This window comes from Rhizobium terrae, assembly GCF_003425685.1.
GTDB classification, from domain to species: domain Bacteria; phylum Pseudomonadota; class Alphaproteobacteria; order Rhizobiales; family Rhizobiaceae; genus Neorhizobium; species Neorhizobium terrae.
Window position 1 is genome coordinate 1 of record NZ_QJKM01000016.1, and the last position, 55,301, is coordinate 55,301.

Here is a 55,301-nt window from a genome sequence, read left to right on the forward strand (position 1 = left end):
CCATAGACCGCTGCGGGAAGCGGCGCATTGCGTTTAGGCATAGCAACCTCCTTTGATTTGACCGCCTCATGATGCGGCAGGAGGACGAGGCGGACCATCCCATTAATGACGCGGCCATCTCAGCGCCGAGAGCTGGCCGAGAAAGCAGTGGCGCAACGCGGTGTGAGTATCGCTGTCCACGCATAGTCGCCATCCGGACCTGAAAGCCCTCGCAGTACGCCAACGCGTTATCTTTGGCTTCCGGCATGTCCGTGACCTCCGTCGTTCCGGACAAACTAGATGAATCAACGGACGCTTTTCCTCGCGTCATCCGCGTTTTCTCGCCGTCTTGGGACAGATGGAAAATCATCCCGTTCCGGACGTTTTGGCAGACCGCAGGTAAGGTGTGGTTGCAATCGTCCCGAGCGGTTCTTTTTATGGATTTTCATTCACAAACTGAAGCGCACCCATGCCGGTCTTCAGCGGAAATCATCTAGGCGTTCTTTGACTAAAGTAAGCATACGTTCTGCTGCATCGCTTATCGGCGTCGCGGCGGGCACCACTGAGGGCAGCGCTATGGCATCAAGCCCTGCCTGGAGCTGAGAAACAAGTTCGTCAATGGCGTCATCGGCATCGGATGCTTTCATACCGGCGGTGTTCGCGAATGCCTTGAAGTCAGACCGGCGCACGCGGTCGTCCTTGCCGTTCATCTTGAGGGCCATGCGGTCTCTTTCAAGACGCGGGAATACGCGGGTCGTGACAGCATCGTATAGAGGCGCCATTCGGACCGCGCTGAAGCGCGTGCTGCCCGGTTCGGCGATTTTCAGCAGGGCCATGTTCTTCAGGTGCATGTCGCCGTCAGCAATCAGCCATGCGAACAGCGCGCGCTTTAAAAGAAGCAGGACATCTTCGTCGGGAGAGGTGGATAACGGCCGTATGGCCCGCGCTATGCGCTCCATCGTGCCGTCATATTTGGCGCTGGTGGGGACATCCAGGACCGAACAGAAATCCTCCATGGCCAGAAGCTCTGCATCTTTCTTGCCGGTGCGGATATCGAAGCGTTCAACCAGCAGAGCGGGCGGCATCCCGTCCGGCATCGAGAGGAGCGCCATTGCGGGCGTCTTGAAGCCGGCGGCCGCTCCCAGGGTGAGGGATTGCCATTCGATCACGGGCAAAGCTTCAAACCCGCTTGTACCGGCGGGCTTCAGGATGTGGGTGAACGGCGTGGTTATGCTGGGTGACAGCGTGCCATCACCATCGAGGAACATAGGGGCTTTGATCTGCACGCCGGAAAGACGCGGGGTTTCGGCGTTCGCGAATATCTGCGCGAGGTTTTGCTCGAAACTCTTTTCGATGTGGTCGCGGCCGGGACCCGCATAGCGGCCTGTGAAGACCCCGCGTTCGGAGTAGGAAGAAAGGCGCGTTTGCAGAATGTCGGACGGAAGAGCCGCCAGTTCGCTGCGCTTTTCAACGATGGTGATGTTGGACATATACCGCCTGCCGGAGCGCAGCATGGCGCGCTCGTCCCGGTCGTTCAGGACGGACTCCAGCCATCCTTCAGGAAGAAGGGACAAGATAAACGGAGGCAACTTGCCAGGAGTGGTTTGCCGGATGAGAGGGGGACCATTCTCTTCTGTCTGTTGCCAGCGCCATTCGAAGCCGTCATGGACAAGATTGCCGACCGGCTTGCCATGCCATGCCACGATCAGATCGAGCGCGGCTTCGTTGCGCGCCGGCGCGGCCGCCGGCCGCTGCAGGAAATATCTCTCGGCAGCTTCGCCCTCCCGGTACCACTGATTCTGGCGCGCGAGCGCCCAGACCGCATCGGCCGCGTCTTGAGCACTGCCGTGCTCTTCGATGAGTCTTGCCGCGATAGCTGCCCGCGCCGTCTCGTCGATCGAGGCCGCGTGCTCGCTACGCAGGCGAAAGGCTTCGAGGAAACGTTGCCGCATGGACGAAACATCGACGCGAAACTCTCCCATCCCGTCGTCGATGATGGCCTGGGCAACGGAGGGATGCGCGGGCGCTTCGTTCTGAATGATCTCCAGCGTGCGGAGCCTCGTGCGCTGTTTGCGGCGGCCACTCAGGAAAAGGCGGCCGTCACGCGTCGGGCCCAGCGCGACCGCGCTGGCAGCGGAGAGATAAGTCTGAGGGTAGAGGTAGCGAGCGATACGGACGGCGTGCTTGATGACCGTGGCGTCGATGTCGTCATCCGCGTCCACGTAAATGCCCCGCATCAACTGCACGAGTTTCCCCGTCTCAGCCATGTAGTGGCTGCGGGTCTTGTCGAGCGTTTCGCCTACCAAATGAAGGGGCATTGTTCTAACTTTCGCGTACCTCAGGTACGAGAAAGTTAGCATACGGCGCTCATAAAAGCCATCAGAATAATAACTTTCCCGTACCTGAGGTGCGGGAAAGTTAGGCTTCTTGCTCCTATGAATATCAGGGTTGGCAGATTTTATATAATAAAATCAAGATGATGTCGTAAGGCGGCGTCATACGACGTCACCCGTATTGACCAGCCGCCGAAATCGTCCCGTGCGGGACGTTTTCTGATCGGATGCCGTGTCAGCGTGGGAAACGGTCCCGATCGGGCTGTTTTGAGGCCATCATCAAGACGCGCGCTGCGTCGCAGAGGCTTCGAGTTTTCCTACGGCCAGGTGGGCTGCGATATAGGGAATTCGCGGCTTGTCCTTCTTAAGCGAAACAAGGGCCACCTTGTTACCATTTCGGCTAGCGACCAGCCGGACAATCCAGTTTTCGATAGTACGGTGGAACGCCATATCGCCCTGTTCTGCAGTTTCCCCTTGGCGCAGCTGTTGCAGGTTTGTGCTGGAGAGTGAGCAGGCGTCGGCCAATCGCTGAATATCTCTGAGCCAGTCCAGTTCGCTGGCTGCCAAACCACCGATGCTCTGCCCGGCTGTCTCGATTACCGTTTCGTCCGAACCGATCATCTGTGCGAGAGCAAGCACCATTGCGTTTTGTCTTAGGCGTTCTTCGCAAGCCTCGGGTGTTTCCCATTGGGGTTTTTGCAGGTTCATCGTCAAGCCGCAGTCCCAAGCTAGCCAGAGCAGCAGTCCCTTTAGCATCGCCAAATCGTCGCTGTCGTAGAAATCTTCGCCTAGGGGAGCTAAATGAAGCAATGAGGCATTTTCGGCGCCGCTGTCCCGCTCAAACAGGTTGAACATCACAGCCTCCAAGAGAGCAGCCCGCTGCTCTTTTGGAACGGTCGTTTTTCCCTTTTCAACCCAAGCCACCCGGCCATCACAATGGCGCAACTCTCTGAGAACGGCCAAAACGCCCAGCAGGCGGACGAGAATCTTGGATAGAGGTTGCTTGCCTTCCGCATACCATTTGAGTTGCGACACCATCCTATTAACGAGCGTCCGCACTTTTGCATTGCAAAGATGAATTAGTTCGGCTTGGCGCTCTGGCGACAGCTGCCCACCCTCGTTTTCAGGATCGTCGTCCGCCCCGATCTGTTCTTCTTCACTGCGCCCAAACCGATCCACGTCTTCGTGCGATTTGTCATGTTGTATCCGCAGGTGGTATATCAGCGCATCCAGCAGGTACGCAAAATCACTGGCGTGATCCAGGCGATGCTTTTTACGATTCTTTCTCATGTCGCTGACGTCGATAGCGAGCGTCTCGGAAACGTCTGCGGCGCCTTGTGCCGTACGGGCGGTACCGTGCGGTGTTGGGGACGAATTGGCGGTGGACGCACGTTCTTCATCAAATATCATCTTGTCGATGCACTGAATCAGCAGCCCGATATCCGGGGTGTCCGTCTCAAGACTGAAAAGGGCATCCCGGAATTTGCGTTGTGTCCCGCTTCGAGCCTGTTCTTCGATGATAGTCGCGTGGTGAAGCGTCAGGTTTAGGACTTGCCCACCAGAACCGGATGCCTGGAGAAAAGCTGCACGCTGGATATCGCGGCTCATGAAGACCAATAGAGCGCATTGGCCTTCAACAGCGACATCGGTGGTTTGATCTATGGTGGTTCCGTCAGCTGCTGTCAGGGTGAAAGTTAGCCCCGTGATACCGGCAACCAGGTCCCGATCGAACACAATACGAGTGTCCTCTGCGAGAGCGATGCCCGTTCTTATTCCAGCGGGAGCGGACGGCTCCTGGACCTGATTGGTCTCGATAAATTGCCAATCATCTCGTGTAAGTGCCGGCAGGCTGTGGATATCATCGCATCCTAAAGCCTGTGCCGTCGCCAAAGCGTCGTTGCCGTTTCTTGCGAGCATTATCTCGACATTACCGCTGACGCCGTCGGCGAGCCATGCTGACCTGCTTGGATTAGCGCTACCGGTCGTGAGCACAGAGGAGCCATCTGCCTGCTCGACCAGCAAAAACTTAGCATGCAGATATCGCTCTTCTCCTTTCTCATCGCATCCAAGCCTCTCCGCCCGGACAAATGACACGCCTTGCGGAGAGTGGGTACTGGTCGGCATCTGCACGGTTTCAGGCTCTACTGCCACCGTCGTTCTTTGGGGTTTCAAATCACTTTGCAGACGCTCCAAAAAGGTCAAATTCTGGTCGAAAAAGGCACCACCAACCGAGATACGAGCCGTTTCACCGCGAATTAGGCCGGTGAACTGTTCCCACAGCGTCGTACCTCCCGGGCGACCTGCGAGAAGCCTGAAATTCCCATCTGCTGCCGGCTGGCCGTTAAGCCAAGGAGCAAATTCCTGCACCTTGCGGACCATAGAAAGTACATGGCCGGGAACACCGGCTGTATAGCGGTCAAGCCAAGTGTTGACTTCGGCCCATAATGCCTGCGCGACTGCGATGCCGGGGCCGTCACCGTCACCTTGGACCCGGATAAGGTTCGTGATCTCGCGATTAAACCCGAAACCGGCAAGCGTCATGTTATGACTGCCCACGAGGATCGCAGCTTTACTTTTCCCTGTTAGGAAAATGATCTTTGGGTGGAAAGCGCCCGGCACCTTCACCGGAAGGAGACTATACTGCCGCCCCGCAAGCCGCGGTGGATGGATGGCCAATGACCCAGCGTACTGGCGCGCATCCATGAGCAGGACGTTATGCCGGACACCAGAGTTCACCAGGCGCCGCAGTACCACTTCCTCGTAGAAGGGAAGGTAGGCATTGTAGGTCGTGATGAGCGAGGCTTCGTATCCACCTTTTTTCAGCTCTTCCAACAGTGATATTTTAGGGAGCATCGGCAAGCTCCAACTGTGATCTTCCCAATGTGCTAGGTTGCCAGCCCGCGCCGTTTCTCTCTAGGGCGCCTATATCTTTGAGGACGCGAACCGCCTGGTAGAAGCGGGGGCGAGTGTGAACGGCCGGAGGTATGGCGATGACCTCCATGCCTCGATCAGAAGGCCGTATCCGGAATGTCGATTGCGACTGGCCGCGGAGCTTTCTTAGGGCTATCCGAAGATGCATCTCCAAACCCCAATTGATGAGGAGCCACCGGAGAACATCACGCAGCTTTAATGGTGCCCAACCGTGCGATGCATGCCGGGCAAACGACTCTAGATTGATGGGATAATAGCGGAAGTAGTCTTCTTCAAAAACGAGGTCGGCGTACTGACGTTCGGCGGGAGCGGTTCTGCTTGCCAACGCAACTAGCGTTCGCATGGCAGCATCTACGATGTTCCGGCGGCTGTCAGAAGATTTTCTGGCTCGCGACAGGCTCGCAATGCGTTCCGTAAGCTGAACTTCGTGCAACGGATTCTGCCACGTCGGAAGCGCGGGCAACCACGATTGACTGTCCTCTGTGCATTGCGAAAATGTCTTGTCTGAGCCCAAGGCGTTAAGGGCTTCGACGATTTCAGGCTGCTCAACAAACCAGTCGGCAATATCTGAGCTTGCGTCGAGACGTAGCTCAGATGCGTCGTAGGCATCGAGCAAGGCAAAGAACAGACCTTGCACGGCAAGCGAGAGAAGTTCGTTACGCGCATAAATCGCCCACCTATCGCGGGTCGTGGCGAGCGAAGCTGGAATTTCCCAGGCAGCGCCACCCGGCAAACTGCCGGCATAAGAACAAGCGCGAAAGTGGGCTTCGGATAGCTCTGCATCATTCTCATTCAGGCGGTCGGCTAGGTGCAAGATCAGTTGCAGCGACCGTCGGCGCGGCAGCGCTTCGCTTTGATCAAAGCCGTTTCTGACAAAGAACATGTCCGAGAGAATCTGCTGCTCGCCCGGGCTATTGCAAAGTTGGCAGGGACAGAAGCTTTTCAGCTCGTCCAGCTGGGAAGCCGTTACCCTGTCTGCGTCTACGGCACTTATGAAGAGTTGACGGTTTACGCTGAAATCCATGCGTTCCGCGATAACAGCCCCGACTTGACGTGTGTAATGAACGCCAGTGGACGAATCGCCATCGAGAATGGAAAGCTCTCTCAGTACCCCAAGATAGTACTGGCCAAGACCCCCTAGCTTGTTTGCGAAATAACGCTTTGTGGCGCCCTCGCGCAGAGAGTAATCGGATAAGCGGATTACGCCGTCGGCACCCAGGGAACGGGCCACAACCGTCAACGTTTCACTGCCTACCATCGCCGCAGCATGATCCTCCGGATCACCTCCGGACACGGCAGCGTGACGTTGTGCAATCAGGCAGAAAAGGCAGTCGGCGCGGCGAAATCGCTCAACAAAGTCGTCGTTGAATTCACGGTACCCGGCCTTGTCGAATGACCAAATTAGCCACGGATAAAATGAGTAGTAGCGTGCTCTGTCGGTAACATTGGTAATGCCAGGCAGCATGCGCCCATAAATGTTGATGCAAGGCGCCTGGACCGCGAGGTGGTCCAAACCGCCGACTTGGAGTGGTGGTTTCACCCACGCTGTTTCTGCTTGCATGGCCTAAACTCTGCTTTGCTACAAAAATCTCAAATGAAAACCGCATTTTTCCGCGAGCAAGCGGAACCGTAGTGGGTATATTTGCATACATCCTAGCCTTCACCCATTACGTTAAGGAGGGAAAGATTGGAAACGCTGGCACCGTGCAGAGCGTCTCAAAATTTATATAGCTATTACAATGGTATAGGAGTGCCCAATTTCATCTCGTCCGACGCGCCATCTTCCCCGTCCTCCCCAACCTTTGATATTCTGCCGTGACCGGTGCTGGTCATTCCGGTCCAGACATCTGTTTTCTGGTCCGGGCGATAAACTGTGCACCGGCACACGCATGGGTGCAAAACGCCTCGAAACCCGAGACCCGGTTGGTCGGAGGCAGATAGATTCCTCCGCTAAAGCGGTATAGCCGTCGTCTCCTTGGCAGTCCGGATGACGAACATCGTGTAGTACCGCGCGACATTGCTCCGGTCCCGGAACAGTCGCTCGCAAAGCGTATCGAATTCGTCCATATCCGCGAGGCGCAGCATGAGAACGACGTCGGTTTCGCCGCTTACCCCATAGGCCTGGATGACCGCCGGTTCCGCAACGACCAGTTCGAGGAACTGGCGCATGTATTGCTCGCCGTGGCGTTCCAGTTCGACTGTCACGATGGCTTTAAGGTTCTTGCCGGCCTTGGCGGGCGCAACAACTGCGACGACCCGGTCGATGATTCCCGCCTCGTTGAGGCGTCTGATGCGGCGCAGGCAGCTTGACGGGGAAAGCCCGACCAGATCCGCCAATTCGGCATTGGTTCGCGAGGCATCCTCCTGAAGGAGGTTGAGGAGCTTCCTGTCGATGCGGTCCATCTCTTGCCTTCGATGTTTTTGAGTGGTCTGCAATTTTATTGCACAAAATCGCAAATTTTGACCACAAATGCGACACGTCCCGCGCTAGTCAGCAGGTAGAATTGAAATCGATGGAGCCTTTTATGGCACTCTATGCCTCCTTCTACCGCAAGACCTTGCAGACGCTGGAAATCTATTGGGAACTGGTGCGTGTCATCGTGCCTGTCGCGATCGTTACCCAGCTTCTGCAGGATCTAGGGGTCATCCGGGCCGTTTCTCCGATCTTCGCACCGGTGATGACAATGGTGGGATTGCCTGACGAGCTCGCTTTCGCCTGGCTGACGGGACTGCTGGTCGGTATCTGGGGCGGCGTGGTCATCGTGTTTACGCTCGTTCCGGTATCGGCATTGACGACGGCCGACATGACGGTCCTCTCCGCGCTTTTCTTGTTCGCCCACGCCATTCCGATCGAGCAGCGGATCATCCGCAAGGCCGGCCCCGGCTTCGCGATAACGGCGGCGCTCAGGATCGGCGGCGGATTCCTCTTTGCCATCCTCCTGCACCATCTGTTCGCCGCGACCGGATGGCTGTCCGAGCCTTTGAAACCCTCCTGGACCCCGATGGGCGAGAGCACGGATTGGAGTGGCTTTATTCTGGGCACGATCGAAACTCTGGCGATGATGCTCGCCGTTCTGCTGGCACTCAGCTGGCTGATGGAATTGCTCAGGATGTCCGGAATCCTGGACCGGGTGAACAAGGGACTTGCACCCCTCTTCCGGCTGGCTGGCATTGGCGGAGAAGCGATACCCTTTTCGGCCGTCGGCCTGTTTCTCGGAATTTCCTATGGCGGGGGGCTGCTGATCCGTGAGGCACGCACGGCGCGGATAGCGCCGCGTCAGATATTCCTCGCCTGCGTGTTCATGGGCTTTGCCCATAGCCTCATCGAAGATACGCTGATCGTCGTAGCGCTCGGTGCCGACCTGACGAGCGTGCTTGTCGGCCGCGTGGTCTTCGCGGTGCTCGCCACGGCCTTGGTCGCGCGGGCAATCTACGCGACGTCGGACGCCTTTTTCTTCAAGGCTTTCTACCACGGGGGCGAGGCTTCGTCTTCGCACGTCGGACCGGGAGAAGCGGCTGGAGATCCGGCAGGATGAGTCCGCTACCTCGCGACGCCGCAGCATGCAGCGGACCGGCACCGGCCGAATGTTTGACGCGCATCAAAGACCAGTGTGGCGGAAGAGCGCATAGACAAACATGACTGTCCCGTGCCAGTAAACGGATGTCCACATGGACATCGACGGCTGGTCGAACCGATGAGGGATCCGTGAGAAACCGCAGATCATCTGCCTGGAGCGTTGTGTCCGCGTCCATCGCGGCCTTCGTGCTCGTCGTGCAGATGCTGCTGGGATCCGTTCTTCTCAGTTCGGCGGCAGCAACGCCTGTCCTCGACGATTTCGGAAACCCGCTCTGCATCACGCATGTCGAGGGTAAGGACCACCCCGACAAGAACGGCTCGAAACTTCCGGAATGCTGCACGCAAGCGTGCAGCATTCTGGCTCCGGTGCTTGCGCCGCAGTTTTCCGACAATTTTCTCAGCAACCGGCTCCAGACCAATTCCAGGCCGGTTCCGGCCGAAGCGGACGCAGGTCCCTTCGAACGCCCCGAGACCTCTCCCGGCAATCCCCGCGCGCCACCCCAGGCGGCCTGAGCCGGCAATTCGTCGATCTTCCGTTTTCCGAGTGAGTTGAGGCCGAAAGCAACAAGGCGGTGAAAGTCGCATGCCTTGTCAGTTTGGTGCATCGTTCCGGAACACGGAAAAGAGACTACCCCATCCAGTTCATCAATCCACATCCGGACCCGCGCATTTTCAGGCCGCTGGTCACCGGAAAGAGGCCGGCCCGAGTTCAGCCGATCATGGAGAATCCTATGCTGAAGAAAATCACGATCACCGCCGCCATCATCGCTTGCGGCACCACCGCCGCGCTCGCGCATGTCACTCTGGAAGGCAAGGAAGCCGCCGTGGGCACGACATACAAGGCCGTGCTCCGCGTGCCGCACGGTTGCGAGGGCAAACCCACGAACATCGTGCGTGTCCAGATCCCCGAGGGTTTCTACAGCGTCAAGCCGCAGCCGAAGGCGGGCTGGACCCTCGAAAAGATCAAGGGCGCCTATGCCAGGGCCTATGACAATCACGGCTCCCAGGTGACCGAAGGGGTCAAGGAAGTCGTCTGGAGCGGCGGCAATCTCGGCGACGACGAGTATGACGAATTCGTCGTCCGAGGCACGATCGCTGCCGACCTGAAAGTCGGCGCGACGCTCTATTTTCCGGTGATCCAGGAGTGCCCGGAAGGCCTCAAGGAACGCTGGATCGAACTGCCGGCGGAGGGTCAGAAAGCTTCGGATCTCGAGCTTCCTGCTCCCGGCGTCAAGCTTCTTCCAAAGCTGGGCAATTAGCCCCTTCATTCGGGAGTATGTCGATGGCGCCGTTTTGCGGAAGGGTAGCCTTCCTGGCCGACATTCTGCAGCGGGTCGCATCCGCGATCCTGCTGTGGCTGATCATGACAGCGGCGGCATGCGCCCATGCGTCCCTCAATGCGACCGAGCCCCGCGACGGCTCGGTCGTATCCACGCCGCCGCGCGTGATCGCTCTTACGTTCAGCGAACCCGTCTCCCCGACCAGTCTCAAACTCACGCGGCCGGACCGCAGCACCGTAATCCTCAAGGATTACGTCCTGAGGGACAGGACCGTGGAGATCGCTCCCCCCAGCCTCCTTTCGAATGGCACCTATCTCCTCTCGTGGAGGGTCGTCTCCGAAGACGGCCACCCGATCGGCGGTTCGCTTGTTTTTTCGATAGGGCAACCGAACGCGACGGCCCAGCGTGCTGCTGCCGATGTCGACTGGCCTGTCCGCGCCGGTCTGTGGATCGGGAAGATCGGCCTCTATGTCGGCATTTTCCTGGGGGTGGGTGGTGCGTTTGCGATTCATTGGTTCGCAAGCGGCGCCGGCACCGCACTGAGCCCCATTCTCGTCGCGCTCGGGTTCGGTTTTGCAGGGGCGGTGGTTTCCGCCGGTTTCCAGGGGCTTGACACGATAGGCGAACCGATTGGGGACTTCTTCATGCCGGCTGTCTGGAAGGCGGGAATGACGACAAGCTTCGGGCGGACTGTCGTCTTTGCCACCGTGGCGCTGGCGCTTTCGGGGCTCGCCCTGGCGAGCGGGCCGGGCAGAGAGGCCCGCTGGATGTCGTTGTCGGCCCTCATGACGGCAGCCTTTGCACTGAGCCTCAGCGGGCACGCAAGTGCGGCCGATCCGCAATGGGTGATGCGGCCGACCGTCTTCCTGCACGTCGCGGCGATCGCAATCTGGGCGGGAGCGTTGTTGCCGCTGATCGCGGAATTCAGGAAGGGCGGAGAAACGGCAATTGCGGCGTTGCACCGCTTCTCCGTCTTCATCCCTGTGGCAATCCTGGTTCTTGTCGTGGCCGGCGGGGTACTTGCCGTCGTTCAGCTCGGTACTCCCGGGGGTCTGGTGACGACAGCATACGGAGCCGTGCTCCTCGTGAAGCTGGGGTTGCTCGTGCTGCTCTTCGCACTGGCGGCCGTCAACCGATGGAAGCTCACCCGCCGTTCGGAAAGAGGAGAACAATCCGCAATCCACCTGCTTGTTCGCTCGATGGCGGCCGAAACCATGCTTCTCCTCCTGATCTTCGGGGTGGCTGCCACATGGCGGTTCACTCCGCCGCCACGCGTCCTGATGGCCGAGAGGATCGATACCGGATGGACAGCCGTTGCCCATCTGCAGAACAGCAAGGCCTTGGCTGAGGTCAAGTTCACGCCCGGCAGGGCTGGAGCCGTGACGATATCCGCGGCTATCGTCAGGAGCGATGGGGACGTACTGGACCCTCAGGAAGTCACGGTGGTGCTGTCGAAACCCGACGCGGGGATCGAGCCGATCAGACGCAGGGCCGGGAAAGGACCGGAAGGTTGGGCGGTACCGGACATCGTCCTTCCCCTGCCGGGCCGATGGGCAATCCGCCTTGACGTCATCGTCAGCGATTTCGAGATCACTAGGCTCGAAGGTGAGATCGAGATCGCACCATAGGTGCGGATCCGCGGAAAGCAGCCAAGGGATTCCGATCTCAGGTCCTATTTGCTAGGATCGACCCTGCCGTTGGTGCCATTGTCGGAAGCGGAACTGGTATCGTCATCCTTTATCCCTTTCTTGAACGCACGGATGCCCTGGGCGAAATCGCCCATGAGATGCGAAATCTTGCCGCCGCCGAAAAGCAGGAGGACGATCGCCAGAACGATCAGCCAATGCCATGCACTGAAAGAACCCATGTTTTGAACTCCATTACCGGCTGATGTTTTGCGCGTATGCGGCCGTCAGCCCACCTGGGAAAATAGTTTTCGCTCTGTAAAAACGATAGCGGGCGCTTGAAGGGGCGCCTCTATCCTTCTGCGACCCGCCGTCTTACGCGCATCAGCATCGGCCCGTATTCGGCGAGGAAAAGACCGAAAGCGGTGAGCCACACCATTGCGGACAGCGAGTAGATCACATCCGTGAATTCGGGGAGGATGCCGGCACTCGGCCTCAGCAGTGCGCAGGCGACGATCGCGGCATAGGATGCCACTGTCGCCGGCGATGCGGTCAACACCCGCCCGGTATGGCCTCGGCTCGCCCGCGTCATGACCGCGAGCATCATCGTCGTTACCGTTCCGACGCTAAGGACATGGATCGTCGAGGTCTCGCCGAAGAGACCGAGAGCGGTGAGGGCAATGGCAAGGAACCCGAGCGGCACGAACAGGTATGCGATGTGCAGGATCGTCACTAGCATTTCGGCGGTCGTCGTCCAGCCACGCCAGCGGGTGAGGCGAGCCCCGTGCATCGCCGCGGCGAGGCCTGCGGTCCCGGCGACCAATGCACCATCATCCAGGATAACCCATGCCGCCAGGGCCGCGACGCCTAAGAGGATGGCGGCCGTGTCGAACCGGTCATAGGAGGCGGGAAAGTCCGTCCGTCCGGTCTTGTTGATCCAGTTGCGGGTGAAGCTCGGGATGATTCGCCCACCCACCACGAGGATCATCACGGCGTAGGCTGACAGGGCGAGCTTGATTCCGAGGGAAGGGTGCTGCCCGCCCATCACCGCCAGATGATACAGGATATTGGCGACGGAAAGCGCCATGAGGCCGCCGATGACTTTCAGATCCTTCCATTTCCTTCCCGCGACCACTTCGCGCACGCAGATGAAAAGGAGAAGCGGCAGGAAGGCGCTGTCGGCCAAAATGGCCGCGGTATTGCCGATATGGTCCGCTGCGAGCAGGGCAAGCCTGCCGAGGACCCAGACCGTGAATAGAAAGACGAGCGGCCATCCGGAGACCGGCAGCCTGCCGGTCCAGTTGGGGACGGCCGTCAGCAGGAAACCGGCCAGCACGGCGCTCGCATAACCGAACAGCATCTCGTGCGCATGCCAATGGACTGTGCCGTAGGCATCCGCCACGTCGATCACTCCGGCCAGGCTGGCGATCCAGAGAAGCATGGCGACGATCGCCCAGAGAGCGGCCGAGAGAAAGAAGGGCCTGAAGCCATAGGAGAATATGATGGGCGCCGTTTGCGAAAGCCCTCTCGGGATACTGCCGTTTCGCCGCCCAGCGGGGATTGTCGTCATCGTCTGAACTCCTTGTTCGCATCTTGGTAGCAGTGGCAGGCGAGTGCTTCTTTGTGGCGCCGCAAGCAAACGCGGGAATGTTTGTTTCAAGTCAAAGAAGGCGCGGCGGGCGGGGCGTAGCTTCATCTTCAACGGATGGGGATCAACTTCGTCCATTGCTTCAAAGGAGAAGCGCCATGACTGACAAAATGCAGATAACCAGACGTTCGATCCTGGCGGGGGCGGCCTTCGTGGGTGCCATGGCTCCGATCGTGCAGGCTTCTTTCGCGAATGCCGAGGAAGCACCTCCGGCCAAGATGAAGCCGACCGACCTCTCGGCCCTGCGCCGCGTCAAGGTCGATCTCGTCAAGCCGCCCTTCGTCCATGCTCATACCCAGAAGGCGGACGGCCCTCCCAAGGTCGTCGAGTTCACCCTGACCATCCACGAGAAGAAGCTCGTCCTCGACAAGGAAGGCACTGAGGTCAATGCTATGACCTTCGACGGTTCGGTTCCCGGTCCGCTGATGGTCGTGCATCAGGACGACTATGTCGAACTCACCCTGATCAACCCGGACACCAACGAACTGCAGCACAATATCGACTTCCACTCGGCAACCGGCGCGTTGGGCGGCGGGGCGCTGACGGTCGTCAATCCCGGCGAAAAGACGGTACTGCGGTTCAAGGCCACGAAGGCCGGCGTCTTCGTCTACCATTGCGCACCTCCCGGCATGGTTCCGTGGCACGTAACCTCGGGCATGAACGGCGCCATCATGGTGCTGCCGCGCAACGGTCTCACGGATGGCAACGGCAAGCCGCTCACCTACGACCGTATCTATTATGTCGGCGAACAGGATTTCTACGTGCCGCGCGACGAGAAGGGCAAGTTCAAGAAATACGCCAGCGCCGGTGAAGCCTACGAGGATACCCTCAAGGTCATGCGGACGCTCACTCCGACCCACGTCGTCTTCAACGGTGCCGTAGGCGCCCTGACGGGTGAAAACGCCATGACCGCCGCAGTCGGCGAAAAGGTCCTGATCGTTCATTCGCAGGCCAATCGCGATACCCGCCCGCATCTGATCGGCGGGCATGGCGACTATGTCTGGGCGACGGGCAAGTTTGCGAATGCCCCAGAACTCGACCAGGAGACCTGGTTCATTCCAGGCGGTGCGGCTGGCGCGGCTTTCTATACGTTCCAGCAGCCCGGCATCTATGCCTACGTCAACCATAACCTGATCGAGGCCTTCGAACTGGGTGCAGCCGCTCACTTCAAGGTCACCGGCGAGTGGAACAACGACCTGATGACGTCGATCGTCGCGCCGAGCGGCAGCTGACCCGACGGGGCGGGGCAGGCTATTCCTGCCCCGCCCACCCTTATCCAAGGCGCGCTTTTCCGAGACGCCGGCTTCGCCCGAGGAGGCGAACATGCGATGCACGAACCGGAAGCAGAAACTCTCGCTCCTCCGCACCGCCCTTCCGATCACGTTAATCGCCGTATTATCCGCCGGCGTTCTGGACCAGGGCGGTTTCCTGGAGCCGTCGCCGCGCGGGAGCGCTGCCTATGAGCCGCAGACCATCGCCATACCGGCGCGCACCTACAGCTATCGCAGCGACGGCGAATTCCTGAGAGGCACGATGCCGGTCGATGCGCCGATGAAGACGGTGATGGCCGGCGATGGTCTGACGATCATGAAATATCAGGTGACGGCCGCGGAATACGGCGCCTGCGTGCTGGCGGGAGCGTGCGCCGCGAACGGACCGATTGGTGCCGGGCGCAGTGACATGCCGGCGACGGGCGTCAGCTACGACGACGCGACGGCTTATGCCCGCTGGCTGTCCGAAAGGACAGGCGACTATTGGGCCCTTCCCACCGACGAGCAGCTTGCGCAGGCTGCCGGCAAGCGGTTCCCCGACGATGCCCTCGGGCTCGATCCGGACAACAAAAATCCGGCTCTGCGCTGGCTCGCAGACTATGAGAGGGAAGCGAGAGAGAGGTCGAAGCGCGACCCGGAGCCACGGCCATCCGGTTCCTTCGGCGAGAACGAATTCGGTCTTGCCGATTTCGGAGGAAACGTATGGGAATGGACATCCACCTGCCATCGCCGGGTACATCTCCACGCCAATGGATCGTTGAAGGCGTCTGAACCGATCTGCGGCGTCTACGTCACCGTGGGTAGCCACCGTTCGCCGATGAGTGCCTTCATCCGCGATCCCAAGGGCGGCGGCTGCGCGGTCGGAACACCCCCGGACAACCTGGGCTTTCGCCTTGTCAGATCGACCCGGTGGTATGCTCCTCTCCTCGTGAAGCTCCGTGATGCCGGCTGGATCAGCTGAATGCCTGGGCGCGGCAATACCGCGCTTCCGATCCCCTCTCGGGCTGTGTTAAGATTCCACCCAACTTAGTGGAGCTTACGCCGTTGAAGATCGATAAGAGCCTCGTCCGAACCTTTCCTCTTTTCGAAAGGATGGAAGATGCCGATACGGAAGCGCTGCTTGCTCATGCAGCATCGCGCAGAGTGCCGATCGGCGAAGCCGTCTTCGAACAAGGCGCGGCCGCGACGCATTTTTATCTTCTTCTGCACGGCAGGCTGAAGGTTACCCAGGTCACCGAGGACGGTCAGCAGATTATCGTCCGCGTAGTCCATCCGGGCGATCTCTTCGGTTTCGCCAAGGCGCTTCGACGCACGGATTATCCGGGCACGGCCATGGCAGTCGCGGAAAGCATCGCGCTTTGCTGGCCGACGGAACTCTGGCCGCAGTTCATCGATCGAAACCCGCGCCTCGCCGTCACTGCAATGCAGACGATCGGCCAGCGCCTCGAAGAGGCCCATGCTCGGATCCGCGAGATGTCTACGCAGGAAGTCGAGCAGCGCGTCGCTCATGCGGTTCTCAGACTGGTGAAGCAGGCAGGTCGCAAGGAGGGCGATGCCGTGCGCATCGATTTCCCGATTTCCCGGCAGGACATTGCGGAGATGACCGGTACGACGCTTCACACCGTCTCGAGGATACTGAGTGCGTGGGAGGCGAAGGGATTGGTTGAAGGCGGGCGCCAGAAGCTTCTGGTGAAGGATGCCGAGGGTCTGCTGGCACTGGCGGAGAGCACCAAGGAATAGCGTAAGCAGAAATCGGCGGACCGTTTGCGATGCGTCAAAGAACACCGCCGCTCACACGCTAAAGTAGCTCCAACAGAAGCGCGAGGCCTTCTGAAACAGGAGCAAGACAATGCGAAAGACTTTAGTTTCTCTTCTTGGTTCGGCGATCGTTCTCGCCGCCTGCGGAACGGCTGCCATGGCCGCCGACTTCGAAGTCCGGATGCTCAACAAGGGCAAGGACGGCGCTATGGTGTTCGAACCGAGCTCGCTGAAGATCGCCAAGGGCGATACCGTGACATTCGTTGCGACGGACAAGTCCCATAACGCGGAATCGATCGAAGGCCTGATCCCGGATGGTGCCAAATCCTTCAAGGGTCAGATGAATGAGAGCATCAAGGTCACCTTCGATGTCGAGGGAGCATACGCCGTCAAATGCGCTCCGCATGTCGGCATGGGTATGATCGGCCTGATCGTGGTGGGCAATAACCCGGCCAATCTGGATGCGGTGAAGACGGCCAAACTGCCGAAGAAGGCACGCGAGCGCCTCGACGCAGACATTGCCGCTTCTGGCGTATAAGCCAGCGCCGTAGCGACGGCGGCCTCTCCCCCTCCTCTTGGCCGCCGTCGATAATATCGTATCGTCTATTTTATGCATAAAAGAACCGCCGCCGGCTCGAACAAACGGTTCGTATTCACCTATGCCGGCGAGCGACAATGTCCGCAACGTGCGTGACTGAAGGTCACCTGGCTTCCGACCGGATGCGAAGCCGTCCTTTCAATGAAACGCTTCAGAGTTCCCGCCCGATCGAATCGCCGAGGCGCTCGATTTCCTCGATGATGAAAGATGCGGGATCATCGGCGATTCCGGCCGTCACCATTTCATAAAGCGCCAGGCGTTTGCTCTGCACGTTTCCATCGTGCGGGATGGTCGGCCCGAGACTTGCGTCCCCTGTCGTTCTCCATTCCCTGATCAGCTTCGAAAGCTTCATGGCGTCATCATCATCGAAGGGTTCCATGGCGGATTGTAGGTCAGCTCCACGTCGACCTCCTTCACGCCATGAACCGAGGCGGCGCAGGCCTGGATGGCTTCCCTGAGGAAAGCCGAGGCCGGGCAGCCTTTGGTGGTAGTGGTCATTAATATGTGCGCATCTCCGCCAGCCGTCACTTCTATGAGGTAGATCAGACCCATCTCGACGACGCTGCGTCCCATCTCTGGGTCGATCACCATCGAGAGCTGTTGCCTGACCTGCTCCGCCAGGTTGGTCTGCTCGAGTGTATCAGGCATTGACTGCTCCCGTGCCGACGCGGATCATGATGCGGTAGGCGCTGCCGTCCCGGTCGAAATTGCCCACCCATTGATGGCCCCGGCGTGTCAGCTCCGGAAACAGGAAAACCGGCTCGCGGGCAAGTACCGCGAAGATCACCTCGCCTGCACCGAGCGTCTCCGCCTCGGCAAGAATCCGCTGCATCGGCTCGGGTGGATCGAGGTCGGAGAGGTCGAGCTCGACGGACGGTTCTGCCCAGAGTTCGGGTGAGACCGCATTTTCGGACAGCGCGACTGCTTCCTCCAGGCGGGGCGTGAAGCGGACCTCGAAATCCCCGCCGTCGAGTTCGACGACATCATGATCGAAACCCTTGGCATCCATGACCCGATAGAGTGGCTGCGGCTTGAAGGGCGCAAAGAGCTTCAGCCCCTGACCGGGTTGCAGCGCGCCGACCGCCGTCATGATTGCCTCGAACGGCTCGCCGCCGTTTCTCAGGATGGGCCTGACATCGAGTTCCTTGAATTCCTGGGTCATGATGACCTCCCGTTGAAGCTTGGTAGGAACAGCCGCCGGGCGGCGATGCCCGCCGGCAGCCTGGTCGCGGCCGGAGCCATGGCAAGCCTGCGTGTCTGGACGAATTCGAAGACCAGAGCGCCGACGGCCGCGAGTTGAGCAATTGTAATCCATCTGAACATGTCCGGCATGTCCAGGATCAAGGCGACGGTCGCTGCGGCGGTTGCACCGAAATAGAGCGAGAACCATATCGCGCCGCGCCGCTCGTTGACGAGTTCCTGGACGCGTGGGACGGCCATCCGGCCAAGAACCGGGCCGTAGAACTCCAGCCATGTCATGAATGCCACGATCTTGTAGAGCTGCCCGAGGCCGAGCCCGGTGAGCCAGCCGAAAACGAAGAGATAGGCGACCGGCATCACCATCCCAGCCAGGTTGCCGATCAGTATCGAGGCGGCGAAAAGGACGAAGCACGCGACCAGCATGCCGACCGCCACGAGGCTGGCTATCACGTTCAGCTCAACCGCCTTCCGCTTTCGCTCGCGGTAGATCCAGCGGATATCGAGCGCGTAGAGAAGAACGGCCAGCCCCGCGGCGGCGATCGCTGCGGGAAGCGGCCAGCCCGCCGGCGAACCGGTTCCATCGAGGACGATGCCGCAGATCACCACTGCGAGAGCGCCGGCCATCAGCCAGCCGACCGTTCGGCTCGTTCTCCGTGTCTTTTCCGGTGAAAGCAGGAACATCGCCAGCAGGCGATAACTGACACCGATTGCGGTGATGGTCATCCAGCCGACGAGGCCGAGATAGGCATGCGAGGGTCCTGCCGCGAGTACCAGATCGATCAGGTAAGGATCGCCGGTGAGACCCGAGAGGGGAAGGGTGAAGAGCAGCCCGACGAGGGCCGCGCCGATCAAAGGCAGGCAGCCGAGTATGACGAACTTCGCCGGCAGCGTATATGGCCGGGCGGGTAAGAGAGTGCCGACGACCGTCCAGCAGAGGCTCGTGAATGAACACGTCAGCAGGATGCCTCCGGCGGGAAGCATCCAGGTCCAGAGCGGAGCGACATCGGCCAGCCCCATGAAACCCGTCAACAGCAGAAGAAGCCCGGCCATGGCCGAAAGCAGTATCGGCAGCGCAAGATGGGGAGACCTGAGCTGCCGTGAGGCGATCACCGGCACGAACTGAAGCAGCGATCCTGCAAACAGCTGGGCGAGCCAGCCGATCGCGATCAGATGGACCACCACGAGAGACGCCGGATCATTCATGGGAACCGACGGATATCCGAAACCCGATGCAGTCATTGCCAGCCCGGCGATTAGACAGATCAGTGCCGCCGCGAAATAGGACATCGTCCAGCGGGAGAGGGTGGCGCCGGGCATGGCTCGCTTCTTTCAATGGCCGCAGCAGCAGTCGCAGCCGGAACCCTGCGCCCGCTGGATCTCGACGCGCCAGACATCCGGGCCCTGCTCCAGATATTGCCAATCGAACTGTTCGGGATACCGGCTCTCGATCTGGTAGTGCAGTGGCCGCGGGTCATGGTCGCTCGTGACATGCATGATGCCGCCGGGGACAAGAGCCGTCAGCACGCCGAAAATCTTCGGATGGCGTTCGGCGGGGGCAAGCGTCCTGACGTCGATGGAAGGGATCTCTATTTGCGACATAGTGTGATCTGGACCTTTCAAGCTGGTATTCGGCCTGGCCAATCCCGGCCGCCCTCAAGATTTAGCAGCGGTGCAGGCGAGGAAATTTGCGTCGGGACAAATATTTTGCAGAAACGGGAAGCTGTCGTTGATTTCGCACAAAGAGGGATCGGCCCGGGATCGCTAGATCTTTTCCAAAGTGAACTGGAAAGGCCCCGATATGTCCGAAGCGATAATCGAGAAATACGGCGATGCACGGCTGCCGCGTTATACGAGCTATCCGACGGCTCCGAATTTTACCGCCGATTTCGACGCCGCCGACTATCCGGCCTGGCTCGGGGCACTGCCCGAAGGGCAGCCGACATCGCTCTACATCCACATTCCCTTCTGTCGGTCCATGTGCTGGTATTGCGGCTGTCACACGACCATCACCGAGCGCGACAAGCCGATCCTCGACTACATCGAGATACTGCACCGGGAGATTGAGCTTCTTGGATACGTCAGGAACCATGGCTTCGACGTCGGCGAAATTCACTTTGGCGGCGGCACGCCTACCATCATCAAGCCGGACGAGTTCATCGCGTTGATGGATGCGTTCCGCGGCCGCCTTGGTTTCGCACCGACCGTCGGCACCGCGATCGAAATCGATCCGCGAACATTGACCAGTGAAATGGCAATGGCGCTGGGGGAGTCGGGCGTCACCCGCGCAAGTCTCGGCGTCCAGAGCTTCGATCCCAAAGTCCAGAAGGCGATCAACCGCATTCAGAGCGTCGAGACGACGATGGATGCCGTGGACCACCTTCGACACAACAACATCAACGCGATCAATTTCGATCTCATCTACGGGCTGCCGTTCCAGACCGTCGAATCCTGCGTTGCTACCGTCGATGCGGCCGTCGCAATGCGGCCGGATCGCCTTGCCGTCTTCGGATATGCGCATATCCCGAGCTTCAAGAAGCACCAGCGCCTCATCGATGAGGCTGCACTTCCCGATGCGCGGGAGCGAGCGCGCCAGGCGTCCGCTATCGCCGAGGCTTTGGTGGCAGCAGGTTATGTCAGGATCGGCCTCGATCATTTCGCCCTGCCCGGCGACGACCTCGCCGTGGCACAGACCGAAGGACGGCTGCACCGCAATTTCCAGGGATACACGACGGATGCCTGCGACGCGCTCATCGGGCTCGGTGCATCGTCGATCGGCAGGCTGCCGCAGGGATATATCCAGAACGAGGTACCGCCGGGCCTTTATGCGGGCCGGGTGTCGAAAGGCGAACTGCCGGTCGCCAAGGGTTACCGCCTGACGGCGGAGGACCGCCTGCGCGCCGCAGTGATCGAAAGGCTGATGTGCGATTTCGCGGTGGACGTCGCAGCGCTTGCCGCCGCGCACGGCTTCGACGCCGACCTTCTGCTGCGGGGCAATCAACGGCTCGATGAACTGGCGCGAGATGGCCTGATCGAGCGCCGGGATGGATCCATCCGTGTCTCGGAGGATCAGCGGTTCATCGTCAGGGCCGCGGCGTCCGCCTTCGATGCCTACCTCAACAAGAGCGGCAGGTCGTTCAGCAGGGCCGCATAGGCGCGGAGAGAAATAGGGTGCGGAGCGAGATGGAGGTCCGGCCGTCCGCCGGGCCGGACCTCCGCGCGGCCGGGAACCCTTATCCCGTCAGGCCGCGATAGATGGCGGGCAGGGCCGCCGGCAGCTTCGAGATGTTTCCCACGACCGCATAACCGTTGCGGCCGAACATCGTTGGCAGATAGGATTTCGCGTCCTTGTCCACCGTCACGGCGAACACATTGATGCCGAGACGTCTGGCTTCCTGGACGGCGCGGCGGCTGTCTTCCATCGCGAAACGACCTTCGTAGTGATCGATGTCGTTGGGCTTTCCGTCGGTCAGCACCAGCAGCAACCGTGTCCGGTTCGGGCGTTTCCCAAGATCGGCCGTCGCGTGCCGCAGGGCGGCGCCGAGGCGGGTGTAATATCCGGGCTTCAGGCCGGCGATCCGGTCCTCGACCGCCGGAGACAAGCGCTCTTCGAAGTCTTTAACGGTCTCAACCCGCACCCAGGATCGCCGGCGGGAAGTGAAGGTCAAGATCGAGTGGTCCGTCCCGCAGGCGGTCAGCCCCTGCGAGAAGACGAGCAGCGCTTCCTTTTCGACATCCAGAACCCGCCGGTTGTCGATCCATGCGTCGGTCGAGAGAGAGACGTCGACGAGAATGCTGACGGCGAGATCCGGTGTATGTGGCCGGCTTGCGACGTGGATGCGGTCCGTTGCCTGTCCTCCGGCAAGAAGGTCGGTCCGGCGGCGCACGACGGCGTCGAGATCGAGTTCCACGCCGTCGAGCTGCGACTTCAGGAGTTCCTGACGGGGGCGCAGGACCTCGAACTGCTTGCGCACTTTTCTCACCAGCGCCCTGGTGTCTTCCGACAGATCGAGATGGTCGCCGCCGGCCGGCGCCGGGACGGCGAGAACCCGGCAATGGTTCTTCAGATAGGCGATTTTCCGGTAGTCCCATTCCGGATAGGTCAGTTCCGCGGCAATCTCCTCGAGGTCGATCATTTCGGGTGGAAGGTCGAGGTCGAAGCGGAAACGGGAGGAGGGGCGTTCCTTCCGGCGCCCCAACACCAATTCGTCGAGATCCTCGGCGGCCTTGCCGTCTTCCTCGGGCTTGTCGTCGGTCGGCCGGTCGACGTTGACCATTTCTGCGATGGCCAGAATTTTCTCGAAGCGGTTGAGGATGAAGAGGCTCCGCTCGGAGCGCCTTTCGTCTTCCCGTTCCCGCTGGGCGCTGAATCTCCGTTTTTCGGCCGGGGCCTGTGGATCGCCAAGCGGCGCTTCCGTGTCGTCGGCCGAAGAACTGCCTTCCTCTTGAGGGAAGAATTCCGGCCAGAGCGGCACGTCCATCATCGGTTGATAGCCGGGAGGGGCATGGCGCGGAAAGATCGCGCTCGGCGTGTCGTCCGGCAGGCCGGCTCCTGCTCGCAGAAGGCTGCCGATCCGGCTCTCCAGCAGTCGTTCGACCGATGGAAGCGTGCCGCGGCGGCGCTCGGCAAGGGTTGCCTGGCACAGGTTCCGGTAGGTCGGCCGGAGGCCGGGAAATGCCGCAAGCGCCACCTCTACATTGAAGGCCGCCATATGCAGCCGCTCGATGTCCCTCGCCAGGAGGTCCGCCGCGGCAGGTCGGGCTTCGGGCAATGTGGCAATCGCCGCCGTCAGCCAGATGTAGAGCGCCCTGTTCAGGCCGCGGTCGGGAAAGAAGTCGATGACCTCCGGGAGCATCGCCCGGGCGAAATCCCGCCCCGGGCGGGCGATGCGCTCCTCGCCGAGCCCCACCAGCTGGCGAAGCTTCAGGCGATGTTTCGACGTGCGCTGGTGGGCCGACACGAGCTGAACCGCATGATCGCCCCCGAAACCCCGGAAGCAGGATGCGAGGACCGATTTCATCTCGTTGAGCGCTACCGCTTTGTCGGGATAGCGCGGCATGCTGCGCGTCTGGCCGACCAGGCGATGCCAAGCCTTGCCGACGGTTTCTTCTAGCTCGAGAAAATCCAGCATCAGAGCACCTCAGGCAACGACGGCGTTCGCCACTTCGATCAGCGCCGTGCGCACATCGGGATCGTCGGTCAGCGGTTCGATCAGTGCCGCCCGGATCGCCTCTCGCGGGCTGAGCCCGCCTTCGATGAGCGAGGCGCAATAAACGAGCAGCCGTGTCGAAACGCCCTCTTCCAGGTCATGTCCCTTGAGGGCGCGCAGGCGGTGGGCAAGCGTTACCAGCGGCACGACGTGGCGTTCGGAAAGACCGCTTTCCGTGGCGACGATCGCAACCTCCTGTTCCCGGGGAAGGAAGTCGAACTCGATGGCGACGAAGCGCTGCTTGGTCGAAGGTTTCAGCGCCTTGAGGATGTTCTGATAGCCGGGGTTATAGGAAACGACCAGCATGAATTCCTTCGGCGCCTCCAGCACTTCCCCCGTTCGTTCCAGCGGCAGGATACGGCGGTCGTCTGTCAGCGGGTGAATGACGACGGCGACGTCCTTCCTCGCCTCGACGATTTCGTCGAGATAGCAGATGCCTCCGCCGCGCACCGACTTCGTCAAAGGTCCGTCGACCCAGACGGTTTCGCCGCCTTTCAGGAGGAAACGGCCCGTCAGATCGGCCGCGGCCAGATCGTCATGGCATGAGACCGTCGCAAGCGGCAACCCGAGCCGCTCCGCCATATGGGAGACGAAGCGGGTCTTTCCGCAACCCGTCGGACCTTTCAGGAGCAGCGGAAGCTGCCGTTTCCAGGCCATCTCGAACAGTTGGCATTCGTTGCCCGCTGGAATGTAGTGGGGGATCAGTCCGGCCTCGGCCGGCTTTATTGGAGAAATCATGGTCATCGGAATGTCCTTGATCGTGAAGAGAGGAGAAAGGCGGCTCCGCCGTGAAGACGGAGCCGCTGCGGATCATTCGGCGGGTTGAACGCTCGTAGTGCCGGCGGGGTGGCGCTCACGTCCCGGTACGAACAGGGCCCAGAGGAACATCAGCGCCGAGAGAAGGACGAAGACGCCCGATCCCAGGCGGATCCAGTAGAAGATCGCCAGCTGGTCCTGGACATCCATGTAGCCTTCGCCCAGCACGCGCTGCAGATGGACCTGAAGGACGCCCGCGAAGGTCAGCGCGAAGGTCATGACGGACATGGCCGTGCACATAATCCAGAAGCTGACGATCGAAAGCCACTGGTTGTACGGGCTTCGGCCGCGAAGTTCCGGCACCGCGTAGGCCATGACGGCGAGATTCAGCATCACGTAGGCGCCGAAGAAGGCGAGATGGCCGTGAGCCGCGGTGACCTGCGTGCCGTGGGTATAGTAGTTGACCGACGACAGCGTGTGCAGGAAACCCCAGACGCCGGCGCCGAAGAAGGCCATGACCGAGCAGCCGATCGACCAGAGGAGTGCGGCCCGGTTCGGGTGCTTGCGACCTGCCTTCCAAGTCATCACGAAGGTGAAGATGACCATGGTGAAGAAGGGCGCGACTTCGAGCGTTGAGAAGAGCGAGCCGATCCACTGCCAGTAGCCGGGGGCGCCGATCCAGTAGAAGTGGTGGCCGGTGCCGAGAATGCCGGAGAAGAGGGCAAGGCCGACGATCACATAGAGCCACTTCTCGACCACTTCGCGGTCGATGCCGTTCAGCTTGATCATCAGGAATGCCAAGACCGAGGCCATGATCAGTTCCCAGACGCCTTCGACCCACAGATGGACGACATACCACCAGTACATCTTGTCGAGTGCGAGGTTGGCCGGATTGTAGAAGGCGAACAGGAAGAAGATCGCCACGCCCCAGAGGCCGAAGATCAGGATGTTGGTGACGACGGTCTTGCGGCCCTTGAGCACGGTCAGCGTCACGTTGAACAGGAACATCAGCGCGACGACGACGATGCCCACCTTGATCACGAACGGCTGTTCGAGAAACTCGCGGCCTTCATGGATCTTGAACATATATCCAACCACGGCGATCGCAGCCGCGACAAGGAAGATCCAGAACTGGGCGATCGCCAGTTTCGGGCTGAAAAGCTCGGTTTCCGCCTCTTCGGGCAGGAGATAGTAGGTAGAGCCCATGAAGCCGATCAGCAGCCAGACGATCAGCGCGTTGGTGTGGATCATCCGCACGACGTTGAAGGGCAGCAGTTCCGAAAGCGTGTTCGGCAGGACATAGATCGTGCCGGCGAGCACACCGAACAGGACCTGGGCGATGAACAGGCCGAGCGCGCCGTAGAAATACAGCATCGCGACCTTCTGGGTTTGATACTTCATGTTTTTTTCCCTTCCCTTGAGATCAGCCGGCATCGTTCGGCGGCCAGTTCTGGGTCTTGATCGTGCTGGTCCATTCGAGGAAGTCGGCCAGATCGTCGAGTTCCTGTTCCGTCAGGTTGAACTGCGGCATCTGTCGCCGTCCCTCAATGCCGGTCGGCTGTGCGGCCATCCAGGCCTTCAGCGTCGAACGGGCCGTGTCCGGATCGGTGTCGCCGCCCCAGCGCTTCCACACATTGCCCAGTTCAGGGGCGAAATAGGCACCTTCCCCGAGCAGCGTGTGGCAGTTGATACAGGAGTTCTTCTCCCAGACGTGTTTGCCGCGCGCGACGGAATCCGAGAGCTTGGCCTCGTTCGTGGATGTGGTGCGCATGTAATAGTGGCTGTGGGCGGTAAGCCCGAGAAAGATTGCGAAGAAGAACGCGGAGCCGCCGTAAAAGACGTTGCGTGCCCCGGTCTTTGTGAGGCGTTCTGCCATCCTCATGTCCCCTTTGTGCGGATGCCTTGCGGGTTGTTGCAGGGTCCGGCCGACGAGAAGGCGGACGATGACCCGTGAACTTTTATGAGGGGATTCCGGGAAGCGTTCTTTGCGATTTACCAAACAAAAAAGCGGTGGCTCGCAAGCGCGCCATTTAAAGGAATGTATGTTTTGGCTTACCAATGTAGGCGCAAGGCAGGGATGAACCGGTTGAGTTCAGCCAAACTGATGGAAAGATATGCAGCGAACGGGCTTAGAGAACGGCCGCCAGCACGACCTTGCCGAGCGAGAGGGCGGAGAAGAAGGCCGGCCAGATCATCAGGGCGCGGGCGAGGTTGGGGCGCATCCCCCGCAGGCCCATGAAGTCGAGCACGATGAGCCTTATCTTCGCAATGGTGAGGGCAAGGATGACGGCAAGCGCTAGTACCGGTATCACCTCGTGCTTCCATTGCGCCGCAATCAATGCGCCGACGATGCCGAGCATCATCACCCAATTGGCGCTGCCGAAGAGTTTCGAGCTTTCCATATGCGTCTCCTTTGGCCTAGCTCAGGTAGATCAGGGGAAACATCACCAGCCAGACGATGTCGATGACATGCCAGACGGTCGTCAGTGTGACGATCGTCGAGCGTTCGGGCCGGATCGCCGCCCATAGGAAGAGAAGGCCCACGAAGGCGACGTGCGCGAGGTGAAAACCGGTGATGAGGAAGTAGAGCTCGAAGAAGACCTGCAGGTTCGCGTCCCCCGTCGCCGCCCATTCGGTGCTGTATTCGGCAAACTTCAGAATGACGAACAGCAAACCCAGGAGTGCCGTGCCGAGCAGGAAAAGACGTTGCCGGCGCGGCTTCCCATGCGAGCTGGCGGCAAGCGCCGCCTGCCAGCTGCTGGCCAGCAGCACGACGGTGTTGAACCCTGCCAGCCTCGGCGCGAGGTGGAGCTTTGCAAGCTCAAAGCTCTCCGGATGCAGCATGGACATGACGACATAGCCGGTCAGCAGGATCCCGAAAGCCGCGAGCTCGCCCCAGACGAGCACCCAGAGAAGAAGGTCACCGCCTTCGTCCCGCTCTTCGCTAGTCGAGATCGCCGCCATTCAGATGTCTCCGATAGTCTTCCGCAACGGAAGATGGAGGCAATGCCGACGCCGCTCTTTGTCATATCGCAAAGAAACGGCAGATAGAGGGTTTAGGATGGAGGGCAAACCGAGGATTTGTCATGTCTGATGCACAAGCCGGCCTTCTCATGGCCGCTCCGATCATTGTCATATTCGCCATAGCCCTGAAGCGGATGGGCGTCCTGCAGGGCTACAGTTCGTTCGCCGCCGTCGTCTTTTCCGTCGCCATTGCGGGCGTTCTCTTCTGGCAACAGTAAGCAGCCCCCATGGCACAGTTTCTGCTGGCTTTTGCGGCCTTCATCGCCTTGCAAACATCCGCGGCACGCTGATCGGTTGGGTAGGGCACGGCACCTATATCGCCGCCTATTCCGTCGTCTCCACGGCGGCTTTGGCCTGGCTCTTCCTGTCCGCTCTCAACCTCGACTACGTGGAAATCTGGCAACCCAGGCCGTGGCAGGCGTGGGTTGCCTTCGCGCTTTGCCCGACGGGGTTCTTCCTGGTCCTGGCCGGCCTGTTCAGCCGGAACCCCTTCTCGATCTCGTTCAGGAAGGGAAGGGAGCCGGACGCAATCGTGGCTCTTACCCGCCATCCGGTTCTATGGGGCTTTCTCTGCTGGTCGGTCGGGCATATTCCTCCCAATGGCGATCTGCGCTCGTTGCTTCTCTTCGGAGGATTCGCACTGTTTTCCGCCGGTGGGCTGTTCATGCTCGAAAAGCGGGCGCGTCGGACGTTTGGCCCTACCTGGCCGTCGGCCTCGTTACAGACTTCGGTGTTTCCGTTCGCTGCGGTGATGAGGGGCGCAAACCGGCTGAGGATCGATATGCCGATGGCTGCGACGCTGCTCTGCACCGTCCTATTGCTCGTCTGGCTTCTCGGCGGTGGCCATGCCGTTTTGTTGGGGGCCGATCCGTTCCTTTTCCTTCGAGCCTGACCTCGATCTGGCCTGCGGCTCCAGCCGGCGTTTTGTTTGCTCAGGCTCCCCCATGCGCTATATCACGGGCGCGAGCCACCCAGGCGGCGCCTTCCCGCGCATGATGAAAACCATTCGACAACGGAGCCGCCGGATAGATATCGCGCAGCTGGACGATTGCCTCGTCCGCCCCGAGCATACCGTCGAGCACCGCGCGATAGAGCCCGGCAATCGCCACCATGTCGCAGTCCTGCGGCGACAGCCGGAGTGCCGAAACGCCGCAGGCGGCGAGGTCGACGAGTTCGCCCAGAAGGGCCTGGCAGGTGTGGGACACGGTCTGTACGCCGTTCAGGACCAGGAAGGATTGCCGGTCGAGCGTCTTCACCGGCAGGCCGTCCGGGTCGTCCCCGCAGACGAACTGGCAATTGTCCTTGATCTTGCCCTTGGACCTGGCATGCGCGCATCGCGCGGAGATGGCGAGCGGCATGCGCCCGAAGGCGAAGACCTCGAAGGCGATGCCGGGCGCATCGGCGACGATCGTCTCGACCGACGTGAAGGGCAGTTCGGGCGGCAGGCAGATCCTGGTCGCTCCGCGGCTGGCGAGCAGCCGGGCCGTCGGCGCGTTGTAGACGTTGACCAGCGGACCGATATCGTGAGGCTTGCCGTTCAGCAGTCCAAGCGCGGAGAGGTCGTTGGCCTCGATCATGTGCTCGCTGTCGGCGACGAGTTCGCGGATCTGGCGGTTCTCCCGTTCCAGGGTGACGAGCGACAGCGTCGACAGGACCACCGTCTTGCCGGCGGCTTCCAATCTCTCGATCACCTCGGCGAGATGCGGTTCGATAAAATGCTGGCGCTTGGAACAGACGGTTTCGCCGATCACCACCCGGTCTACCGGTGCCTCGTCGGCGATACGGAAATGGAAGTCCCGCCATTTGGGACCATCCCAGAGATAATAGACGGGTCCCATCGTCAGGGAGGGCGAGGTTCCATGGTGGCTCATGATCATCTCCAGCGCTTCTCATAGGCGCCGGACGTCGTCTTCTGGCCTTCGCTGAGACCGCGCAGGCGCGTCAGAAGAGCGGTTCGCTGCGCTGGGCTGGCCGACAGGGCCTTTTTCAGGGTCGAGACGACTTCGGCGACATAGGCCTTGCCCCGCTGGCGGCCCTCGATCTTCAGCGCACTGACGCCTGCTGCCGAAAGCGCGTCGATCTCGCTCATCACATCGAGGGAAACCGGATCCTCGAATGCGTAGGCGGGGCTGTCGGCAATGTCGAAACGGCCCTTACACAGGGTGGGATAACCGGCCGCCTCGCCGGCAGGGAAACGGTTGATCGTGTAGTCTCCAAGTTCGGAGACCAATTCCTTGCCCTCCTGACGATAGCGCACGTGGCTTGCCGGCGAGCATACGCCGTTCATGTTCGGCGACTTTCCTGTCGCATAGGAGGAAAGCGAACAGCGGCCCTCGGCCATGACGCAGAGCCCGCCGAACACGAAGACCTCGATCTCGCAGCGGATCTGCGGCGCGATGCGGGCGATGTCCGCAATGGTCAGCGTTCGCGGCAGGACGACCCTTTTGGCATGGAAGGCATCGACCAGGAAGTTGATCGCATCGACGTTCGAAGCGGAAGCCTGGACCGAGACGTGCAGCCGCTGTTGCGGATAGTGTTCCGCAACATGCGCCATCAGCCCGAAATCCGCTAGAATCAGCGCATCGGCCTTGAGGGCAACGGCATCCGCGGCAGCGCGGTACCAGATCTCCTCGTCCCCGGCGCGCATGAAGGTATTGAGCGCGACGAAGGTCTGCGTGCCATGCCGGCGGGCATAGGCGATCGCCTCGCGCAGTTCGTCGCGGCTGAAATTGAGGCCGGGAAAATTGCGGGCATTGGTTTCGTCGCGGAAGCCGCAATAGACCGCGTTGGCGCCTGCATCGACGGCCTCGCGAAAGGCTGCCGGCGTTCCGGCTGGACAGATCAGTTCCATGGCGAGGTCTCGTCGGTCAGCGCGCGGCGCCGGATATCCTGCGCCACCCTTCCGAAGAATGGCGCAAGGGGGCCGGCAAGCGTCGACAGATCGCGCGGCAGGTCGATGTCGGCGCCGTCGAGTGCATTGCGCATCGCAAGCATGGCCTCCATGTCGCCGGTGACGGAAAGGTCGCGCGAGAAGAACAGAGCGTCGGCATCGCATCTGCCTTCGAGCAAGGAGAGCAGCAGGAAGAGCGGACCTTCGACCGAGGCATCGACCGGGCTCGGAATTGCCGGCTTTCGCGTGACGCGGATGGAAAGTGCCGCCGGCTCGACCGTGAAGGCGAGCGGCAGATCGCTCGGAAGAAAGGCGAATCGTTTTGTCTTGTGCTCGCCCAGCCGTTCGAAAAGGTCCGGATGCTTCTTCAGCACGCGTCGGAACAGCATTCCTGTCGCTCGTTCGATCGCTGGAAGCGGCATGTAGTTCAAGGGAAAAGCGAGCAAGCGGGGAAATTCCATATTCAAGCATCCTGCTGAAATGCAGGGCACACGCTATCGGCTGCGAGGGCGGTCGTGTTTGAGCTGGCGCAAAGACGAGCGGTAGTTCCGTGCGGTCTCTTCGGTAGATCGCCGATTTGTCGATGGGTCTGCCCGCGGCACGGTTGCGTGCCTCTTTGCGATACATCAAAGAGGCGAGGGCGCGATGATGATAGGATGACTGTGCCGGGAATGAATTGCGGCATCTCGGCATGACGCCGGCCTCGATCGGAACCGTCGTCTAATGCGCTTGTCTGATGTCGCAATCACCAAGAGAATCCTGCTCTCGGTCTGCATTCCGCTTCTTCTTGCCATCTGGCTTTCCTATGAGAGAATCGATAGCGACCTGACCGTCTATCGCAATGCCGCGTATCTGACCGATGTGACCGAATATATCTCCAACATCGGCGAAGCCGTTCATCGGCTGCAGGCCGAGCGCGGAGGAAGCGCGACGGCGCTGAGCGGGAAGGCCACCGACATCGGCAAACGCCTGGAGAAAGTGCGGCTCGATTCCGATCAATGGATTGCGATCGTTACACAATCGGCTGTTGGCGGCATGACCGTGTCGCGCGAGGATCTTCAGGCGCTTGGCGAATTTCGTCGGAAGGTCGATGAAGCCCGCGTATCTTCGGATGAAAGCGGTGCGTTCTATACCCGCCTGATCTCACAGTTTCTTGCAATTCCGCGCGCTTTGGCTGTCCGCAACGCCGACAGCGAATTCGGGCCGGAACTTGCCGCCTACAACCAGCTCTCCCAGGCCAAGGAATTCGCCGGGCAGGAGCGGGCGCTCGGCAATGCTGCGATCTCGTCCAGGCATATCGATGCCGCCAAGCTTCTGAAGCTCTCGCTCCTTTACGGCAGCCAGTCGAGCCTTCTCGACGGATTCAAGGTGAATTACCCCTTTCTGGCCCAGGATATGGATGCCGTCCGCACGGATGGCGACACGCCCTTCGCGTCGATGCGCCAGCGGCTGCTGAGCTCCGGTGCCGATGCTGACTTATCGGGTTGGAATGCGGCGGAATGGCACACAGCAGCAACCGAACGCATCAATCGTCTTAGGATGATCGAGGAGAAGGCGCTGACATTCCTGCGGGAAGAGGCAGCCGACCTGGCAGGGCGCGAACTGAAGATCCTGGTGACGACGGGATCGATTTTGGCAGCCGCATTTGCGGCGGCACTTACGCTTTCGACGGTGATCGGCTTCGGCGTGGTTCGCCCGCTGCAAAAACTCACTGCAGCCGTAGAGCGACTGGCTGGAGGTGACGTCGGCGAGGCCTCGGTTACAGTCGACCGCAAGGATGAGATCGGAGCGCTCGCTCTTGCGGTGCGTCACGCGGTCGAGGCGGCCAAGCGGCGGGCGGAACTCGAGCACCAGGAGCAGATGCACCGCACGGCGGAGCGCCGGAAGGAAGCCGAGGCAATCGAACGGGAGCGTGCGGCTCGTTCCGCTGAACTCGAACTCGCGCTCGGGCAGCTGGACCATGGATTGAAGGCCTTGGCCGACGGCAATCTGCGCCATCGCATAACCCGGGAACTGGCGTCCAATCTGGAGCCGCTCCGGCTCACTTATAACCAGTCGATCGAAACATTGGAAAACCTGGTATTTCTTGCCGGCAGCAATGCCAAGTCGATTAACCTTGCCTGTGCGGATCTGCATGACGCCGCCGACGACCTCGCCAGTCGTACCGCCGGCCAGGCCGCCGCGCTGGAGCAGGCCGCAGCGGCGCTGGAGGAAGTGGCAACGGCCGTAAGGATGTCGGCCGGTGGCGCCGAGGAAGCGAAAAAGTCGGTCGGCATCGCCAATGCCGACACGTCACAAGCGGCCAGGATCGTTGCCGACACGATTGCTGCGATGCAGGAGATTTCCAAATCGTCCGATCAGATCGGGCAGATCATCGGAGTTATCGATGACATCGCGTTCCAGACAAATCTGCTTGCCCTCAATGCAGGCGTTGAAGCGGCTCGTGCCGGAGAGGCCGGAAAGGGATTTGCGGTCGTAGCTCAGGAGGTACGAGAGCTTGCTCAACGCTCCGCGACGGCCGCCCGGGAGATCAAGGTTCTGGTCGCGAGCGCTTCCAGAGACGTTTCCGGCGGCGTTGCGCTTGTCGGGCAGGCCGGCGTCGCATTGGACGGCATCGAACAGCACGTCCGGATGATCAATCAGCAGGTTTTAGGGATCGTGCAATCCTCGGCCGAACAATCCGTTGCGCTTGCGGAAATCGCCTCGACGATCAGTCAGCTCGACCAGATCACCCAGCAGAATGCCTCGATGGTGGAACAGACGAACGCGGCCACGCAGTCGCTGGCAGGCGAGACGGAGAAGCTGCGGACACAGCTCGGCGCATTTCAGACCACGGAAACCGGCATTGGCACGAAAAGGCGTGCTGCGGCGTAAGGACACCGCAGCTCAGGGGAGACATGTTTTCCGGAGCCGGCGTGCTGCCGCGGATCTTGCGGAAGGGACGACTTCACCCTCCGCCAGCGGAAGAGAGGTCCAATCAACGCCTCGTGCTGCCGCGAGGTTCAGCCCTTTCGATCCCCAGACCTATGGACTTGGCCTTGTCCACGAACGAAGGTCACTGTTTCGCTCTGGACTTCGTCTTCATTGCTGAGAATGGCCTGCCACAGCCGGTTTCCAAGGCGAATGCTCAGGCGGCTGGTTCCCGCATCTTCGGCTTCGCCACGCTCGACCCTGCTTGCCACGAGGCCTTGGCGGATCCTTTGCCGGAAATCGTCGCGCGACAGGCCGAACCGATCGGCTATCTCACCGGATTCCAGGATAAAGTCCCCGCTGGGGTCCCGTTCGATACGCATCGTTATTCCTCCGGTCGATGACGTCGAGGCGTTGGAGGCTGCCTCGACGTTCTATGACATGGATTGAAAGCGGGGGAACAGTATTTCGTTTTCGAGATGCATGTGGACGACAAGGTCGTCGGTAAACTTGCGCAGGCCCGTATAGAGCGCCGTCCAGGATCTGCAGGCGCCTTCCGGCAAGGCAAGGCTGTGCGTTATGTGTTCTATGGCCTGCAGATGCCGTACTTCATCCTCGTGCTCCTGGCGCATTTCAGCGATCGGATGTGCAATCACCGGGCTGCCGCCGCGTCGCATCATCGGAAAAAGCACCTGCTCTTCCTTCACCATGTGACTTTCGAGTTCGTCGCGCAGCCGCGTCAGCGTCTGCGAAAGCCCGACCGGTGCCGAGGGGTGGCCACCGTGCACCCGCTCGACCTTCTGGGCGAGAGGAATGAGCCAATCAAGCTCCTCGCGATGGATAGCATGATATCTTGTGAGAAGATGCCCGATCAATGCCAGCGTTTCCTGCGGCGCGTCCCGTCCCGAAGCGGCCTCGAGAGCCTCCAGATCGGCGATCAGGTCGGCTGGGACAAGGCCGGCCTGTTCGGCGGCCATGGACAGAGGCACGTCGCCGCCGCAGCAGAAGCTGATGCCGTGGCGGCGGAAAAGCTCGGCGGCGCCCGGCAGTTCGGTGGCGATGGCGGCGACTGTGGTGTCCGGACCAATTTCATTCATGATGTGCTCCTCGTCTGCGGATGGTTTCATGGTTGCGTTGAAGTGGTATCGTTGGTTGCGGAAGGCCTTTTGGCGTGCGTCGTTCCGCAGTCGGGTTGTTTGTCATGGCGGTGCATCGCCGAGGCAGAGCGATGCCCATAGCCCGTCGACTCTTTCGATGACTTCCTGCGACATTTCGATGGTCCGGCCCCATTCCCGGGTTGTCTCGGCGCCGATTTTGGTCGTTGCGTCGAGCCCCAGCTTGCCGCCGAGGCCGGACCTGGGAGAGGCGAAATCCAGATAGTCGATGGGTGTGTTGTCCACCACCATGAGATCGCGGCCGGCATCAAAGCGGGTGGAAATCGCCCACATGACGTCCGGCCAGCTTCGGACGTCGATGTCCGGATCCACAGCGATGATCAGTTTCGTGTAGCTGAACTGCGGCAGCATCGACCAGAGCCCCATCATGATCCGGCGCGCGTGGCCCGGATACCGTTTGTCGATGGAGACCACCATGGTCCGGTAGGAACAGGCTTCCGGCGGCAGCCAGAGGTCGTGGACTTCCGCAAACTGCCGCCTGACCATGGGTAGGAAAAGCTCGTTCATGGCCTCGCCGAGCCTCGATGGCTCATCCGGAGGGCGTCCGGTATAGGTGGAGAGATAGAGCGGATTGCGACGCATCGTGATGGCCGAAAGCGTAAGGACAGGGAAACGCTCGACGGCATTGTAGTAGCCTGTATGGTCTCCATACGGGCCTTCGTCTGCCACTTCTGCTGCCGAGACCGTGCCCTCGATGACGATTTCCGCCTCAGCGGGAACGGGAAGGGGGACTGAAAATCCGACCGCGATTTCCTGCCGCTTCCCTTTCAGGAGGCCGGCGAAGTTCAATTCGCTCATGGCTTCCGGCAGTGGCATGACGGCGGCGAGGATCGTCGCTGGATCGGCACCGACGACCACTGCCGCCGGCATGTCGCGGCCAAGCGCCTGCCACATCCTGTGGTGCCGTGCGCCGCCCCTATGGGCAAGCCAGCGCATGATAAGGCGGTCCTTGCCGAGTTTCTGCATCCGGTAGATGCCGACATTGACATCCGCTGGATCGTCCGGCGCGTGGGTGATCACCAGTGGCCAGGTAACGAGCGGTGCAGGCTCGCCGGGCCAGCAGGATTGGATCGGCAGCCGGTCCAGGTCGAGATCGGCGCCTTGCCAGACGATCTCCTGGCAAGGCGGATGCTGCACCGTGCGGGCGTTGAGCGAAAGCGCCGCTTTCAGTTGTGGGAGCTTTCGCCATGCTTCGAGGATCGACTTCGGGGGCCGCGGCTCGCGCAACTCGCTCAGGAAGCGGGCAAGCTCCGGAATGCCGCCGGCTCTAAGCCCTAGGCCCCACTCGATCCTCTCACGCGTTCCGAAGAGATTGGCAAGAAGCGGAATGGCCATGATGTTGCCATCGGCATCGACGGGTTTTTCGAAGAGCAGTGCCGGCCCGTTTTCCAGAAGCACCCGACGGTGGATCTCGGTCACCTCGTGAACCAGCGAGATGGGACGCGATATTCTCTTCAATCGCCCCCTGCTTTCCAGAAAGGCTGCGAAATCCTGGAGATTGGCATGGTGGCGGGGAACGGTGGCATCGGCTTTCATGCCTGCCAGATTGAGAAGAAAGAAGCGGGTGTCTTTGCGCTGACGCAAGCAGAAGAACGCCCCGTCATTCCGGCGTGACAAGCGCCGGGCGACTTGAAAGACGAAAATCAGCGGGCCTCCGCGACAGCCGGCTCACTTTTCGGGGAGCGTTCGATCTGCTTTTTCTGTTGATCCGCACCGGATGGCATGCCACCTGCTGGCATCGGGTTTCTTGCTGAGGAATGAAAATGGACGGTCGGAACGGCGTGGCCCATGCGCCTGGAAAATCGGAACATGCCGGCCGCCTGTCGACGTTTCTGTCGGCAGGGCTGTGGCCAGTCGCCCTCTTTCTTGGCGTCTATTGCGTCCTGAGCATCGCCGTCCGTCTGCTGCTGCCCAATTCGCTCACGCTCGACGAGGCGGAACAGTCGCTGTTCTCGCAATATTGGCTGGCGGGATATGGCCCCCAGCCCCCCTTCTACAACTGGGCGCAGAATGCGGTCGTCAGCTTGACGGGTATTTCGCTCTTTGCGCTGACCCTGCCGAAATTCGCGATGCTGCTCCTAGCCTATGTCTTTTTCGGCTTGGCGGCACGCGAACTGGATAGGCGCCCCGGCTTTGTCGCGATGGCGACGCTGAGCCTGCTGACCTTGCCGCAGGTTTCCTACATGCCGCAGCAGGATCTCACGCATACGGTCGCAGTGCTGATGGCGACATCGCTGTTCCTTTACGGACTTTTCCGCACGCTGATGCGCGGCGACTGGCAGGGGTATGTGATCCTCGGGCTCGCGATCGGCATTGGCAGCATTTCCAAATACAATTTCGTGCTCCTGCCGGTCGCAACGATCGTCGCCGTGTTCGCTGACCGTGAATGGCGGGCCAGGCTGTTCGACCCGCGCGTGCTCTCGACGGCCGTCATCAGCGTTTTGATCGTCCTGCCGCACGCGCTCTGGCTTGCCGGCAATCTCGATCTCGCCAGCGACGGCACGATCGGCAAGATGGTCGAAGCCAATGCGCCGCAGGGCATTGCACGGGTTGCGCGCGCCGTCGGTTCGCTGGCGCTTGCATGCGTTGCATTCGGCGCATTGACGACCGTCATATTGGCCATTGCCTTCAAGCGGGATTTTCGACAGTCCCTGAGGGCAGGGGACCGCTTCACGCGCCTGCTCGGCCTGATCATGATGGTTTCGCTTCTCGGGGTGATCTTTGTTATCCTCGTCGCCGGCACGACGAAGATCACCGAGCGCTGGCTCGACCCCTATCTTTTGGTCCTGCCCCTTTATCTGCTGTTGAAACTCGATCGTGCGGGCGCCGATATCGCCGGCAGCCTGCGGCGTTTCCTGGGCGTTTTCCTCGCCATCATGGTCGTGACATTGATCCCGCTGCCGGGCAAGACGCTGACGGGCGGGCTGACCGGCTCCTACACCCGCATCAACTATCCGTTCGCCTCGCTCGTGGAAGCGCTGAAAGCGGAAGGCCGTCCGGCGCTGATCGTCGCAGCCGGCATGCACCTCGCCGGCAACATGCGGCTGCAGTTTCCGGGTGTGCCGGTGATCAATTCCGAACAGCCGATCCCAGGCTTTCCATCCGCCGACGCGATGAAGGGACCGATTCTGGCTGTCTGGATCGATAATAACGCAGCGCCCGGGCCGCCGCCGATCGATCTGTCCTCGGTCGAAGGCCTCGGCCTGCCGGCCTCTTCGCCGCAATCGCTGGCGTTTCCCTATTATTACGGCGATGGCAGGATGGAGCTTCGTCTCGGTTATCTGTGGCTCGGCGGAAGGCCATAGGCAAAGCTGCGGCGCTGATATATCTCTCCCGAACCGCTTCATGGGCGTAAAAATCTTCAAAGGAGGCTCCGATGGCTGAGACGGAAAAGGTGGCGCTGGTCACCGGCGGCGGGCGCGGCATGGGCGAGGCGATCGCCCGCGAACTTCACGCTCAGGGCTACAGGCTTGCGCTGATGTCGCCTTCGGAAAGCTGCGAGAAGCTCGCCGCGGAACTCGGCGGCGTTGCCTCGCGCGGCGTTGCGGAAAAAGGCGAGGACATCCAGGCGGTTTTCGATCTGGCCATGGAGACCTACGGCCGCATCGATGCGGTGGTGAACCACACCGGCCATCCGCCGAAGGGCGATCTGCTCGACATTACCGATGAGAACTGGACGCTCGGTTCCGACATGATGATCCTGTCGCTGGTGCGCATGGCTCGCCTCGCGACCCCGGTCATGCTGAAACAGGGCAAGGGCGCTTTCGTCAATATCACCACCTTTGCCGCTTACGAACCCTCGCTGGCCTTCCCTGTCTCCTGCACCTATCGCGCCGCGGCCGGCGCCTTTACCAAGCTCTACTCGGATCGGTATGCGGCCGACAATATCCGCATGAACTGCATTCTGCCGGGTTTCATCGACAGCCTGGACCACAAGCCGGGCACGGCAGACAAAGTGCCGATGAAGCGCGTCGGCCATGTGGAGGAGATCGCCAAGACGGCCGCCTTCCTCCTGTCGGATGGCGCCGGCTATATCACCGGCCAGAATATCCGCGTCGATGGCGGCATCACCAGACACGTTTGATCCCAGACGTTTTAATCAAGGTATTTTGAAATGAGATGGAAACGCACGATCCAGCTGCTGGACGTTCATTGCGAAGGCGAAATCGGTAGGGTTGCGATCGGCGGCGTGCCAAAGATCCCGGGAGAAACGGTTGCGGCTCAGCTGCATTGGCTGAACACCGATCCCAAGGGTCATGAACTTCGCCGTTTCCTCTGCCTCGAACCGCGCGGCGCGCCGATCGGCTCGGTCAATCTCTTGCTGCCGGCAAAACATCCCGATGCCGATGCCGCCTTCGTCATCTTGCAGCCGGATCAGGCGCATGCGAGCTCCGGATCGAATTCCATCTGCGCCACCACCGCGTTGCTGGAGGCCGGCATCGTCGAAATGAAGGAGCCGGAAACCGTCGTGACGCTGGAAACGGCGGCGGGCCTCGTCAAGGCGCTGGCCACTTGCCGCGACGGGCGCTGTGAGAAGGTGAAGCTCACCATGGTACCGTCCTTCGTGCACGAACTGGACGTGAAGCTCCAGACTCCCGCATGGGGAGAGATCACGCTCGACCTTTGTTACGGCGGCATCTTCTACGGTCTGGTGGATGTCAGGCAGGTCGGCCTCGCAATCGAAAAGGCCAATGCCGCGGCGTTGGTCCGGGCAGGCATGGTGCTGAAGGCGCTGATCAACGAGCAGCTTCCGGTGGTCCATCCGGAAATCCCGGCGATTTCCGGCGTCGCCTATGTGATGTTCCGCGATACGGAGGCGGACGGCACGGTGCGCACCTGCACCACCATGTGGCCGGGCCGGGCCGATCGTTCGCCCTGCGGCACGGGCAATTCCGCCAATCTGGCGGCGCTGCATGCGCGTGGCAAGGTGAAGGTCGGTGACATGTTCAGGTCGCGTTCGATCATCGGGTCGCAGTTCGAAGTAGGCCTCGCTGCGGAAACGACCGTTGCGGGCAAACCGGCGATCATCCCCACGATTGCCGGGCGCGGCTTCACCTTCGGGTTGCACCAGGTCGCGCTCGATCCGTTCGATCCGCTGTCGGACGGCTTTGCCATGACGGACGTCTGGGGGCCTTCGGCCGGGGAGATCTGAGGTCAGATTTCCTTACCGGCAGCGATGGCCGACTGTTCCGTGTCGCCGGGCTTCAGCACCAGCGAATTGACGCCTTCCGGCATCGACGGATCGGCCGGAGCCGGAACGACGCCGAGTTGCTGCATCTGCAGGAACTTGTAGGCACCGAACAGGTCGCCGTTCTCAGCGGCCTTGCGGTACATTTCGGCAGCCTTCTGGACATTGGCCTCGATGCCTTCACCGGCCTCGTACATGAGACCGAGATTGATCATCGCATCGGTATTGCCGCGCTGGGCGGCGAGGTCGTACCAGGCGATCGCGGTCTGGTCGTCCTGCGGCACCAGATGGCCTTCGTCATAGATCGCGCCGATATTGAAGGCGGCGGTATCATCGCCCTCGGTCGCGGCCTTCTCGAACCAGGTCAATGCCTTCTTGACATCCGGCCTGGTGCCGAGCCCGTCGCGGTAAGCGACGCCGAGATTGTAGGCGGCGAGAACATTGCCGCTTTGGGCTGCTTCCGTATAAAGCTTAAACTCGGACTTCTCATCGCCGAGCCGGCCCATCAGCATGCCGAAATTCACCTTGGCGGCGGGATATCCGGCCTGAACGGCAGCATTATAGGCGCTCATCGCCTGGTCGGCTTGCTGGGTCTTGTTCAGCGCCCGACCGAGCTGATAGGCGAAACGCGGATTGCCCGTCGTTTCGAAGGCGACGCGGCAGGCATCGACGGCCGAGCCATCGATCTCGGCGATGCCCACCGGCGCGAATTCGCTATTGCGCTGCTGGTCGTAGGGGCTGCCTGCCATCCGGTCGCAATCGACCTGCATGGCGGACGCCAGCTGCAGGCTGGCGCGCTCTTCGGCGCCGGGAGAAGCCGTCAAGGCGCAAAGGGCAACGGCAGTACCTGTGACAATCGCAAAACCCCGGTTGACTTTAGATGCACGGGAAGTCATTGTGCGCTCCGATTCATGGAATCTTTAGATTGCTTAACGAACGTCGAAAGCGGTTGCGGGTTCCGCATGTTCGAAAGCTTTCCCGTGTTCGCCCCTGCCTTATTTCGCACATTTGCGTGAGAGCTCATATTTATCCCTATGTATAGGGATGGGTGTCGCCGGCATCCTCGGATTGTGTTATCCGCGCCATTAGTGGTATGGCGGACGGATCGATTGTATCCGGAAGTTCCTATGAAAACGCTGACCCTTCGCCGCCCCGATGACTGGCATCTGCACCTGCGCGACGGCGCAGTTCTTCAAGGGGTTATCAGCGATACGAGCCGGCATTTCGCCCGCGCCATCATCATGCCGAATCTTGTCCCGCCGGTGGTGACGACGGCCGATGCGAAGGCCTATCGCGAGCGCATCATGGCCGCTCTTCCGAAGGGCGACCGGTTCGATCCACTGATGACGCTTTATCTGACCGAACATACCCAGCCGGACGATGTGGAAGAAGGCAGGAAGAGCGGCCTGATCACCGCCGTGAAGCTTTATCCGGCCGGTGCCACCACCAACTCACACGGGGGTGTGCGCGATTTCGACAAGGCGATGCCGGTGCTGGAGCGTATGGCGAAGATCGGCCTGCCGCTCTGCGTGCATGGCGAGGTAACGACGCCGGAAGTCGATATCTTCGATCGCGAGGCCGTCTTCATCGAAACCGTGCTCGATCCGCTGCGCAAGCGCCTGCCGGAACTCAAGGTGACGATGGAGCATGTGACGACGGCCGACGGCATCGATTACATCAAATCGGCGAAAAGCAACCTGGCCGGTTCGATCACCACTCATCACCTGATCATCAACCGCAACGCCATTCTGGTCGGCGGCATCCGCCCGCATTATTATTGTCTGCCGGTTGCCAAGCGTGAGAGCCACCGGCTGGCGCTCAGGGCCGCGGCGACCTCGGGCGATGCCCGCTTCTTCCTTGGCACGGATTCGGCTCCCCATGTCGATCCGCTGAAGGAATGCGCCTGCGGCTGTGCCGGCATCTATACCTCGGTCAACACGATGAGCTGTCTGGCGCATGTCTTCGAAGAAGAGAATGCGCTGGACAGGCTGGAAGCATTCACCTCGCTCAACGGTCCGGCCTGGTATGGACTTGCACCGAACGATGAGACGATCGTCATCGAAAAGCGCGACAAGCCGGTCGTCTTCCCCGATAAGAGGGAAACCGACGCTGGGCCGATCACGGTCTTTGATCCGATGTTCCCGCTCTATTGGCAAGTGGTTGAGAAGTAACCGTAACCTTCCGCCGATTAGCTAGCATTTGGATCAACCCGGTAACCTTTTGGGAAGAATCCGGGTTTAGCTTGCGCCCAGGATTTTCCCGCCGGGTCCTCCCGAAGAGAAAGCTAGGCATGATGCTCGACTATCATTCTCTTTTGCTCGCGCTGGGAGTATCGGCGGCGTGCCTGATGGTCACGCTGTTCGGCACGTGGTTTTCCCGCCGCACGGATTCCTTTCTGCTGACGCTGGTCGTTGCGCTTTTCCTGATCGTATCCGGCATCTTCGCCTATAGTTCCTACACGATCGAAACCGGCATTCTGCGCGTCTCGATCGCCTATGCATTCCTGATGGCCGGCTTCTGCACCACCTATGCCGCAGCGGTTCAGTTCCGCACCGGCACCAAGCCGTGGAAACTCTCGGTGGCTCTGTCACTCGTGACGATCGCGGCCGGCGTGCCGCTGATGTTGGCGGGGCTGGACGGACTTGGCCTGATCGTCATGAATATCGCGACGGCATCGCTGTTGATCGGCACCGCCTGGCAATATGTCGCGGCGCGCCAGGAAGCGCCGGGGCCGCTGTGCGGCATGGCAATCCTTTATACGCTGAGCGGCATTTCCTTCGCGCTTTGCGCGGTTGTGCTGATCGGTGACGGCGAGTGGAGCCTGGGGCACGCTCCCGACAATTGGGCGGAAAACCTCAATATCGCCGTCTGCATTGCAGGCATGACGGGTATCGGTTCGCTTTCGCTCGCGCTCCACCAGTGGCGGATGGCGGCCTATCATCGCCGCGACGCGATGACGGATGCCCTGACGGGGCTTCTCAACCGCCGCGCCCTTTTCGAACAGCACGGCAGCCGTGTTCTCAAGGCATCGACCGCCGTCATCGTCTTCGATATCGACCGCTTCAAGTCGATCAACGACCGTTTCGGCCACGCGGCCGGAGATCTCGTCCTGAAGATATTTGCCGAAGACCTGACGAACAGCACGAAAAGTCCCAATACCGTCGCCCGCCTCGGCGGTGAGGAATTCGCGATGATCCTGGACAATGTGCTGCCGGGCAGGGCCGAGCGGATTGCCAACGATATCAACCGCCGTTTTGCCGCACGCGAAATCGCAGTCGGAGAAACGGTGCTGCGCTGCACCGTCAGTGCCGGTGTCGCCGTGGGCGCCATAGGCGGACAACCTTTCGAGACGGTGCTCAGCCTCGCCGACAAGGCCCTTTACGAAGCCAAACGCGCCGGTCGCGACCGTGTCGAAGTCGCCGAATATCTGAGGCCGGTTCATCTTCCTGAAACGCGGACGAGCGCCTGACATCCTGTCCTTATTTCCGTGCGCCCGTCTGGCGCGTGGCCCCGCATGCTGCTATTGCGGCGCGTGGTTTTGACAAGCGAGGATAGGGCACATGATTCAGACCACATTTCCGGATCGCGGCGTAATGGCCGAACTGATGGCAAAGATGCTCTGGGAGATCGGAGCGGTCCATTTCAGCGCCGACAAGCCCTACAAGCTTTCGTCCGGCATGATGAGCCCGGTCTACATCGATTGCCGCAAGCTGATCTCCTATCCGCGCATCCGCTCGGCAATCATGGATTTCGCGGCCGCGACGCTCATGCGCGACGCCGGCTTCGAGAAATTCGATTGCATCGCGGGCGGCGAGACCGCCGGGATCCCGTTCGCGGCCTTCCTGTCGGAGCGCCTCGGCCTGCCGATGATCTACGTCCGCAAGAAGCCCAAGGGACATGGCCGCAATGCGCAGATCGAGGGCCACATGCCGGAGGGCGCGCGCGTCCTGGTGATCGAGGATCTCACCACCGTCGGCGGCGGCATGTTCACGTTCATCGATGCGATCCGGGCTGCGGGCGGCGTCGTCGATCACGGCATCGCGCTGTTCTTCTACGACATGTATCCGCAGGTCCGGGAACGGTTTGTGAAGGGTAACGTCCAGTTCCATTATATTGCCACCTGGCGCAACGTGCTGGCCGTCGCGCGCGAGCAGAAGCTTTTCGACGAGAAGACCTTTACCGAGGTTGAGGCCTTCCTCGATGCGCCGCTCGCCTGGTCCGGACGCAACGGCGGCATCAGCGAGCTTACTGATTGAGTTTTTGCTCTGGTGTTTTGACAAAAGCTCGCCTAATCGATTGAAAACGGCATCCGGTTCCGCGTGGGAGGATTTTTATGATTTTGTGCTGCGGCGAAGCCCTGATCGACATGCTTCCGCGCGAGACCACTTTGGGCGAGAAGGGGTTCGCCCCTTACGCCGGCGGCGCGGTATTCAATACCGCGATCGCGCTCAGCCGACTCGGGCAGCCGACGGGTTTCTTCACCGGCCTCTCCGACGACATGATGGGAGACATCCTGCGCGACACGCTGGCGCAGAGCGGCGTGGATTACAGCCTTGCAGCCGTCTCTTCTCGCCCGACGACGATCGCGTTCGTGAAACTGGTCAAGGGGCAGGCGAGCTATGCCTTCTATGACGAAGGCACCGCGGGCCGGATGATCACCGAGGCCGACCTGCCGGTGCTCGGCGACGGTTGCGAGGCCATGCATTTCGGTGCGATCAGCCTGATCCCCGAGCCCTGCGGGGGCACCTACGAAGCGCTGATGGCCCGCGAACACAAAAATCGAGTCATCTCCTTCGACCCGAACATCCGTCCGGGCTTCATCAAGGACAAACAGAAGCACATGGATCGCGTGCGCCGTATGGCGGCGATGTCGGATATCGTCAAATTCTCCGACGAGGACCTCGATTGGTTCGGCATGCGGGGTGATCATGATACGCTCGCCGCCCACTGGCTGAACGAAGGCGCCAAGCTGGTCGTCCTGACCCGCGGCGCGGAAGGTGCGACGGGTTATACGAAGAGCTTCAAGACTTCGATGCCCAGCGAACGTGTGACTGTGGTGGATACGGTCGGTGCGGGCGATACGTTCGATGCCGGCGTGCTCGCCTCGCTGAAGATGCAGGACCTGCTGACCAAGGAGAAGGTCGCCGCCCTCACCGAAGATGCGGTTCGCAACGCGCTGGCGCTCGGCGCCAAGGCCGCCGCAGTCACTGTCTCCCGCGCCGGCGCCAATCCGCCGTTCGCGCATGAGATCGGGCTTTAAGCGCTAAACCGGCGGCGTCGTACGGGCAAAAAGGATATGCGGCCCGGCGCCGCCATCCGGCGTATCCGCCGAAGCGCCGAAATATCGCCGCGCCGTGGCGGATGGGCCCAGGTCTTCGATGTGGTGGAACCCCATGGCCGTGAGTTCGCGCGCAAGTTCCGTGGGATCGAACAGCGTGATCCACGGTTCGCCCGCAGCGGCCACTCGTGCCGCCATCGTTGCCGCTCTGGCGCGGCGCTCCGGCGCATAGTTCTCCAGCGGCTCGGAATAGTCGAAGATGATTCCGGCCTCGGCCGAACCTGCCACGAAGCGGAGCAGCGAGAAGACGGTCTGCTTTTCGAGATAGGGAACGACGCCGAGCCAGACATAAAGAGCACGTTCATCCTTGCGGAAGCCGCTGGCTTCGAGCTTTTCCGCCAGATCGTCCCGTTCGAAATCGACCGGCACGAAGGTGAGTTCCGAGGGGAGTGCGATCTCTGAGGCGGCGAGCCGCTCCTTTTTCCAGGCCTGGGTGGCTGGATGATCGACCTCGAATACCCTGAGCCCCGCATCGCGATGGGGATTGCGCAGGCCAAACGTATCGAGGCCGGCGCCGAGCATGACGACCTGTCGCAATCCGAGCCCCGCTTCGCGGGCGATGCAATCGTCCGCGAAGCGGCTACGCGCCGCCAGGAACATGCGGAAGGGTTTGGTGGAGGGATCCCGGGCCTTTTCGTCGGCCGCAGCGATCGACTCTGCATCCAGGATCACCCGGGCATAGGGATCCTTGAAGACGGAAGCGTTGTCGATGATCTGGTGGGCGGCGCGGGAGCCCGCTACCTGTTTCGCCGTCCGGCTCGGTTCCCTGCCTTCCATGGTTCGCTCCTGCGGTTATTTCCGCGCGTCGAGCAGCGCCTTCACCAGGCCTTGGGTCGACGAATCGTGGCCGGCAGCACTCTCCTTACCCTCGACGATCGGCAGCAGGCCGGTCGCCAGCTCCTTGCCGAGCTCGACGCCCCACTGATCGAAGGAGTTGATGCGGAAGAGCACGCCTTCGACGAAGACCCGGTGTTCGTAGAGCGCGATCAGCCGGCCGAGCGAAAACGGCGTCAGCTTGTCGTAGACAAAGGTGATCGACGGACGGTTGCCAGCAAAGACGCGGTGCAGCGCGATGAAATCCGCCTTCGTCTCATCCATGCCCTTGGAGGTCAACTGTTCTTTGGCCTCGTCGAAGGTGCGGCCCTTCATCAGCGCTTCGGATTGCGCCAGGCAATTGGCGATCAGAAGTTCGTGCTGATGGCGCAAATGCGGTTCGAAACCGTTGGCGGCGATCATGAATTCGGCGGGGATGATGCTCGTGCCCTGGTGGATGAGCTGGTAGAAGGCATGCTGGCCGTTGGTGCCCGGTTCGCCCCAAACGACCGGGCCGGAATTGCCTTCCACCGGCCTGCCGTCGATCGTCACGCCCTTGCCGTTCGATTCCATGTCGAGCTGCTGCAGGTAGGCGGGGAAGCGCAGCAGCCGCTGGTCATAAGGCAGGATGGCGCGGGTCGGGTAACCCAGCACGTTGCGATGATAAAAACCGATCAGGCCGAGCAGCATCGGCAGGTTCTGGCGGGTCGGCGCGGTGCGGAAGTGCCTGTCCATCGCATGCGCGCCATCCAGGAACTTGCCGAAGTTTTCCGCCCCGATAGCGATCATCAGCGGCAGGCCGATCGCCGACCAGATGGAGTAGCGGCCGCCGACCCAGTCCCAGAAACCGAACACCCGGTCGCTCTCGATGCCGAAGGCGGCGACCTTGTCGAGCGCGGTCGAGACGGCCGCGAAATGATGCTTCACCGCCGCATCGCCGAGCTTGTCGGCGATGAAGGCGCGCGCCGAGGCGGCATTGGTCATCGTCTCGATGGTGGTGAAGGTCTTGGACGCGATGATGAAGAGCGTCGTTTCCGCGTCGAGCAGCTTCAGCGTATCGGCGATATGGGCGCCGTCGACGTTGGAGACGAAATGCGCGCGGGGACCGTCATGGAATGGAGCGAGCGCCAGCGTCGCCATGACCGGACCGAGGTCGGAGCCGCCGATGCCGATATTGACGACGTCGGTGATCTTCTTGCCGGTCGCGCCCCTCAGCGCGCCGGTGCGGATGCCGTCGGCGAACGTGCCCATGGCGGCGAGAACGGCGTTCACATCCGGCATGACGTCCTTGCCGTCGACCAGGACGGGAGTGTTAGAGCGGTTGCGCAATGCCGTATGCAGGACGGCTCGGCCTTCCGTAAAGTTGATCGGAGTGCCCGAAAACATTTCCTCGCGCTTCTTCGCGACGCCGCCGACTTCGGCAAGCCGTTCGAGAAGCAGCAGGATCTCTCCATTCACAGCCGTTTTGGAATAATCCATCAAAAGATCGTCGAAAGCGGCGCTGAACCGTTCGAAACGGCCGGAATCGGCCGCGAAAGCTGCGCGGATATCCGTGGCATTGGTTCTCGCGACGGTGGATTTCAGGTCTTGGATGATGGCCTGCATGGGTGATTCCTCACGCTGGGAAGAGAGATGCTGGCGAACCTATTCGCTTTGCATGTCAAATCAAGCGTGGTCGAAGGCAAGTGCGGTTTTATTGCCCGACACTGGTCGCCACCGCGTTCCCGACCGAATTGCCGAAACGATCGACCTGATCCCTGTAGTTCCGGCGGGTGACCGGATCGAAGATCGCGATCGGCGTGCTGACGGCGACGCTTGCGGCGCTCCCGACGGTCTGCGCGGCGCCGAGCGCAACGGCTCCGAGATGCTCACCGAGCCCGACGTCGGAATCGGTGACCGTCTGGCCGGCGATCAGTCGGTTGCCGAGCAGCTTTACCACTTCCGGGCTTTCGGCGAACTTGCCGTGGTTCAGGCCGTCTCCGGTCTTGAGCTTGGTAAGATCCAGCACGACGATGCCGGCCTTTTCGAATTCGCTGCGATAGGGCTCGACGGTGGGATCCACCTGTCCGAGCCGGTCGACATTGCCGGAGATGCGCCGCGACAGGCTGAGCGCCCGGTCGTCCTGGGAGACGAACAGGGTGAAATGCGGCCGCTTTTCGCCAATCTCGGCAAGCTGGCGGCTGAACACGTCAACGTCGAGATCGGGTGAGGCAAGGATGACGTTCTGGATCTTAGGCGCCACGCGCCCGTCACGGATCGCCATCTGCCTGAGCGCCTCGACGGTCAGCCAGGAGCCCATCGAATGCGCCATGACGGTGATTTCGCCGACGCCAGGTTCCTGTGCCAGGCGGCGCAGCATCATCTCCAGCGCGTCGCGGGAATAGTTGGTGCTTTCCTTGTCGTAATTGTAGGCGAAGATGCTGCCGCGCGACGGCCAGGTGAACAGCACCGGCGCGGCGTCCGCCTTTGAATCGTGGACGATCTGGGCGAAGCGGTAGACGGCATCTTCATATCGGTTGTTGAAACCATGCACGAAGACCAGCACCCGCCGGCTTTTCGGCAGGTGGCTCCTGACCCATGATCGGGCAGCGCCGGCTTCGACCGGAGTGACGGAGAGAGTGGCGAATTCCTTTGCCGGATTGGCGGGAAGTTTGGACGGCCACTGCACCTGGCCAACCTCGCGGGCCTTGTCCGGCGGAATGGAAACGGCGATCTCGGTGACCTGCGGTTCCTTGCCGCGCTCGCCTGAGAACAGCACCCCCGGCGTCTGGCTCGATTGCCGGGTCGTGGCGACGAGCACGTCGACTTTCGAAGCGCCGGAGGCCTGCGTCGCCGTCGGAATAAGCACGCCTTCCGGCCGCCCGGCGCAGCCCGCAAGAATGGCCAGCACCGAGAAGGCGGCAATCCAACGAGACGAAAATCCGGCGCGGTTTCCCAAGCGAACTCCAACGATGCTGACTGCCCGGCCCCTCGGGAATGGCTAATCGAGGATTGCCGGATCGTCTACCGGTAACGCGGGGATTGTCGTGCCGGAGTCTACTCTGTGTTGCCGGCTGTCTCTCCTATGCAACGGTAACCGCCGGTTCCGGCAGGCGATGGGTTATTTCTCAGATGGACACCCCATATTCTCCCTGATCCCTGTGACAAGCACAGGGATCAGGGTGTTGGATGCACCTGCGCCCGTTATCCGTTACCCCCGCAACTCGCGCCGCAAAATCTTGCCGACATTCGACTTCGGCAGTTCGCTGCGGAACTCGATGAAGCGCGGTCGCTTGTAGTTGGTGAGATTGGCGACGCAATGGGCCTTGAGGTCGGCTTCCGTCAGATTGGGGTCCTTCTTCACCACGTAGAGCTTGACCGCTTCGCCAGAATGTTCGTCGGGCACGCCGATTGCCGCGCATTCGAGAACGCCCGGATGCATGGCCGCCACTTCCTCGACCTCGTTGGGATAGACGTTGAAGCCCGAGACAAGGATCATGTCCTTCTTGCGGTCGACGATCTTGGTATAGCCCTGGCGGTCCATATAGCCCATGTCGCCGGTGCGGAAATAACCGTCCGCGGTCATCACCTTGGCAGTCTCGTCCGGACGATTCCAGTAACCGGCCATCACCTGCGGGCCGCGAATGCAGATTTCGCCCACGTCGCCGAGTTCCACCTCATTGCCTTCGTCGTCGCGGATGGAAATCTCGGTCGAGGAGATCGGCAGGCCGATCATGCCGCTGAACTCGACCGCGTCCAGCCGGTTGGCGGTGGCGACCGGCGAAGTCTCGGAAAGTCCGTAACCTTCGGTGATCTGACAACCGGTCATCTTCAGCCAGCGCTCGGCGACCGGGCGCTGCACCGACATGCCTCCGCCGAAAACGAGCAGGAAGGAAGAGAAGTCCAGCTTCTGGAAGTCCGGATTGTTCATCAGCGCATTGAACAGCGTGTTGAGGCCGGGGAAGACGTGGATCTTGTATTTCTGCAATTCTTTGACGAAGGCCGGGATGTCGCGCGGATTGGCAATCAGGATGTTGTGGCTACCGGTCGCCACACCCATCAGCGAATTCACCGTCAAGGCGAAGATGTGGTAGAGCGGCAGAGCGCAGAGGAACTGCAACTGTTCCGGGCGGGGCTTGGTCAGGAATGCGGTTTCGAGCCAGATCCCCATCTGCTCCTTGTTGGCGAGCAGGTTGGCATGCGTGAGTATCGCCCCCTTGGAGACACCCGTCGTCCCCCCGGTATATTGCAGAAAAGCGACATCCCGGGGCGAGACCTCGACGGGCGTCAGCGAATGACGGGCGCCTTCTGCCATAACCTGCTTGAAGCTTTTGGCCTGCGGCAGCGACCAGTCGGGAACGAGTTTCTTGACCCGGCGCACCACGAGATTGACGATATGGCCCTTGAGGCCCAGCATGTCGCCCATGGTCGCCACGACCACATGCTTTACGTCCGTGTTCGGCAGTGCCTGCTGCACCGCATGCGCGAAATTTTCGAGCACGAAGAGCGCCTTTGCGCCGGCATCCTTGAGCTGGTAGGCGAGTTCGCGCGGCGTGTAGAGCGGATTGACGTTGACCACCACCATGCCGACCCGAAGGATGCCGTAGACGATCACCGGGTTCTGTAGGATGTTCGGCAGCATGACCGCCACCCGGTCGCCCTTCACCAGGCCCTGAGCCTGCAGCCAGGCCGCAACCTTGCGGCTCTGTGCTTCCAGCTCCTGAAAGGAAAGCGCCTTGCCCATGCTTGAAAAGGCCGGGCGGTCCGCATATCGGACGCAGCTCTCCTCGAAGAGTTCGCCGAGCGAATGATGCGGTAACGGCGGGATTTCCGCCGGCACGGTAGGCGGGTAGGAGGCGAGCCAGATCTTTGTCGGATGGGCTTCGGTGCGTGCGCTGACTTCGTTCATTTGCTGGACCTCCTCTATCGTTCTTCTTGTCGTCCCGCGCCGTCCTCCAGCGCGCCCGCTGCAAAGTCCTCCGCTTTGCGCGAGAAACACATTATGCCATGGCAACCCGGCTTCAAGCCAGAGTGTCAGATTTAAACAGCTATATAACTTTGACGTAAACGTCAATTGGATTGCGAAGAACGGCAAGGGAGGACCGCGCGGACGCACACCGTGGCGGAACCTCTTGCCGGACAGGGCGTTCACCTCTCGTGATCGTTCACGAGAAACAAGGAGGTGCGCCATGTTGCATCATGAACCCCGAGCCGGACAGGATCCCTATGTCAAGGACACGCCTTCGCTGATCGCCAGCGACAAGGTCGAGGGTACGAAGGTCTACGGTGCCGACGGCAAGCATATCGGCTCCATCGCCCGCGTGCTTCTCGAAAAGCGTGGCGGCCGCGTTGGTTATGCGGTCCTGAGCTTCGGCGGTTTTTGGGGTATCGGCGACGACTATTACCCGCTGCCCTGGGAAAAGCTGCGATACGACGAACAGCTCGACGGCTACCGCATCGACCTCACCAAGGACCAGATCACGGGTGCCCCGCGATATCGGGATCTCGATGACGAGGCTTGGTTCAACGACAAGGGCCGCACGATCTACGACTATTACGGCGTACCGCCATACTGGATGTAAACCGTACGCATTTGGATTTTCGGAGGCCCCGCGGTTGGCGGGGCCTCTTTTCGTTTATTTAATTCTCATCATGCAAGTTTGCCTGCGAATGAGGGACCGGGCATGACGGCAGGCAAGGAAGCGGGTGTCATCCGCGATTTCGAGCGCAGCGATATCGAGGCGGTCGCAAGGCTTTTTCAGAAAACTTTCCGGAAGTCGGGCAAGCCGTCCCCCTCTCTTTCCGCCTATCTCGAAGAGGCCTTTTTCGACCATCCCTGGAACGAGCCGGATCTCTGTTCCAAGGTTTTTGCGGAGTCGGACGGCAAGGTATCGGGTTTCGTCGGCGTGCTGCCCGCGAGGCTGGAAATCGGCGATCGTTCGTTACGCGCAGCCTTCGCGGGCTCGCTGATGGTCGAGAACGCCAAGGAGAACCCGCTGGCCGGTGCGCGCTTGGTGCGCGCCTTTCTGGCCGGCCCCCAGGATATCTCACTCACCGAGACCGCCAATGCGACGGCGATCGGCATGTGGCAGAAGGCCGGCCACCCGCTGGATCCGGGCTATAGCATGAACTGGCTGAAGGTGCTTCGCCCCGCCTCCACCGGAGTGCAACTGCTGGAGCGGCGGATAGGCCTTGCGCGCCTGATTCGTCCGTTCGGGCGAATAGCCGACCGCGCCATTTCGTTTGGCCGCAGGACGCCGTTCACCGCCATTGCAAACGGCAGGGTCAGTTTTCGCGACGTGACGCCGGATGCCTTCGGCGAGGCGTTGCTGGTGCTGAAGGACACTTTTGCCCTGCGGCCCCGCTGGGACCCGTCAAGCATCCGCTGGTTTCTCGGCCAGGCGGAGCAGAAACGGAATTTCGGTTATCCCGAGTGGCGGATCGGCTATTCGTCCGACGGCCGCCCGCTTGCGGCCTACGCCTATTTTGCCTCGCCCGGCAGCATTGGCTGGCTGCTGCAGGCGATCGCCGCGCCGGCCCGGCTGGACGATCTCGTCGACGACCTTTTCGCCCATGCCTATGGCTATGGTTGCGCGGCATTGCGTGGTGCGGCACATCCCTGGCTCACGCCGGCGCTGATGCTGCGGGGCGCTCTCTTCCACAGCCGTTCGTTTTACGTCGCGGCGGCACGCGACAAAACGCTGCTCGAACCGATCAAATCCGGCCAGGCGCTGGTGAGCGGGCTCGCCGGCGAAGGCTGGATGCGGCTGATCGGCGACCGGTTCGACTGACGGCCGGCGGCCCTCGCATTGGCTCAGCCAAGCATCGTCACCGGCTCGGCATGCAGATATTCCGCCACCTTCCGCTTGGAAGCGATGTTGCGCCAGACGGCATCGACCTGATCCGGTGTCAGTCCGGCGGCCTCACCCACTTCTTCCCGCGCAATCCCGTTGTCGAGGCCGTAGAGGCAGAGGTCCATCCGGTCGTAAGGCAGCGAGAAGTAATATTCGTCCTGGCCCTGCGGCAGCGACCAGGTATCGGTCGTCGGCGGGCGGCGGCGGATCTCGGCGGGCACGCCGAGCGCTTCGGCGAGCTGGTATACCTGGCTCTTGTAGAGGTGCGCGATCGGCTTGAAATCGGCGGCGCCGTCACCGTTCTTGACGAAGAAACCCTGGTCGTATTCCAGCCGGTTCGGCGTGCCGGCGACGGCGAAGTTCAGCCGGTCGGCATGGTAATACTCGATCTGCTTGCGGGTACGCTGCTTCATGTTGGCGGCGGCGATCATCCCGAGATAGACTTCGAGCGGCATGCGGTGGCGGCTCTGCTCTCCGGCCGGATTGGCGACCACCAGCCAGGAGATGTTGTAGCCGCGGCCGGTCAATGCGTCTTCGAGCACCACCTTGCAGCCCCAGCCTTCGGAAAATTCCGGCACGACCTGCCGGATGAAGCCGTCACGACGCGTATAGCAGCCGGCGGCGGCAAGCGCCGGACCGATGTCTTCCAGCACGGTCTCAACACCGACGGCCTCGGCAAGCGCCCTGCCGAGGCGAAGGCTTTCCGGATCCGAGTCATGTTCCGGCATGAAGACGCCGGTCACCTTGTGCGGTCCGAGGGCCCGGGCGCAGAGCGCGGCGGTAACGCTGGAATCGATGCCGCCGGAAAGGCCGAGCACGGCACCGCGTTTCCTCAGATCCTTCAGCACCGTTTCGCGCAGCCAGCCGCAGATGCGTTCGATCTCCGCCTCCGCATCGAGTTTCAGCGTATCGGCCGAGAATCTTTCCGCCGTCGGGGCGCGTTTCAGGCTCTGGGTCATGCGACATTCCCTCGTGTGATAGCGTTGTTCTCATCCGCCCCGAGCCGGATCTTGCCGGTCGTCGTGCGAGGCAGCGCGTCGCGGAATTCGACGCTTTTCGGCACCATGTAATCTTCGAGCAGGCCGGCGCAGTGGCGGACGATCTCCCGCTCCGTCAGCGTCATCCCATCCTCGACCACCACATAGGCGCGGATCACCTGGCCGAAGACCGGATCGTCGATCCCGCCGGCAGCCGCTTCCTTGATGCCGGGCAGGGCATAGAGCACGCGTTCCACCTCCTGCGGACTGACCTTTTCGCCGCGCGTCTTGATGATGTCGTCGCGCCGGCTGACGAAATAGAGGAAACCGTCCGCATCGGCACGGAAGAGATCGCCGGTATGGAGCCGCCGACCATTGGCGACCGGCGAAAGGGCGCGCACCGTGGAAAGCCCGTCGCCCCAATACCCGGACATGACATGCGGCCCTTCGATGACGAGTTCGCCGATCGTACCTGCGGCCGCCGGCCGACCGTCCTCGTCGATCACGAAAGCCTTGGTGCCGGGGATGGCGCGCCCGACCGAAAGCGGCCTATAGGCAGCCTCTTCAGGTGGCAGATAGGTGGCGCGCAGGCATTCCGTCTGGCCATACATCAGGAAAAGCCGCGTATCCGGAAACAGGTTTTGTAGCCTCTCCGTAAAGGCGGGCGGCATGGCGGCGGCGGCGCTTGTGATATAACGCAGATGCGGAAGGAAACCCGGCTCCAGATCCTTCATGCCGGTGATCAGCGCGGCCATGGGAGGCACGAGCGGAAAGCCGGTGGCCTTGACCTCCGCCAGCCGCTGCAGGATCCTGCGCGGAAAGGCGAAGCTCTTTTCCAGCACCAGCGTTCCGCCGGTCATCACCATTGTCACCATCTGCGTGATGCCGTAGCCGAAGGAAAGCGGCAGGACGCTCAACACAACGTCGTCTTCGCTGTTGCCGAGATAGGAGGCGATCGCCTCGCACGCAGCAGTCACGTTGGCATGGCTGAGCATGACGCCCTTCGGCCGGCCGGTCGAACCGGACGTGTGGATGAGCAGCGCCAGGGCGTCGCTGTTTTCGAATTCCCGCAGTGGCGTTCTGAATGCCTGGACCGCCATTTCCTCAAAATGCACTGCCGATTTGTCGGCGGCATCAGCCTGGGCAACCACGAGGAGGGGCGAGAGCTTCGTCTTGCCGATCGCGGCTTCAACGGTCTCCCGCTGGCGCGCCTGCGCGATGATCGCCGATGCTTCGGTGCTTTCCAGAATGCTTGCGAGCTTTTCCACCTTGATCGACGGATAGAGCGGGCAGGGCACGGCGCCAGCCTTCCAGGCACCGAAGAAGCTCAGGACGGCCTCATGGCCGTTGTCGAGCACCATCAATACCCGGTCGCCGGGTTTGACGCCGCCACGTTGCAAGGCCGCCGCGAGCCCGTCGGACAGGATGTCGAGTTCCGCATAGGTCAGGCGCGCTTCGCCGGCGACGAGCGCCGTCTTTTCGCCGAAACGCCTGGCCGTGTCGCGGAGCCTCGCCTCTATGCGCATCGGCGCATCCTCAGGCCGCTGCGAGCTTGGTGGCGAGATAGCTCGTCATGTTGCTGATACTGTCGAGATTTTCCGGAACGATCTCCTCGTCGGCAACCGTGATGCCGTAGGTCTGCTCGAGGAAGGCGATCAGTTCCAGCACGCCGGTCGAGTCGATCACACCGGTCTCCAGCAGCGACTGGCCGTCGCTTATTTTGGCATCGGCACGGAACAGGAAGTTTTCCGAGATGAATTCACGTACAGTATGCTCGATTGCTTCCGCCATCGGCCGGCCCCCTTTTTCCGCGAATAGCTCTGTCGTGCGGTTGAGCGGGCATCTTCCGCACTACCCCTAAATGTTTCGCTAAAGCCGAAAATACTTTTCTATCTATGTGTCGTTTATGAGCGAATTACTTGAGGTCGATCCCCATTTCCGACTGGGTGAGCGTGCTTTTCCGCCAGCCGATGCGCCGCATGAAGCGATC

General features: G+C 61.1%; 53 protein-coding genes (1 of these 53 running past the window's edge). 21 read left to right on the forward strand and 32 right to left on the reverse strand.

Annotation, left to right across the window (positions count from 1 at the left end):
* Positions 1-458: 458 nt before the first annotated feature.
* The 4 genes from DMO26_RS25705 to DMO26_RS25720 all read right to left on the reverse strand — a co-directional run bounded on the left by DMO26_RS25705 (position 459) and on the right by DMO26_RS25720 (position 7,646).
* Positions 459-2,297 (reverse strand): type II toxin-antitoxin system HipA family toxin, encoded by a 1,839-nt coding sequence (locus DMO26_RS25705; protein ID WP_117195162.1) that lies wholly within the window; start codon positions 2,295-2,297, stop codon positions 459-461.
* A 294-nt stretch (positions 2,298-2,591) separates the two neighbouring features.
* Entirely contained in the window at positions 2,592-5,165 is a 2,574-nt protein-coding gene (locus DMO26_RS25710) for a phospholipase D-like domain-containing protein (RefSeq protein ID WP_117195164.1), read from the reverse strand.
* On the reverse strand, positions 5,155-6,804 hold the full coding sequence (locus tag DMO26_RS25715; RefSeq protein WP_117195166.1) for a hypothetical protein: 1,650 nt from the start codon (positions 6,802-6,804) through the stop codon (positions 5,155-5,157). Before DMO26_RS25715 ends, DMO26_RS25710 begins: the two co-directional genes overlap by 11 nt.
* A 389-nt stretch (positions 6,805-7,193) precedes the next feature.
* Complete coding sequence (locus DMO26_RS25720) at positions 7,194-7,646, reverse strand: Lrp/AsnC family transcriptional regulator (RefSeq protein WP_117195168.1); 453 nt, start codon at positions 7,644-7,646, stop codon at positions 7,194-7,196.
* Positions 7,647-7,768: 122 nt separating this feature from the next.
* Between DMO26_RS25720 and DMO26_RS25725 the strand changes: the two genes are divergently transcribed.
* The 4 genes from DMO26_RS25725 to DMO26_RS25740 all read left to right on the forward strand — a co-directional run bounded on the left by DMO26_RS25725 (position 7,769) and on the right by DMO26_RS25740 (position 11,728).
* On the forward strand, positions 7,769-8,779 hold the full coding sequence (locus DMO26_RS25725; protein ID WP_226951423.1) for a nucleoside recognition domain-containing protein: 1,011 nt from the start codon (positions 7,769-7,771) through the stop codon (positions 8,777-8,779).
* Between the two features lie 203 nt (positions 8,780-8,982).
* Positions 8,983-9,333: a hypothetical protein gene (locus tag DMO26_RS25730; protein WP_117195170.1), complete on the forward strand. Its 351-nt coding sequence runs from the start codon at positions 8,983-8,985 to the stop codon at positions 9,331-9,333.
* Between the two features lie 218 nt (positions 9,334-9,551).
* Positions 9,552-10,079 (forward strand): YcnI family copper-binding membrane protein, encoded by a 528-nt coding sequence (locus DMO26_RS25735; protein ID WP_117195171.1) that lies wholly within the window; start codon positions 9,552-9,554, stop codon positions 10,077-10,079.
* 23 nt (positions 10,080-10,102) lie between these two features.
* Positions 10,103-11,728 carry a copper resistance CopC/CopD family protein gene (locus DMO26_RS25740; protein ID WP_117195173.1) on the forward strand — a complete coding sequence of 542 codons (1,626 nt, stop codon included), beginning with the start codon at positions 10,103-10,105 and terminating at the stop codon, positions 11,726-11,728.
* A gap of 44 nt (positions 11,729-11,772) precedes the next feature.
* Here DMO26_RS25740 and DMO26_RS25745 read toward each other — a convergent pair whose 3' ends face one another.
* On the reverse strand, positions 11,773-11,967 hold the full coding sequence (locus tag DMO26_RS25745) for a twin-arginine translocase TatA/TatE family subunit (protein WP_117195175.1): 195 nt from the start codon (positions 11,965-11,967) through the stop codon (positions 11,773-11,775).
* A gap of 110 nt (positions 11,968-12,077) precedes the next feature.
* Positions 12,078-13,295, reverse strand: coding sequence for an NnrS family protein (locus tag DMO26_RS25750; protein ID WP_117195177.1), 1,218 nt, complete (start codon positions 13,293-13,295; stop codon positions 12,078-12,080).
* Positions 13,296-13,471: 176 nt separating this feature from the next.
* On the opposite strand from DMO26_RS25750, the gene nirK reads away from it, so the two are divergent.
* The 4 genes from nirK to DMO26_RS25770 all read left to right on the forward strand — a co-directional run bounded on the left by nirK (position 13,472) and on the right by DMO26_RS25770 (position 16,940).
* A complete protein-coding gene (gene nirK / locus DMO26_RS25755) occupies positions 13,472-14,605 on the forward strand; it encodes a copper-containing nitrite reductase (RefSeq protein WP_117195179.1) in 1,134 nt (377 codons plus the stop codon).
* A 91-nt stretch (positions 14,606-14,696) separates the two neighbouring features.
* On the forward strand, positions 14,697-15,605 hold the full coding sequence (locus DMO26_RS25760) for an SUMF1/EgtB/PvdO family nonheme iron enzyme (RefSeq protein ID WP_117195181.1): 909 nt from the start codon (positions 14,697-14,699) through the stop codon (positions 15,603-15,605).
* 83 nt (positions 15,606-15,688) lie between these two features.
* Positions 15,689-16,384: a Crp/Fnr family transcriptional regulator gene (locus DMO26_RS25765; RefSeq protein WP_117195183.1), complete on the forward strand. Its 696-nt coding sequence runs from the start codon at positions 15,689-15,691 to the stop codon at positions 16,382-16,384.
* A 109-nt stretch (positions 16,385-16,493) separates the two neighbouring features.
* A complete protein-coding gene (locus tag DMO26_RS25770; RefSeq protein ID WP_117195185.1) occupies positions 16,494-16,940 on the forward strand; it encodes a pseudoazurin in 447 nt (148 codons plus the stop codon).
* Between the two features lie 211 nt (positions 16,941-17,151).
* On the opposite strand, the gene DMO26_RS25775 is transcribed toward DMO26_RS25770, so the two are convergent.
* From DMO26_RS25775 to DMO26_RS25795, 5 genes are read right to left on the reverse strand one after another with little or no spacing between them, the layout of a single operon-like run.
* The gene (locus DMO26_RS25775; RefSeq protein ID WP_117195187.1) at positions 17,152-17,352 is read right to left on the reverse strand and encodes a hypothetical protein; all 201 of its coding nucleotides are present in this window, start codon (positions 17,350-17,352) and stop codon (positions 17,152-17,154) included.
* Complete coding sequence (locus tag DMO26_RS25780; protein WP_117195189.1) at positions 17,349-17,648, reverse strand: metal-sulfur cluster assembly factor; 300 nt, start codon at positions 17,646-17,648, stop codon at positions 17,349-17,351. The genes DMO26_RS25775 and DMO26_RS25780 overlap by 4 nt, the downstream gene beginning before the upstream one ends.
* Positions 17,641-18,162, reverse strand: coding sequence for a DUF2249 domain-containing protein (locus tag DMO26_RS25785; protein WP_117195191.1), 522 nt, complete (start codon positions 18,160-18,162; stop codon positions 17,641-17,643). The genes DMO26_RS25780 and DMO26_RS25785 overlap by 8 nt, the downstream gene beginning before the upstream one ends.
* A complete protein-coding gene (locus DMO26_RS25790; RefSeq protein WP_117195193.1) occupies positions 18,159-19,517 on the reverse strand; it encodes a hypothetical protein in 1,359 nt (452 codons plus the stop codon). Before DMO26_RS25790 ends, DMO26_RS25785 begins: the two co-directional genes overlap by 4 nt.
* 12 nt (positions 19,518-19,529) lie before the next feature.
* Positions 19,530-19,799 (reverse strand): DUF2249 domain-containing protein, encoded by a 270-nt coding sequence (locus tag DMO26_RS25795; protein ID WP_117195195.1) that lies wholly within the window; start codon positions 19,797-19,799, stop codon positions 19,530-19,532.
* A 199-nt stretch (positions 19,800-19,998) separates the two neighbouring features.
* On the opposite strand from DMO26_RS25795, the gene hemN reads away from it, so the two are divergent.
* Positions 19,999-21,351: an oxygen-independent coproporphyrinogen III oxidase gene (hemN, locus tag DMO26_RS25800; protein ID WP_117195197.1), complete on the forward strand. Its 1,353-nt coding sequence runs from the start codon at positions 19,999-20,001 to the stop codon at positions 21,349-21,351.
* A 79-nt stretch (positions 21,352-21,430) separates the two neighbouring features.
* Here hemN and DMO26_RS25805 read toward each other — a convergent pair whose 3' ends face one another.
* The 6 genes from DMO26_RS25805 to DMO26_RS25830 form a co-directional block, all read right to left on the reverse strand.
* Complete coding sequence (locus DMO26_RS25805; RefSeq protein ID WP_117195199.1) at positions 21,431-23,329, reverse strand: nitric oxide reductase activation protein NorD; 1,899 nt, start codon at positions 23,327-23,329, stop codon at positions 21,431-21,433.
* Positions 23,330-23,338: 9 nt separating this feature from the next.
* Complete coding sequence (locus tag DMO26_RS25810; RefSeq protein ID WP_226951425.1) at positions 23,339-24,145, reverse strand: CbbQ/NirQ/NorQ/GpvN family protein; 807 nt, start codon at positions 24,143-24,145, stop codon at positions 23,339-23,341.
* A 72-nt stretch (positions 24,146-24,217) separates the two neighbouring features.
* Complete coding sequence (locus tag DMO26_RS25815; RefSeq protein ID WP_117195203.1) at positions 24,218-25,564, reverse strand: cbb3-type cytochrome c oxidase subunit I; 1,347 nt, start codon at positions 25,562-25,564, stop codon at positions 24,218-24,220.
* 22 nt (positions 25,565-25,586) lie between these two features.
* Positions 25,587-26,039 carry a c-type cytochrome gene (locus DMO26_RS25820; RefSeq protein ID WP_117195205.1) on the reverse strand — a complete coding sequence of 151 codons (453 nt, stop codon included), beginning with the start codon at positions 26,037-26,039 and terminating at the stop codon, positions 25,587-25,589.
* A 253-nt stretch (positions 26,040-26,292) separates the two neighbouring features.
* Positions 26,293-26,565: a cytochrome C oxidase subunit IV family protein gene (locus DMO26_RS25825; protein WP_117195207.1), complete on the reverse strand. Its 273-nt coding sequence runs from the start codon at positions 26,563-26,565 to the stop codon at positions 26,293-26,295.
* A gap of 16 nt (positions 26,566-26,581) precedes the next feature.
* Positions 26,582-27,127: a cytochrome c oxidase subunit 3 gene (locus DMO26_RS25830; protein ID WP_117195209.1), complete on the reverse strand. Its 546-nt coding sequence runs from the start codon at positions 27,125-27,127 to the stop codon at positions 26,582-26,584.
* Between the two features lie 122 nt (positions 27,128-27,249).
* On the opposite strand from DMO26_RS25830, the gene DMO26_RS33865 reads away from it, so the two are divergent.
* The gene (locus DMO26_RS33865) at positions 27,250-27,405 is read left to right on the forward strand and encodes a hypothetical protein (RefSeq protein ID WP_162895060.1); all 156 of its coding nucleotides are present in this window, start codon (positions 27,250-27,252) and stop codon (positions 27,403-27,405) included.
* A 56-nt stretch (positions 27,406-27,461) separates the two neighbouring features.
* Complete coding sequence (locus tag DMO26_RS25835; RefSeq protein ID WP_404947086.1) at positions 27,462-28,079, forward strand: NnrU family protein; 618 nt, start codon at positions 27,462-27,464, stop codon at positions 28,077-28,079.
* Between the two features lie 40 nt (positions 28,080-28,119).
* Here the strand turns inward: DMO26_RS25835 and ubiV are convergent, their stop codons facing one another.
* Genes ubiV through ubiT form a run of 3 tightly spaced genes read right to left on the reverse strand, consistent with a single transcriptional unit; the run spans position 28,120 to position 30,538 of the window.
* On the reverse strand, positions 28,120-29,058 hold the full coding sequence (ubiV, locus tag DMO26_RS25840; protein WP_117195296.1) for a ubiquinone anaerobic biosynthesis protein UbiV: 939 nt from the start codon (positions 29,056-29,058) through the stop codon (positions 28,120-28,122).
* 2 nt (positions 29,059-29,060) lie between these two features.
* On the reverse strand, positions 29,061-30,038 hold the full coding sequence (gene ubiU / locus DMO26_RS25845; protein WP_117195211.1) for a ubiquinone anaerobic biosynthesis protein UbiU: 978 nt from the start codon (positions 30,036-30,038) through the stop codon (positions 29,061-29,063).
* The gene (gene ubiT / locus DMO26_RS25850) at positions 30,029-30,538 is read right to left on the reverse strand and encodes a ubiquinone anaerobic biosynthesis accessory factor UbiT (protein WP_117195213.1); all 510 of its coding nucleotides are present in this window, start codon (positions 30,536-30,538) and stop codon (positions 30,029-30,031) included. Before ubiT ends, ubiU begins: the two co-directional genes overlap by 10 nt.
* Before the next feature lie 262 nt (positions 30,539-30,800).
* On the opposite strand from ubiT, the gene DMO26_RS25855 reads away from it, so the two are divergent.
* Positions 30,801-32,951, forward strand: a complete 2,151-nt coding sequence (locus DMO26_RS25855) for a methyl-accepting chemotaxis protein (protein ID WP_117195215.1) — start codon at positions 30,801-30,803, stop codon at positions 32,949-32,951.
* A gap of 128 nt (positions 32,952-33,079) precedes the next feature.
* Here the strand turns inward: DMO26_RS25855 and DMO26_RS25860 are convergent, their stop codons facing one another.
* The 3 genes from DMO26_RS25860 to DMO26_RS25870 all read right to left on the reverse strand — a co-directional run bounded on the left by DMO26_RS25860 (position 33,080) and on the right by DMO26_RS25870 (position 35,698).
* On the reverse strand, positions 33,080-33,370 hold the full coding sequence (locus DMO26_RS25860) for a DUF6522 family protein (protein WP_117195216.1): 291 nt from the start codon (positions 33,368-33,370) through the stop codon (positions 33,080-33,082).
* 51 nt (positions 33,371-33,421) lie between these two features.
* The gene (gene ric / locus DMO26_RS25865) at positions 33,422-34,084 is read right to left on the reverse strand and encodes an iron-sulfur cluster repair di-iron protein (protein ID WP_117195217.1); all 663 of its coding nucleotides are present in this window, start codon (positions 34,082-34,084) and stop codon (positions 33,422-33,424) included.
* A 102-nt stretch (positions 34,085-34,186) separates the two neighbouring features.
* Positions 34,187-35,698: a UbiD family decarboxylase gene (locus DMO26_RS25870; protein WP_117195297.1), complete on the reverse strand. Its 1,512-nt coding sequence runs from the start codon at positions 35,696-35,698 to the stop codon at positions 34,187-34,189.
* A 227-nt stretch (positions 35,699-35,925) separates the two neighbouring features.
* On the opposite strand from DMO26_RS25870, the gene DMO26_RS25875 reads away from it, so the two are divergent.
* The 3 genes from DMO26_RS25875 (at position 35,926) to DMO26_RS25885 (ending at position 39,314) form a co-directional block, all read left to right on the forward strand.
* Positions 35,926-37,467 (forward strand): glycosyltransferase family 39 protein, encoded by a 1,542-nt coding sequence (locus DMO26_RS25875; RefSeq protein ID WP_117195218.1) that lies wholly within the window; start codon positions 35,926-35,928, stop codon positions 37,465-37,467.
* A gap of 71 nt (positions 37,468-37,538) precedes the next feature.
* Positions 37,539-38,246 carry an SDR family oxidoreductase gene (locus DMO26_RS25880; protein ID WP_117195219.1) on the forward strand — a complete coding sequence of 236 codons (708 nt, stop codon included), beginning with the start codon at positions 37,539-37,541 and terminating at the stop codon, positions 38,244-38,246.
* Positions 38,247-38,276: 30 nt separating this feature from the next.
* On the forward strand, positions 38,277-39,314 hold the full coding sequence (locus tag DMO26_RS25885; RefSeq protein WP_117195220.1) for a 4-hydroxyproline epimerase: 1,038 nt from the start codon (positions 38,277-38,279) through the stop codon (positions 39,312-39,314).
* Between the two features lie 2 nt (positions 39,315-39,316).
* On the opposite strand, the gene DMO26_RS25890 is transcribed toward DMO26_RS25885, so the two are convergent.
* Complete coding sequence (locus DMO26_RS25890; protein ID WP_117195221.1) at positions 39,317-40,246, reverse strand: tetratricopeptide repeat protein; 930 nt, start codon at positions 40,244-40,246, stop codon at positions 39,317-39,319.
* Between the two features lie 231 nt (positions 40,247-40,477).
* Here DMO26_RS25890 and pyrC point away from each other — a divergent pair, with 231 nt between their 5' ends.
* The 4 genes from pyrC (at position 40,478) to DMO26_RS25910 (ending at position 44,610) form a co-directional block, all read left to right on the forward strand.
* The gene (pyrC, locus tag DMO26_RS25895; protein ID WP_117195222.1) at positions 40,478-41,521 is read left to right on the forward strand and encodes a dihydroorotase; all 1,044 of its coding nucleotides are present in this window, start codon (positions 40,478-40,480) and stop codon (positions 41,519-41,521) included.
* 119 nt (positions 41,522-41,640) lie between these two features.
* Entirely contained in the window at positions 41,641-42,819 is a 1,179-nt protein-coding gene (locus DMO26_RS25900) for a GGDEF domain-containing protein (protein WP_117195223.1), read from the forward strand.
* Between the two features lie 91 nt (positions 42,820-42,910).
* Positions 42,911-43,606: an orotate phosphoribosyltransferase gene (locus DMO26_RS25905; RefSeq protein WP_117195224.1), complete on the forward strand. Its 696-nt coding sequence runs from the start codon at positions 42,911-42,913 to the stop codon at positions 43,604-43,606.
* Positions 43,607-43,683: 77 nt separating this feature from the next.
* A complete protein-coding gene (locus tag DMO26_RS25910; protein ID WP_117195225.1) occupies positions 43,684-44,610 on the forward strand; it encodes a carbohydrate kinase family protein in 927 nt (308 codons plus the stop codon).
* A 3-nt stretch (positions 44,611-44,613) separates the two neighbouring features.
* On the opposite strand, the gene DMO26_RS25915 is transcribed toward DMO26_RS25910, so the two are convergent.
* The 4 genes from DMO26_RS25915 to DMO26_RS25930 all read right to left on the reverse strand — a co-directional run bounded on the left by DMO26_RS25915 (position 44,614) and on the right by DMO26_RS25930 (position 50,389).
* Entirely contained in the window at positions 44,614-45,465 is an 852-nt protein-coding gene (locus DMO26_RS25915; RefSeq protein WP_117195226.1) for a class I SAM-dependent methyltransferase, read from the reverse strand.
* Positions 45,466-45,480: 15 nt separating this feature from the next.
* Complete coding sequence (gene pgi / locus DMO26_RS25920; RefSeq protein WP_117195227.1) at positions 45,481-47,106, reverse strand: glucose-6-phosphate isomerase; 1,626 nt, start codon at positions 47,104-47,106, stop codon at positions 45,481-45,483.
* An 88-nt stretch (positions 47,107-47,194) separates the two neighbouring features.
* A complete protein-coding gene (locus DMO26_RS25925) occupies positions 47,195-48,454 on the reverse strand; it encodes an alpha/beta hydrolase (protein ID WP_404947087.1) in 1,260 nt (419 codons plus the stop codon).
* 237 nt (positions 48,455-48,691) lie between these two features.
* Entirely contained in the window at positions 48,692-50,389 is a 1,698-nt protein-coding gene (locus DMO26_RS25930) for a long-chain fatty acid--CoA ligase (protein ID WP_117195229.1), read from the reverse strand.
* A 280-nt stretch (positions 50,390-50,669) separates the two neighbouring features.
* On the opposite strand from DMO26_RS25930, the gene DMO26_RS25935 reads away from it, so the two are divergent.
* Both DMO26_RS25935 and DMO26_RS25940 read left to right on the forward strand, forming a co-directional pair.
* A complete protein-coding gene (locus tag DMO26_RS25935) occupies positions 50,670-51,062 on the forward strand; it encodes a PRC-barrel domain-containing protein (protein WP_117195230.1) in 393 nt (130 codons plus the stop codon).
* Positions 51,063-51,164: 102 nt separating this feature from the next.
* Positions 51,165-52,271: a hypothetical protein gene (locus DMO26_RS25940; RefSeq protein WP_117195231.1), complete on the forward strand. Its 1,107-nt coding sequence runs from the start codon at positions 51,165-51,167 to the stop codon at positions 52,269-52,271.
* A gap of 23 nt (positions 52,272-52,294) precedes the next feature.
* Here DMO26_RS25940 and nadE read toward each other — a convergent pair whose 3' ends face one another.
* From nadE to DMO26_RS25960, 4 genes are all read right to left on the reverse strand, one after another.
* Positions 52,295-53,293, reverse strand: coding sequence for an NAD(+) synthase (nadE, locus tag DMO26_RS25945; RefSeq protein ID WP_117195232.1), 999 nt, complete (start codon positions 53,291-53,293; stop codon positions 52,295-52,297).
* Positions 53,290-54,837, reverse strand: a complete 1,548-nt coding sequence (locus DMO26_RS25950; RefSeq protein WP_117195233.1) for a class I adenylate-forming enzyme family protein — start codon at positions 54,835-54,837, stop codon at positions 53,290-53,292. The genes nadE and DMO26_RS25950 overlap by 4 nt, the downstream gene beginning before the upstream one ends.
* Before the next feature lie 10 nt (positions 54,838-54,847).
* Positions 54,848-55,102: an acyl carrier protein gene (locus DMO26_RS25955; protein ID WP_117195234.1), complete on the reverse strand. Its 255-nt coding sequence runs from the start codon at positions 55,100-55,102 to the stop codon at positions 54,848-54,850.
* Positions 55,103-55,226: 124 nt separating this feature from the next.
* On the reverse strand, positions 55,227-55,301 hold the end of the coding sequence (locus DMO26_RS25960) for a GNAT family N-acetyltransferase (protein ID WP_162895061.1). It continues 765 nt past the right edge of the window; 75 of the gene's 840 nt are visible here — the last part of the coding sequence; the start codon falls outside the window, past its right edge; the stop codon is at positions 55,227-55,229.

What these genes read in the sequence shown, in the direction of transcription:
- DMO26_RS25760 (WP_117195181.1), top strand. Translation starts at nt 14,697, where the DNA reads ATGCGATGCACGAACCGGAAGCAGAAACTCTCGCTCCTCCGCACCGCC.
- DMO26_RS25780 (WP_117195189.1), bottom strand. Translation starts at nt 17,648, where the DNA reads ATGCCTGATACACTCGAGCAGACCAACCTGGCGGAGCAGGTCAGGCAA.
- ubiT (WP_117195213.1), bottom strand. Translation starts at nt 30,538, where the DNA reads ATGGAATTTCCCCGCTTGCTCGCTTTTCCCTTGAACTACATGCCGCTT.
- DMO26_RS25720 (WP_117195168.1), bottom strand. Translation starts at nt 7,646, where the DNA reads ATGGACCGCATCGACAGGAAGCTCCTCAACCTCCTTCAGGAGGATGCC.
- DMO26_RS25715 (WP_117195166.1), bottom strand. Translation starts at nt 6,804, where the DNA reads ATGCAAGCAGAAACAGCGTGGGTGAAACCACCACTCCAAGTCGGCGGT.
- DMO26_RS25705 (WP_117195162.1), bottom strand. Translation starts at nt 2,297, where the DNA reads ATGCCCCTTCATTTGGTAGGCGAAACGCTCGACAAGACCCGCAGCCAC.
- DMO26_RS25905 (WP_117195224.1), top strand. Translation starts at nt 42,911, where the DNA reads ATGATTCAGACCACATTTCCGGATCGCGGCGTAATGGCCGAACTGATG.
- DMO26_RS25830 (WP_117195209.1), bottom strand. Translation starts at nt 27,127, where the DNA reads ATGGCGGCGATCTCGACTAGCGAAGAGCGGGACGAAGGCGGTGACCTT.
- DMO26_RS25815 (WP_117195203.1), bottom strand. Translation starts at nt 25,564, where the DNA reads ATGAAGTATCAAACCCAGAAGGTCGCGATGCTGTATTTCTACGGCGCG.
- DMO26_RS25810 (WP_226951425.1), bottom strand. Translation starts at nt 24,145, where the DNA reads ATGATTTCTCCAATAAAGCCGGCCGAGGCCGGACTGATCCCCCACTAC.
- DMO26_RS25890 (WP_117195221.1), bottom strand. Translation starts at nt 40,246, where the DNA reads ATGACTTCCCGTGCATCTAAAGTCAACCGGGGTTTTGCGATTGTCACA.
- nirK (WP_117195179.1), top strand. Translation starts at nt 13,472, where the DNA reads ATGACTGACAAAATGCAGATAACCAGACGTTCGATCCTGGCGGGGGCG.
- DMO26_RS25785 (WP_117195191.1), bottom strand. Translation starts at nt 18,162, where the DNA reads ATGACCCAGGAATTCAAGGAACTCGATGTCAGGCCCATCCTGAGAAAC.
- DMO26_RS25885 (WP_117195220.1), top strand. Translation starts at nt 38,277, where the DNA reads ATGAGATGGAAACGCACGATCCAGCTGCTGGACGTTCATTGCGAAGGC.
- DMO26_RS25900 (WP_117195223.1), top strand. Translation starts at nt 41,641, where the DNA reads ATGATGCTCGACTATCATTCTCTTTTGCTCGCGCTGGGAGTATCGGCG.
- DMO26_RS25855 (WP_117195215.1), top strand. Translation starts at nt 30,801, where the DNA reads ATGCGCTTGTCTGATGTCGCAATCACCAAGAGAATCCTGCTCTCGGTC.
- DMO26_RS25915 (WP_117195226.1), bottom strand. Translation starts at nt 45,465, where the DNA reads ATGGAAGGCAGGGAACCGAGCCGGACGGCGAAACAGGTAGCGGGCTCC.
- DMO26_RS25940 (WP_117195231.1), top strand. Translation starts at nt 51,165, where the DNA reads ATGACGGCAGGCAAGGAAGCGGGTGTCATCCGCGATTTCGAGCGCAGC.
- DMO26_RS25740 (WP_117195173.1), top strand. Translation starts at nt 10,103, where the DNA reads ATGGCGCCGTTTTGCGGAAGGGTAGCCTTCCTGGCCGACATTCTGCAG.
- hemN (WP_117195197.1), top strand. Translation starts at nt 19,999, where the DNA reads ATGTCCGAAGCGATAATCGAGAAATACGGCGATGCACGGCTGCCGCGT.
- DMO26_RS25745 (WP_117195175.1), bottom strand. Translation starts at nt 11,967, where the DNA reads ATGGGTTCTTTCAGTGCATGGCATTGGCTGATCGTTCTGGCGATCGTC.
- DMO26_RS25955 (WP_117195234.1), bottom strand. Translation starts at nt 55,102, where the DNA reads ATGGCGGAAGCAATCGAGCATACTGTACGTGAATTCATCTCGGAAAAC.
- DMO26_RS33865 (WP_162895060.1), top strand. Translation starts at nt 27,250, where the DNA reads ATGTCTGATGCACAAGCCGGCCTTCTCATGGCCGCTCCGATCATTGTC.
- DMO26_RS25735 (WP_117195171.1), top strand. Translation starts at nt 9,552, where the DNA reads ATGCTGAAGAAAATCACGATCACCGCCGCCATCATCGCTTGCGGCACC.
- ric (WP_117195217.1), bottom strand. Translation starts at nt 34,084, where the DNA reads ATGAATGAAATTGGTCCGGACACCACAGTCGCCGCCATCGCCACCGAA.
- DMO26_RS25770 (WP_117195185.1), top strand. Translation starts at nt 16,494, where the DNA reads ATGCGAAAGACTTTAGTTTCTCTTCTTGGTTCGGCGATCGTTCTCGCC.
- DMO26_RS25870 (WP_117195297.1), bottom strand. Translation starts at nt 35,698, where the DNA reads ATGAAAGCCGATGCCACCGTTCCCCGCCACCATGCCAATCTCCAGGAT.
- DMO26_RS25910 (WP_117195225.1), top strand. Translation starts at nt 43,684, where the DNA reads ATGATTTTGTGCTGCGGCGAAGCCCTGATCGACATGCTTCCGCGCGAG.
- DMO26_RS25805 (WP_117195199.1), bottom strand. Translation starts at nt 23,329, where the DNA reads ATGCTGGATTTTCTCGAGCTAGAAGAAACCGTCGGCAAGGCTTGGCAT.
- DMO26_RS25875 (WP_117195218.1), top strand. Translation starts at nt 35,926, where the DNA reads ATGGACGGTCGGAACGGCGTGGCCCATGCGCCTGGAAAATCGGAACAT.
- DMO26_RS25930 (WP_117195229.1), bottom strand. Translation starts at nt 50,389, where the DNA reads ATGAACGAAGTCAGCGCACGCACCGAAGCCCATCCGACAAAGATCTGG.
- DMO26_RS25725 (WP_226951423.1), top strand. Translation starts at nt 7,769, where the DNA reads ATGGCACTCTATGCCTCCTTCTACCGCAAGACCTTGCAGACGCTGGAA.
- DMO26_RS25825 (WP_117195207.1), bottom strand. Translation starts at nt 26,565, where the DNA reads ATGGAAAGCTCGAAACTCTTCGGCAGCGCCAATTGGGTGATGATGCTC.
- DMO26_RS25775 (WP_117195187.1), bottom strand. Translation starts at nt 17,352, where the DNA reads ATGAAGCTTTCGAAGCTGATCAGGGAATGGAGAACGACAGGGGACGCA.
- DMO26_RS25880 (WP_117195219.1), top strand. Translation starts at nt 37,539, where the DNA reads ATGGCTGAGACGGAAAAGGTGGCGCTGGTCACCGGCGGCGGGCGCGGC.
- DMO26_RS25935 (WP_117195230.1), top strand. Translation starts at nt 50,670, where the DNA reads ATGTTGCATCATGAACCCCGAGCCGGACAGGATCCCTATGTCAAGGAC.
- nadE (WP_117195232.1), bottom strand. Translation starts at nt 53,293, where the DNA reads ATGACCCAGAGCCTGAAACGCGCCCCGACGGCGGAAAGATTCTCGGCC.
- DMO26_RS25750 (WP_117195177.1), bottom strand. Translation starts at nt 13,295, where the DNA reads ATGACGACAATCCCCGCTGGGCGGCGAAACGGCAGTATCCCGAGAGGG.
- ubiV (WP_117195296.1), bottom strand. Translation starts at nt 29,058, where the DNA reads ATGAGCCACCATGGAACCTCGCCCTCCCTGACGATGGGACCCGTCTAT.
- DMO26_RS25795 (WP_117195195.1), bottom strand. Translation starts at nt 19,799, where the DNA reads ATGTCGCAAATAGAGATCCCTTCCATCGACGTCAGGACGCTTGCCCCC.
- pyrC (WP_117195222.1), top strand. Translation starts at nt 40,478, where the DNA reads ATGAAAACGCTGACCCTTCGCCGCCCCGATGACTGGCATCTGCACCTG.
- ubiU (WP_117195211.1), bottom strand. Translation starts at nt 30,038, where the DNA reads ATGGAACTGATCTGTCCAGCCGGAACGCCGGCAGCCTTTCGCGAGGCC.
- DMO26_RS25820 (WP_117195205.1), bottom strand. Translation starts at nt 26,039, where the DNA reads ATGGCAGAACGCCTCACAAAGACCGGGGCACGCAACGTCTTTTACGGC.
- DMO26_RS25790 (WP_117195193.1), bottom strand. Translation starts at nt 19,517, where the DNA reads ATGCCCGGCGCCACCCTCTCCCGCTGGACGATGTCCTATTTCGCGGCG.
- DMO26_RS25950 (WP_117195233.1), bottom strand. Translation starts at nt 54,837, where the DNA reads ATGCGCATAGAGGCGAGGCTCCGCGACACGGCCAGGCGTTTCGGCGAA.
- DMO26_RS25860 (WP_117195216.1), bottom strand. Translation starts at nt 33,370, where the DNA reads ATGCGTATCGAACGGGACCCCAGCGGGGACTTTATCCTGGAATCCGGT.
- DMO26_RS25710 (WP_117195164.1), bottom strand. Translation starts at nt 5,165, where the DNA reads ATGCTCCCTAAAATATCACTGTTGGAAGAGCTGAAAAAAGGTGGATAC.
- pgi (WP_117195227.1), bottom strand. Translation starts at nt 47,106, where the DNA reads ATGCAGGCCATCATCCAAGACCTGAAATCCACCGTCGCGAGAACCAAT.